Source organism: Leisingera sp. UBA4491 (assembly GCF_002388965.1).
GTDB classification, from domain to species: domain Bacteria; phylum Pseudomonadota; class Alphaproteobacteria; order Rhodobacterales; family Rhodobacteraceae; genus Leisingera; species Leisingera aquaemixtae.
In genome coordinates, this window is record NZ_DGNN01000011.1 from 1 (window position 1) to 53,669 (window position 53,669).

58 protein-coding genes and 1 pseudogene (1 of these 59 running past the window's edge) are annotated in these 53,669 nt (G+C 65.4%); 32 read left to right on the forward strand and 27 right to left on the reverse strand.

The window, feature by feature from the left end; translation table 11 throughout:
• Positions 1-921 (forward strand): annotated as a pseudogene (locus B2P87_RS05185) (IS3 family transposase); the annotation flags it as partial.
• A 245-nt stretch (positions 922-1,166) separates the two neighbouring features.
• Complete coding sequence (locus B2P87_RS05190) at positions 1,167-1,448, forward strand: DUF167 domain-containing protein (protein WP_141890855.1); 282 nt, start codon at positions 1,167-1,169, stop codon at positions 1,446-1,448.
• Positions 1,449-1,451: 3 nt separating this feature from the next.
• Here B2P87_RS05190 and B2P87_RS05195 read toward each other — a convergent pair whose 3' ends face one another.
• Positions 1,452-1,691 (reverse strand): hypothetical protein, encoded by a 240-nt coding sequence (locus tag B2P87_RS05195; RefSeq protein WP_141890854.1) that lies wholly within the window; start codon positions 1,689-1,691, stop codon positions 1,452-1,454.
• 151 nt (positions 1,692-1,842) lie between these two features.
• Between B2P87_RS05195 and B2P87_RS05200 the strand changes: the two genes are divergently transcribed.
• From B2P87_RS05200 to B2P87_RS05220, 5 genes are all read left to right on the forward strand, one after another.
• Entirely contained in the window at positions 1,843-2,556 is a 714-nt protein-coding gene (locus B2P87_RS05200; protein WP_058285967.1) for a M48 family metalloprotease, read from the forward strand.
• Positions 2,557-2,558: 2 nt separating this feature from the next.
• A complete protein-coding gene (locus B2P87_RS05205) occupies positions 2,559-2,954 on the forward strand; it encodes a YigZ family protein (protein WP_141890853.1) in 396 nt (131 codons plus the stop codon).
• 86 nt (positions 2,955-3,040) lie between these two features.
• Positions 3,041-3,304 (forward strand): DUF6455 family protein, encoded by a 264-nt coding sequence (locus B2P87_RS05210; protein ID WP_141890852.1) that lies wholly within the window; start codon positions 3,041-3,043, stop codon positions 3,302-3,304.
• A gap of 34 nt (positions 3,305-3,338) precedes the next feature.
• A complete protein-coding gene (locus B2P87_RS05215) occupies positions 3,339-3,596 on the forward strand; it encodes a DUF6455 family protein (protein ID WP_141890851.1) in 258 nt (85 codons plus the stop codon).
• Positions 3,596-3,871: a DUF6455 family protein gene (locus B2P87_RS05220; protein ID WP_058285963.1), complete on the forward strand. Its 276-nt coding sequence runs from the start codon at positions 3,596-3,598 to the stop codon at positions 3,869-3,871. Before B2P87_RS05215 ends, B2P87_RS05220 begins: the two co-directional genes overlap by 1 nt.
• Positions 3,872-3,947: 76 nt before the next feature.
• Here B2P87_RS05220 and B2P87_RS05225 read toward each other — a convergent pair whose 3' ends face one another.
• The 3 genes from B2P87_RS05225 to rimO form a co-directional block, all read right to left on the reverse strand.
• On the reverse strand, positions 3,948-4,190 hold the full coding sequence (locus tag B2P87_RS05225; protein ID WP_058285962.1) for a CDGSH iron-sulfur domain-containing protein: 243 nt from the start codon (positions 4,188-4,190) through the stop codon (positions 3,948-3,950).
• Positions 4,191-4,361: 171 nt separating this feature from the next.
• Positions 4,362-4,898, reverse strand: a complete 537-nt coding sequence (locus B2P87_RS05230; RefSeq protein ID WP_141890850.1) for a hypothetical protein — start codon at positions 4,896-4,898, stop codon at positions 4,362-4,364.
• 21 nt (positions 4,899-4,919) lie between these two features.
• Positions 4,920-6,338 (reverse strand): 30S ribosomal protein S12 methylthiotransferase RimO, encoded by a 1,419-nt coding sequence (gene rimO / locus B2P87_RS05235; RefSeq protein ID WP_141890849.1) that lies wholly within the window; start codon positions 6,336-6,338, stop codon positions 4,920-4,922.
• Between the two features lie 423 nt (positions 6,339-6,761).
• On the opposite strand from rimO, the gene B2P87_RS05240 reads away from it, so the two are divergent.
• A complete protein-coding gene (locus B2P87_RS05240; RefSeq protein WP_141890848.1) occupies positions 6,762-8,669 on the forward strand; it encodes an AsmA family protein in 1,908 nt (635 codons plus the stop codon).
• A gap of 246 nt (positions 8,670-8,915) precedes the next feature.
• Here the strand turns inward: B2P87_RS05240 and B2P87_RS05245 are convergent, their stop codons facing one another.
• The 4 genes from B2P87_RS05245 to B2P87_RS05260 are packed head-to-tail and all read right to left on the reverse strand — an operon-like array spanning position 8,916 to position 13,593.
• Positions 8,916-10,412, reverse strand: coding sequence for a phosphomannomutase/phosphoglucomutase (locus B2P87_RS05245; protein ID WP_141890847.1), 1,497 nt, complete (start codon positions 10,410-10,412; stop codon positions 8,916-8,918).
• A gap of 21 nt (positions 10,413-10,433) precedes the next feature.
• A complete protein-coding gene (gene kdsA, locus B2P87_RS05250; RefSeq protein WP_141890846.1) occupies positions 10,434-11,267 on the reverse strand; it encodes a 3-deoxy-8-phosphooctulonate synthase in 834 nt (277 codons plus the stop codon).
• A gap of 15 nt (positions 11,268-11,282) precedes the next feature.
• Positions 11,283-12,956, reverse strand: coding sequence for a capsule biosynthesis protein (locus tag B2P87_RS05255; RefSeq protein WP_141890845.1), 1,674 nt, complete (start codon positions 12,954-12,956; stop codon positions 11,283-11,285).
• Positions 12,934-13,593: an ABC transporter ATP-binding protein gene (locus tag B2P87_RS05260; RefSeq protein WP_058285954.1), complete on the reverse strand. Its 660-nt coding sequence runs from the start codon at positions 13,591-13,593 to the stop codon at positions 12,934-12,936. The genes B2P87_RS05255 and B2P87_RS05260 overlap by 23 nt, the downstream gene beginning before the upstream one ends.
• 242 nt (positions 13,594-13,835) lie before the next feature.
• Here B2P87_RS05260 and B2P87_RS05265 point away from each other — a divergent pair, with 242 nt between their 5' ends.
• The 3 genes from B2P87_RS05265 to B2P87_RS05275 all read left to right on the forward strand — a co-directional run bounded on the left by B2P87_RS05265 (position 13,836) and on the right by B2P87_RS05275 (position 15,749).
• On the forward strand, positions 13,836-14,453 hold the full coding sequence (locus tag B2P87_RS05265; RefSeq protein WP_244940724.1) for a uracil-DNA glycosylase family protein: 618 nt from the start codon (positions 13,836-13,838) through the stop codon (positions 14,451-14,453).
• The gene (locus tag B2P87_RS05270) at positions 14,450-15,241 is read left to right on the forward strand and encodes an SseB family protein (RefSeq protein WP_141890844.1); all 792 of its coding nucleotides are present in this window, start codon (positions 14,450-14,452) and stop codon (positions 15,239-15,241) included. Before B2P87_RS05265 ends, B2P87_RS05270 begins: the two co-directional genes overlap by 4 nt.
• Before the next feature lie 94 nt (positions 15,242-15,335).
• Positions 15,336-15,749: an ester cyclase gene (locus B2P87_RS05275; RefSeq protein ID WP_058285951.1), complete on the forward strand. Its 414-nt coding sequence runs from the start codon at positions 15,336-15,338 to the stop codon at positions 15,747-15,749.
• A gap of 65 nt (positions 15,750-15,814) precedes the next feature.
• Here the strand turns inward: B2P87_RS05275 and yghU are convergent, their stop codons facing one another.
• The gene (gene yghU, locus B2P87_RS05280) at positions 15,815-16,690 is read right to left on the reverse strand and encodes a glutathione-dependent disulfide-bond oxidoreductase (protein WP_141890843.1); all 876 of its coding nucleotides are present in this window, start codon (positions 16,688-16,690) and stop codon (positions 15,815-15,817) included.
• Between the two features lie 274 nt (positions 16,691-16,964).
• On the opposite strand from yghU, the gene B2P87_RS05285 reads away from it, so the two are divergent.
• A complete protein-coding gene (locus B2P87_RS05285; RefSeq protein ID WP_141892093.1) occupies positions 16,965-17,483 on the forward strand; it encodes a YHS domain-containing (seleno)protein in 519 nt (172 codons plus the stop codon).
• Between the two features lie 187 nt (positions 17,484-17,670).
• Here B2P87_RS05285 and B2P87_RS05290 read toward each other — a convergent pair whose 3' ends face one another.
• On the reverse strand, positions 17,671-18,051 hold the full coding sequence (locus tag B2P87_RS05290; RefSeq protein WP_141890842.1) for a VOC family protein: 381 nt from the start codon (positions 18,049-18,051) through the stop codon (positions 17,671-17,673).
• 39 nt (positions 18,052-18,090) lie between these two features.
• On the opposite strand from B2P87_RS05290, the gene B2P87_RS05295 reads away from it, so the two are divergent.
• Complete coding sequence (locus B2P87_RS05295; protein WP_141890841.1) at positions 18,091-18,633, forward strand: winged helix-turn-helix transcriptional regulator; 543 nt, start codon at positions 18,091-18,093, stop codon at positions 18,631-18,633.
• Between the two features lie 205 nt (positions 18,634-18,838).
• Here B2P87_RS05295 and B2P87_RS05300 read toward each other — a convergent pair whose 3' ends face one another.
• A complete protein-coding gene (locus B2P87_RS05300; protein ID WP_058285948.1) occupies positions 18,839-19,438 on the reverse strand; it encodes a GcrA family cell cycle regulator in 600 nt (199 codons plus the stop codon).
• Between the two features lie 164 nt (positions 19,439-19,602).
• On the opposite strand from B2P87_RS05300, the gene B2P87_RS05305 reads away from it, so the two are divergent.
• Entirely contained in the window at positions 19,603-20,415 is an 813-nt protein-coding gene (locus tag B2P87_RS05305) for an ABC transporter permease (RefSeq protein ID WP_141890840.1), read from the forward strand.
• Positions 20,416-20,428: 13 nt separating this feature from the next.
• Here B2P87_RS05305 and B2P87_RS05310 read toward each other — a convergent pair whose 3' ends face one another.
• Together B2P87_RS05310 and B2P87_RS05315 are read right to left on the reverse strand one after the other, a co-directional pair.
• Complete coding sequence (locus tag B2P87_RS05310) at positions 20,429-21,667, reverse strand: MFS transporter (protein ID WP_141890839.1); 1,239 nt, start codon at positions 21,665-21,667, stop codon at positions 20,429-20,431.
• Positions 21,668-21,746: 79 nt separating this feature from the next.
• Complete coding sequence (locus B2P87_RS05315; RefSeq protein WP_141890838.1) at positions 21,747-22,709, reverse strand: DMT family transporter; 963 nt, start codon at positions 22,707-22,709, stop codon at positions 21,747-21,749.
• 439 nt (positions 22,710-23,148) lie between these two features.
• Here B2P87_RS05315 and B2P87_RS05320 point away from each other — a divergent pair, with 439 nt between their 5' ends.
• From B2P87_RS05320 to B2P87_RS05330, 3 genes are all read left to right on the forward strand, one after another.
• A complete protein-coding gene (locus B2P87_RS05320; RefSeq protein WP_141890837.1) occupies positions 23,149-24,324 on the forward strand; it encodes an aspartate aminotransferase family protein in 1,176 nt (391 codons plus the stop codon).
• Between the two features lie 79 nt (positions 24,325-24,403).
• Positions 24,404-25,330 carry an ornithine carbamoyltransferase gene (argF, locus tag B2P87_RS05325; protein WP_058285944.1) on the forward strand — a complete coding sequence of 309 codons (927 nt, stop codon included), beginning with the start codon at positions 24,404-24,406 and terminating at the stop codon, positions 25,328-25,330.
• Between the two features lie 229 nt (positions 25,331-25,559).
• The gene (locus B2P87_RS05330; protein ID WP_141890836.1) at positions 25,560-26,279 is read left to right on the forward strand and encodes an SDR family NAD(P)-dependent oxidoreductase; all 720 of its coding nucleotides are present in this window, start codon (positions 25,560-25,562) and stop codon (positions 26,277-26,279) included.
• Positions 26,280-26,352: 73 nt separating this feature from the next.
• On the opposite strand, the gene B2P87_RS05335 is transcribed toward B2P87_RS05330, so the two are convergent.
• From B2P87_RS05335 to hrpB, 3 genes are all read right to left on the reverse strand, one after another.
• Positions 26,353-27,834: an inorganic phosphate transporter gene (locus tag B2P87_RS05335; protein WP_058285942.1), complete on the reverse strand. Its 1,482-nt coding sequence runs from the start codon at positions 27,832-27,834 to the stop codon at positions 26,353-26,355.
• Positions 27,835-27,924: 90 nt separating this feature from the next.
• The gene (locus tag B2P87_RS05340; RefSeq protein WP_058285941.1) at positions 27,925-28,383 is read right to left on the reverse strand and encodes an NUDIX hydrolase; all 459 of its coding nucleotides are present in this window, start codon (positions 28,381-28,383) and stop codon (positions 27,925-27,927) included.
• Between the two features lie 300 nt (positions 28,384-28,683).
• A complete protein-coding gene (gene hrpB, locus B2P87_RS05345) occupies positions 28,684-31,131 on the reverse strand; it encodes an ATP-dependent helicase HrpB (protein ID WP_141890835.1) in 2,448 nt (815 codons plus the stop codon).
• A gap of 339 nt (positions 31,132-31,470) precedes the next feature.
• Here hrpB and meaB point away from each other — a divergent pair, with 339 nt between their 5' ends.
• The 4 genes from meaB (at position 31,471) to B2P87_RS05365 (ending at position 33,987) form a co-directional block, all read left to right on the forward strand.
• Positions 31,471-32,448 carry a methylmalonyl Co-A mutase-associated GTPase MeaB gene (gene meaB / locus B2P87_RS05350; RefSeq protein ID WP_141890834.1) on the forward strand — a complete coding sequence of 326 codons (978 nt, stop codon included), beginning with the start codon at positions 31,471-31,473 and terminating at the stop codon, positions 32,446-32,448.
• Between the two features lie 215 nt (positions 32,449-32,663).
• Positions 32,664-32,954 (forward strand): 50S ribosomal protein L28, encoded by a 291-nt coding sequence (rpmB, locus tag B2P87_RS05355; RefSeq protein WP_019296104.1) that lies wholly within the window; start codon positions 32,664-32,666, stop codon positions 32,952-32,954.
• Between the two features lie 137 nt (positions 32,955-33,091).
• Positions 33,092-33,442 carry a DUF2946 family protein gene (locus B2P87_RS05360; RefSeq protein WP_244940723.1) on the forward strand — a complete coding sequence of 117 codons (351 nt, stop codon included), beginning with the start codon at positions 33,092-33,094 and terminating at the stop codon, positions 33,440-33,442.
• 56 nt (positions 33,443-33,498) lie between these two features.
• The gene (locus tag B2P87_RS05365) at positions 33,499-33,987 is read left to right on the forward strand and encodes a copper chaperone PCu(A)C (RefSeq protein ID WP_141890832.1); all 489 of its coding nucleotides are present in this window, start codon (positions 33,499-33,501) and stop codon (positions 33,985-33,987) included.
• 97 nt (positions 33,988-34,084) lie between these two features.
• Here the strand turns inward: B2P87_RS05365 and B2P87_RS05370 are convergent, their stop codons facing one another.
• Positions 34,085-34,783, reverse strand: coding sequence for an NAD-dependent deacylase (locus B2P87_RS05370; protein WP_141890831.1), 699 nt, complete (start codon positions 34,781-34,783; stop codon positions 34,085-34,087).
• 49 nt (positions 34,784-34,832) lie between these two features.
• On the opposite strand from B2P87_RS05370, the gene B2P87_RS05375 reads away from it, so the two are divergent.
• The gene (locus tag B2P87_RS05375; protein WP_141890830.1) at positions 34,833-35,270 is read left to right on the forward strand and encodes a low molecular weight protein-tyrosine-phosphatase; all 438 of its coding nucleotides are present in this window, start codon (positions 34,833-34,835) and stop codon (positions 35,268-35,270) included.
• On the opposite strand, the gene B2P87_RS05380 is transcribed toward B2P87_RS05375, so the two are convergent.
• From B2P87_RS05380 to B2P87_RS05395, 4 genes are all read right to left on the reverse strand, one after another.
• Complete coding sequence (locus B2P87_RS05380; protein WP_058285934.1) at positions 35,271-36,236, reverse strand: LysR family transcriptional regulator; 966 nt, start codon at positions 36,234-36,236, stop codon at positions 35,271-35,273. It lies immediately after the preceding gene.
• 171 nt (positions 36,237-36,407) lie between these two features.
• Entirely contained in the window at positions 36,408-36,719 is a 312-nt protein-coding gene (locus B2P87_RS05385) for a hypothetical protein (RefSeq protein ID WP_058285933.1), read from the reverse strand.
• A gap of 150 nt (positions 36,720-36,869) precedes the next feature.
• A complete protein-coding gene (locus B2P87_RS05390) occupies positions 36,870-37,052 on the reverse strand; it encodes a hypothetical protein (protein WP_008555705.1) in 183 nt (60 codons plus the stop codon).
• Between the two features lie 371 nt (positions 37,053-37,423).
• Positions 37,424-38,743 (reverse strand): hypothetical protein, encoded by a 1,320-nt coding sequence (locus B2P87_RS05395; protein ID WP_141890829.1) that lies wholly within the window; start codon positions 38,741-38,743, stop codon positions 37,424-37,426.
• A 46-nt stretch (positions 38,744-38,789) separates the two neighbouring features.
• Here B2P87_RS05395 and lepA point away from each other — a divergent pair, with 46 nt between their 5' ends.
• From lepA to B2P87_RS05410, 3 genes are all read left to right on the forward strand, one after another.
• Positions 38,790-40,604 (forward strand): translation elongation factor 4, encoded by a 1,815-nt coding sequence (gene lepA / locus B2P87_RS05400; protein ID WP_141890828.1) that lies wholly within the window; start codon positions 38,790-38,792, stop codon positions 40,602-40,604.
• A gap of 360 nt (positions 40,605-40,964) precedes the next feature.
• Positions 40,965-42,299 (forward strand): hypothetical protein, encoded by a 1,335-nt coding sequence (locus B2P87_RS05405; RefSeq protein WP_141890827.1) that lies wholly within the window; start codon positions 40,965-40,967, stop codon positions 42,297-42,299.
• 293 nt (positions 42,300-42,592) lie between these two features.
• The gene (locus B2P87_RS05410; RefSeq protein WP_141890826.1) at positions 42,593-42,835 is read left to right on the forward strand and encodes a hypothetical protein; all 243 of its coding nucleotides are present in this window, start codon (positions 42,593-42,595) and stop codon (positions 42,833-42,835) included.
• A gap of 61 nt (positions 42,836-42,896) precedes the next feature.
• On the opposite strand, the gene B2P87_RS05415 is transcribed toward B2P87_RS05410, so the two are convergent.
• Positions 42,897-43,034, reverse strand: a complete 138-nt coding sequence (locus B2P87_RS05415; RefSeq protein WP_024089362.1) for an entericidin A/B family lipoprotein — start codon at positions 43,032-43,034, stop codon at positions 42,897-42,899.
• Between the two features lie 181 nt (positions 43,035-43,215).
• Here B2P87_RS05415 and B2P87_RS05420 point away from each other — a divergent pair, with 181 nt between their 5' ends.
• The 5 genes from B2P87_RS05420 to B2P87_RS05440 all read left to right on the forward strand — a co-directional run bounded on the left by B2P87_RS05420 (position 43,216) and on the right by B2P87_RS05440 (position 47,575).
• Complete coding sequence (locus B2P87_RS05420) at positions 43,216-43,542, forward strand: TraR/DksA family transcriptional regulator (protein ID WP_141890825.1); 327 nt, start codon at positions 43,216-43,218, stop codon at positions 43,540-43,542.
• A gap of 163 nt (positions 43,543-43,705) precedes the next feature.
• The gene (locus B2P87_RS05425) at positions 43,706-44,008 is read left to right on the forward strand and encodes a TraR/DksA family transcriptional regulator (RefSeq protein ID WP_141890824.1); all 303 of its coding nucleotides are present in this window, start codon (positions 43,706-43,708) and stop codon (positions 44,006-44,008) included.
• Between the two features lie 233 nt (positions 44,009-44,241).
• A complete protein-coding gene (locus tag B2P87_RS05430) occupies positions 44,242-44,895 on the forward strand; it encodes a protein-L-isoaspartate O-methyltransferase family protein (protein ID WP_141890823.1) in 654 nt (217 codons plus the stop codon).
• A 133-nt stretch (positions 44,896-45,028) separates the two neighbouring features.
• Complete coding sequence (locus tag B2P87_RS05435) at positions 45,029-46,435, forward strand: TolC family outer membrane protein (protein WP_058285926.1); 1,407 nt, start codon at positions 45,029-45,031, stop codon at positions 46,433-46,435.
• A gap of 75 nt (positions 46,436-46,510) precedes the next feature.
• Complete coding sequence (locus B2P87_RS05440; protein ID WP_208764490.1) at positions 46,511-47,575, forward strand: hypothetical protein; 1,065 nt, start codon at positions 46,511-46,513, stop codon at positions 47,573-47,575.
• 324 nt (positions 47,576-47,899) lie between these two features.
• Here B2P87_RS05440 and B2P87_RS05445 read toward each other — a convergent pair whose 3' ends face one another.
• Entirely contained in the window at positions 47,900-49,360 is a 1,461-nt protein-coding gene (locus B2P87_RS05445; RefSeq protein ID WP_141890822.1) for a cobyric acid synthase, read from the reverse strand.
• Between the two features lie 196 nt (positions 49,361-49,556).
• Positions 49,557-49,874, reverse strand: coding sequence for a DUF6280 family protein (locus tag B2P87_RS05450; protein WP_008556013.1), 318 nt, complete (start codon positions 49,872-49,874; stop codon positions 49,557-49,559).
• Positions 49,875-50,091: 217 nt separating this feature from the next.
• Between B2P87_RS05450 and efp the strand changes: the two genes are divergently transcribed.
• The gene (gene efp / locus B2P87_RS05455; protein WP_008556228.1) at positions 50,092-50,655 is read left to right on the forward strand and encodes an elongation factor P; all 564 of its coding nucleotides are present in this window, start codon (positions 50,092-50,094) and stop codon (positions 50,653-50,655) included.
• Positions 50,656-50,788: 133 nt separating this feature from the next.
• Here the strand turns inward: efp and B2P87_RS05460 are convergent, their stop codons facing one another.
• The 3 genes from B2P87_RS05460 to B2P87_RS05470 form a co-directional block, all read right to left on the reverse strand.
• Positions 50,789-51,334, reverse strand: coding sequence for a hypothetical protein (locus B2P87_RS05460; RefSeq protein WP_141890821.1), 546 nt, complete (start codon positions 51,332-51,334; stop codon positions 50,789-50,791).
• Between the two features lie 72 nt (positions 51,335-51,406).
• Positions 51,407-52,210, reverse strand: coding sequence for a fructosamine kinase family protein (locus tag B2P87_RS05465; RefSeq protein WP_141890820.1), 804 nt, complete (start codon positions 52,208-52,210; stop codon positions 51,407-51,409).
• A complete protein-coding gene (locus B2P87_RS05470) occupies positions 52,207-52,941 on the reverse strand; it encodes a YgfZ/GcvT domain-containing protein (RefSeq protein WP_141890819.1) in 735 nt (244 codons plus the stop codon). The genes B2P87_RS05465 and B2P87_RS05470 overlap by 4 nt, the downstream gene beginning before the upstream one ends.
• A gap of 99 nt (positions 52,942-53,040) precedes the next feature.
• On the opposite strand from B2P87_RS05470, the gene B2P87_RS05475 reads away from it, so the two are divergent.
• Positions 53,041-53,669 carry the 5' portion of a TIGR04283 family arsenosugar biosynthesis glycosyltransferase gene (locus B2P87_RS05475; RefSeq protein ID WP_141890818.1) on the forward strand. It continues 52 nt past the right edge of the window, so the window shows 629 of its 681 coding nt (coding positions 1-629); its start codon is at positions 53,041-53,043; its stop codon lies off the right edge, out of view.

Consider the following 53,669-nt stretch of genomic DNA (forward strand, 5'->3'; position numbering starts at 1 on the left):
GGATTTCGCGGGGGGCAGGTCATGGGAAAAAACTTCTGAAGCCCGGTGCAAGGCGGCGAGCTGTGGACTGGGCGATGACAGAAAAGAACTGCAACCAGCGGCGCGCTTGTGCCTTGGCCGGGATTGATCCGCGCGTTTATCGGCGACGATCAACCAGGCCGGCGGATGCCGAGTTGCGAACAAGGCTGAAGGAGCTGTCCCGCGAACGGCGGCGGTTCGGTTATCGACGGTTGCACCTTTTGCTCGGGCGCGAGGGCTGGAAGGTAAACTGGAAGAAGCTCTATCGGATGTATCGTGAAGAGGGGCTGACCGTGCGCAAGCGCAGCGGCCGCAAGCGCGCGATAGGAACGCGGGCGCCGCTGGCGATCCCGCAGGGGCCGAACCAGAGATGGTCGTTGGACTTCGTGTCTGACAGCCTGTCCCCTCTCGGGACATTGCTGCGCAATGCCCTGCCGGGCAAGGGATGGCCGCCGGTTCCGGGTCCTGTGCGTCATCGATGACTTCAGCCGGGAATGCTTGGCAACGGTCGTGGACACCTCCCTGTCCGGGCAACGCGTTGGTCGTGAGCTCGACAACATCGCTCGGGTGCGCGGCTATCCCAGCATAGTGGTCAGCGACAACGGAACGGAGCTGACATCAAACGCCATCCTGAAATGGCAGGAGGATCGCAAGGTCGAGTGGCACTATATCGCACCAGGCAAACCCATGCAAAACGGCTTCGTCGAAAGCTTCAACGGCCGTTTGCGCGACGAGTGTCTCAACGAACACCTCTTCGCCAACCTGCGCCATGCCCGGGAACTGATCACGGCCTGGCGTGCCGACTACAACCATCACCGCCCCCACACGAGCCTCGACGGGCTCACGCCGTGGGAGTATCACCAACGGTCAGTAGAGGACCAAAACCTGAGCAAAGCTTACTAAAGAACGCGGACTCTACGGGGAGCACGTCACCCAACACCCCTTTTGTGTATAGCCGCATCCAGGTTCTTCCGGGGTCATCCGACCTCTTCCGGTTACTGCAATATGAAGTGTCCCCTAACACGGGCCTTGCGCGCGGGATCCGTTGTGCACGGGCAGCAGGGCCGGGTTCCGCTGGCGGGGTGATAGCCGCGCGGGCACGGCAAAGTCTATGGCCTTTGGCGCCGCCGCAGGGCATCAGGGGAGGCATGGGAAAGCCGAAGAAGAAAGATCTGCCGGATCTGAGCCATCTGTGCGTGCCGGGCGCGGAAATTGCGGTGCGGGCCACCCCCAAGGCGGCGCGCAATGCGATTGCGGCGGCGGAGGGGGGGCTGAAGATCTCTGTCACCGCGGCGCCGGAGAACGGCAAGGCCAACGAAGCCATCCGCCGGCTGCTGGCGGCGGCGATGGGAACGGCGGCCTCCCGCCTGGAGCTGCGCCGCGGCGCAGCCGCACGCGACAAGCTGTTTGTCTATCTGGGGCCGGCCTGACGCCTAATCGTCGCCGGCCACCAGCCGGTAAACCCCTTCGGGCAGGTCCAGCGCCGCGGCCAGGTCGCGCACCTGAAGATGCGACAGGGTGATTTTCTGCACGCTGTCGGTGCGCGGGTCGTATTGTTCGACCGTGACGCATTCTTCAAAGGAATTTATGGTCACATCCTCGGCGAGGGGGGCGTCGCCCTCATCCACCAGGGTGATGACCGTCGAGTCGAATTCATGTTCGATGGTAAACATGGCACCAGCCTGCCACTGCGGCCCGCCTGCTGGCAAGACCTTGCAAACACGAGGTATCGTACAGATGTAACGGCAATCTTCCGCCGCTGCCGCAATTGCTATCCCCCGGGCTTGCGCGGTATGTTGGCGGCAAATTGCAAAAGGATCTGCCATGCGCCGTTTTATGTGTCTGTTTGCCCTTGCTGTCAGCGCCTGTAATGTAGCGATTGAGCCCGCCTCGCAGTCCGCGCCGGTTGTTCAGGCGCCGCGGGTGCAGGGGATGGCGCCCGCCGAGGCGCGCAACGCATTTGCCACCGTGTCCCGCCGGGTGGAGCCGGTGGCCGAACGCGAATGCCGCAACCGCACCCAGGGTTTGAACTGCGACTTCCTGATCCGCGTCGACCCGAATCCGAACGCGGCCCCCAACGCCTATCAGAGCCTGGACCGCTCGGGGCGCCCGGTGATCACCTTCACCCAGCGGATGCTGGGGCAGATCGCCAACCATGACGAGCTGGCGTTTGTCATGTCGCATGAGGCCGCCCACCACATCCGCGGCCACCTGGCGCGGCAGGCGCAGAACTCCGCACTGGTGAGCGCCGGCGCCGGGCTGATCACCGCACTGGCAGGGGGCGGATCGTCCAGCGTCTCGACGGCGCAGGATCTTGGCGGCTTTGTCGGGGCGCGCACCTACTCCAAGGATTTCGAGCTGGAGGCGGATGAGCTGGGCACCATCATCACCCATAAATCCGGCTACCGGCCCAGCATCGGCGTGCGCTTCTTCAACCGCCTGCCGGATCCGGGCGACCGGTTCCTGGGCTCCCACCCGGCCAACCCCGACCGGGTGCGGGTGGTGCAGGCGACCATCGACCGTTACGGGCTGAACTGAGCATGGCCGCCGGGAGGGACCAGGCCGGGCCTGCGCTGACGCGGCTCGGCGTGGTCCTGACCGACCGCGGCTCGCGCTATGCGGTGACCGGCGCGCCGGCCGCCTCGCGCGAGGAGGTCGACGCGGTGCTGGCGGCGCTGAAAACGGACCGCGCCTATGCCAAGGCGACCCACAACACCTGGGCGGCGGTGCTGCCATCCGGCGGCCTGAAGGCCGATGACGGCGAATCCGGCGCGGGCATGGTGATCCTGCGGATGATGGAGCGCGAGGGCCTCAGGGACCACGTCATCATCGTCACCCGCTGGTACGGCGGCAAGAAGCTGGGCGGCGACCGCTTCCGCCGGGTACAGGATGCGGTGCGGGCTTATTTCGACCACCTTGGCGTGAAATCCTTATAAATTCTATCCCGTTTGACCTGTGTCAAATTCTGACCCGCAGGCCGCCGCTAAGCTGCACCCGGAATAAATGATTCCGGGAGAGCGCGATGACCACCCATGCCGACCTGAAAAAGCACGCCGAGCTGTTTGACCGGATGGCCGCAACCGTCGGTCTGGACCTGGAAGAAGAGGCGGTGTCCGGCACCCTGCGCTTTGACGAGATTGCCGAGGCGGTGCTGCGCTGCACCCGCTGCGGCGGTGTCGGGGCGTGCCGCACGTGGCTGGCCGAAGGCCTGCGCCCCGGGGCAGACGCCCCGGATTTCTGTCGCAACCGCGATCTGCTTGGGTATTTGAACGAGCAGCAGGCCTGACGCGTCCGCCCGGAACCCAATAGGAGTTCAAGATATGCAGCCATTGGGGGATCCCCTCTACCATCTGCGTCTGATGGCCCGGATGGGCCAGACCGCGGGCACCGACCTGACCGGTGCCTTTGCCGCAGGGAAGATCAGCCACGAGGACTGGGCCGCCCTGATCACCCGCTGCCGCGGCTGCGCGGTGCCGGATCAGTGCGAGGCCTTCCTGGCCGCCCATGAGCGCGCAGAGGCGCCGATGCCCGGCTGCCGCAATGCGGATGCGCTGCTTGAGCTGAAGGGCCGCGCCTGATGAAGGACATGGCAGCGGAGGCCGAGGGCCTGGGCAATATCTTCCGCCACATGTGGCTGCTGCGCGCGGTGGCAGAGGCGGCGGGCGTCGATCTGGACCGGGAAATGAAGGCCGGGCGGCTGAACGGGCTGGACTACGCGCGGATGGTCACCTCCTGCCGCGGCGCGGGGTGCAGCAAGTCCTGCGCCCTGTGGATCTCGTCGCGCCGCGAGGAAGGCCCCGCGGTGCCGGACTTCTGCCCCAGCGCAGACCTGTTCAAGCGGCTGATGCCCTGAACCCATAATTGACCCGCCCCGCAAGCCCGGCTTGCGGGGCTTTCTTCTGCCGCACGCCAGTCCAAGGCAGGGCCTTTTACAGTTTCGAATGGGTACCGTCACACAGGGGCTTCCTGCCCGAGTGCTTGCAGCCGCAAAAGAACACCTTGCCGTCCTTTTCCGCCTTGTATTTCACCGGCTCGAACGCCGTGCCCTTGTGCGAGCCATCGCAGAACGGCTGTTTCTGCGACTTACCGCAGGCGCACCAGAAGTAGGTCTTGCCCTCCGTCACCTCGACGGGGAAGGGGGCTTTCTGCGCGATATCAGGCGTGTCTGTCATGGCTGGGGACTCTCCCGGGCTGATTGCGGTTCGGGGAGAGCGTAGCAGGGATTTGGTGCGAGGGGAGGGAAAACCCAAAGCCCGCGCTTTGCGCGGGCAGCGCCCGACACTCCCGTCAAACCGAAGGTTTGCCTCCGGCAAAGCGGGAGGGCGCGTCGCACCCACCCAGGGTTAGGCGCTGGAGAGGCGGACAGATGAGCGCGTCAGCTTCTCGTTCTTAGCAGGGCGGGCCGAAAACAGGCACAGTTCCAGAAACCGCAAGTTGCTGTAGGATGTTGGGTTTTTGCAAGACACGGCCTCTGCGCGCAGAAAGTCTGCGTAGTCCCTATACACGTCGCGGCGATTGTGCTGGTCACTCCGGGGCAAGCCGAAATGCAAGGCTACCCGGCTGTCCCAAATGGGCCAGACCTCAGGTGCAAGAAAGTGGAACATCTTTGACGTTCCCACCCATGAATTGTTCAGAACAGGTTCTGCGGGAAGAAAACCTGCCCGGACGTCTTCAACAGCAAGACCGTCTAATTCGTACGACTTCAGGATTGTCGGCATCCAGCCATAAACGGCATGTGCCAAGACCAGCATCCCATTTTTTTCATAAACTTCCGAGCCGAACGCCAGCAAGGCATCGTACCCAGCGTTATAGCTCTCAGAGTTTCCTTTGTTGGTGTCCCACTCAGAGATTAGGGGCTGGAGGTCGATCGGCTGAAACATGACTGGAAGTCGGACAGTTTCCTAGTTGGTCCTTACACCCCACAAATCATACTCCCCCGCCTCATCAACTTCAACGGTCACCAGATCACCGGCCTGCAACCCGTCCGTTCCCTCATCAATAAACAAGTTCCCGTCGATCTCCGGCGCGTCGGCCTTGGTGCGGCAGGTGGCGATGCCGTCCTCGTCGATGTCGTCCACGATAACTTGCATCGTCTGGCCGACCTTGGCCGCCAGCTTGGCCTCGGAAATCGCCTGGGCCTTCTCCATGAACCGCTCCCAGCGCTCCTGCTTCACCTCTTCCGGCACATGGTCCGGCAGGTCGTTGGAGCGCGCGCCGTCGACGTTTTCGTATTTGAAGCAGCCGACCCGGTCCAGCTGCGCCTCGTCCATCCAGTCCAGAAGGTGCTGGAACTCGGCCTCGGTCTCGCCGGGGAAGCCGACGATGAAGGTGGAGCGCAGGGTGATATCGGGGCAGGTGGCGCGCCAGGCGTTGATCTCGTCCAGCGTCTTGGCCGCCGCTGCGGGCCGGGCCATGCGGCGCAGCACGTCCGGGTGGGCGTGCTGAAAGGGGATGTCCAGATAAGGCAGCAGCGCATTGTCCGGGTCCGCCATCAGCGGGATCAGCTCGCGCACATGCGGGTAGGGGTAGACATAGTGCAGCCGCACCCACAGGTCCTCCGCCGGGGCCAGCTTGCCCAGCTCGCGGGAGAGGTCGAGGATATGGCTGCGCACATCGGTGCCCTTCCACGGATGCGCGGAATACTTGCGGTCGAGGCCATAGGCGGAGGTGTCCTGGCTGATCACCAAGAGCTCGCGCACCCCGGCCTCCACCAGCTTTTCCGCCTCGCGCAGCACTGCATGGACCGGGCGCGACGCCAGCTTGCCGCGCATGTCCGGGATGATGCAGAACTTGCACTTGTGGTTGCAGCCCTCGGAGATCTTCAGATAGCTGAAGTGGCGCGGGGTGAGCCTGACACCGGTTGCGGGCAGCAGATCCACATAAGGGTTCGGGGAGGGCGGCACCGCGGAATGCACCGCGTCCAGCACCTGTTCATACTGATGCGGGCCAGTGACCGCGTGGATGCGCGGGTGATGCTCGCGGATGTAATCCGGCTCGGCGCCCAGGCAGCCGGTCACGATCACCTTGCCGTTTTCCTTCAGCGCCTCGCCGATCGCCTCCAGGCTTTCGGCCTTGGCGCTGTCGAGGAAGCCGCAGGTGTTGACGATCACCGCATCAGCCCCCGCGTAGTCAGGCGAGATGCCGTACCCTTCGGCGCGCAGCCGGGTCAGGATCCGCTCGCTGTCGACCAGCGCCTTGGGGCAGCCGAGCGAGACCATGCCGAGGGTCGGCTGGCCGTCACGGGGCGCCTCGCGGAACTGCGGTTCCGGGGCGAGGTCAGGGCGGAGGCTGGGCGGGTTGCTGGACGGGGAACTGGTCATGCGCGCGCATATATCAGGAATGCGGCAGGAGGCAAGGAAAAGGGGGGTGTCCTGCGTGCACCCCCTGTACACCAGGGGGTGCATTTTCCCCTTGCCCGGACGATAGGCCGGGCAGCCCCCGACCTCCCCCACGGGAGGGGGCTTCACCCCCACCCGAGGCCGGGGGCTGCCCTCCGTTAGGTGTTGAAGCGGGTGCGCCAAGGCCGGTTTGCATTAAGAGAGCAACTGATGCGTGACAAGACAGACGCGCTGTTTCGTGTCATCCCTCAGTGCGAGGCGAAGCCTGCCAGCGGGAACCCTGCTATGTGCTGATGGCGCTTTACAGGGCGCAGGGGGGGCTTCCTGCATTGCACCCCCGCACAGAGGCGGTAAGCTGGCAAAAAGACCCTCGGGCAACAGGGGGAAGAGATGAGGAGTGGGCCGATGAAGCTGATAATCCGGGTCGTGATGGCGCTGGTGCTGACGGTGGTGCTGCTGGCGGGGCTGGTGCTCTTGCTGCCGGGCGAGAAGATCGCGCGGCTGGCCGCCGATCAGCTGGAGGCGCAGACCGGGCGGCAGCTGGGGCTTGGCGGCAAGGTGAGCTTTACCTTCTGGCCCACGCTGGGGGTCAAGGCGGATGCGGTGACGCTGTCCAATGCGGACTGGGCCGGGCCGGAGCCGATGCTGCGGGCGGAGCGGGTGACCATCGGCGTTGCGGCGGCGGATCTGATGCAGGGCAATGTGCGGGTCACCGAGGTCTCTGCCATCCTGCCGCATCTGAACCTGGCCACCAACGCGGAGGGCATTGGCAACTGGGTCTTTGGCGGCGGCGGCGCGGCGGCGGGCAGCACCGGGGCCGGAGAGGGCACCGGGCAGCCGCTGCGGATCGAGGCGGTGGAGCTGACCGGGGCCTCCCTGCGCTATGCCGCGCATGGGGAACAGCCGGTTGAGATGAAGAATGTTGACCTCAGCCTGCTGTGGCCCGATCCCGCAGGCACGGTGAATGCGAAGGTGACCCTGCGCCCGGCGGGCGAGCCGGTGGAGATCGACGCGGAGATCGGCACCTTTGCGGCGTTTCTGGCGGGCGAGGTGTCCTCGGTCGGCGCAACGGTGACGGCGCCCGGCGGCACCGGGCGGTTTGACGGCCATGCCGATATCAATGGCGAGGCCAGCGGGCGGCTGACCTTCGGGGCGGAGGATGCCGTGCGGACCGGCGCGGCGCTGGGGGCGGTTCTGCCGGAGGCGCTGGCGCAAAAGGCGGTGTTCGGCGCCGATGTGACCTATACCGCGGACGGGCGGCTGTCGATGCGCGACCTGGCGCTGGAGCTGGGCAAGAACAGGCTGAGCGGGGCGGCGGATGTGGACTTCGCCAAGCGGCCGCGGATCACCGCCCGGCTGCAGGGCGGGGCGCTGGATTTCAGCGGCGTCACGGGCGCGGAGCCGCCGGACGGCCGCGGCGCGGCGGCGGAGGGCTGGCCCGGCCAGCGCATCGACGCCTCGGTGCTGGGGCTGGCTGACGGGACGGTGGATCTGTCGTTTGACAGTCTGGATACCGGCAGCGTCCAGCTGGGGCCGAGCCAGCTGAACCTGGCGGTTGAGCGCGAGCGGGCGGTGGTGAAATTCCTGCCGGCGTCGATGTTCGCCGGCGAGGTGCAGGGGCAGCTGGTGGCCAACAACCGCAACGGGCTGTCGGTGGGCGGGAACCTCAGCTTCACCGGCATCCGGCTGGAGCGCGCGCTGGGCGAGACCGCGGGCTACCGCCGCCTCAACGGCGAGGCGCTGGGCGGGGTGGAGTTCCTCGGCTCCGGCAATTCGGTGGACGCGATCATGCGCTCGCTGAGCGGCAAGGGCTGGCTGGAAGCGGGCAAGGGGTTCTTTACCGGCTTCGACCTGGAGCAGCTGATGCGCTCCGGCGGCAATGGCGGCAGCACCGTGTTCGACCAGCTGACCGCCAGCTATACGGTCGAGGGCGGCAATTTGCGCAATGAGGACCTGCTGGTGCTGCTCAAGGGGTTCAGGGCGCAAGGCACGGGGCGGATCGGCCTGGGCGCGCGCGACATCGACTATCTGTTCACGCCGCAGCTGGTGCGGGCGGGCCGCGATCAGGTGCTGACCATTCCGGTGCGCATCCGCGGCAGCTGGGACAATCCGGACATCCGCCCGGATTTCAGCCAGGCGCTGCAGCCGAAGCTGGACGGCATCGAGCAGGAGGCCAAGGACCGGGTGCGCCAGAAGCTGAGCGAGGAGCTGGACACCGGGATCACCCCGGAACAGGACCTGAACGACCTGCTTAAGGAACGGATCAAGCAGGAAGCCCGCGACCAGCTGCTGAAACTCCTCGGCGGCGACTGAGCCCCCCAGCCGGAGGCCGGGTCAAGGAGGGCCGCAGGCCCCCGGGCGCAGCCCGGCCTGTCCTTGACGCGGCTGCAGGCGTCTTACACTCGATATGGCGCATCTAAGGGCAGGCCTGTCCTTAGATCGCTTCTCAGAAAAAGAAAAAGCGCCCGCCGGAGGCGGGCGCCGGTCGCCTGCTAACGCAGGCGAAATCCCTCAGTCTGCCGCCTGCGTCAGCAGGCGAAATCCCTCTTTCCTGCCTGATCAGATGGTCTGATCGTAATCGCCCACCAGCGGCTCGGTGCGGATCACGGCGTCGATGTCCGCAAAGATTGCCCGCATCTCCGCCTCGCTGTCAGAGCTTTCGCAGACCACCACCAGGTTCGGGGTGTTGGAGGAGGCCCTGACCAGCCCCCAGGAGCCGTTGTCGAGGATCACCCTTGCGCCGTTCACGGTGACGACTTCCTTGATCGCCCGGCCTGCCAGCTGTTCGCCCGCCTCATGCTTGTCCACCAGCTTTTGCACCAGCCGGTCCAGCACTTGGTATTTTTCGGTGTCGGCGCAATAGGGCGACATGGTCGGGGTGGCCCAGGTCTTGGGCAGCGCCTTCCTGAGGTCGGACATCGACTGCTCCGGGTTGCGGTCCAGCATCTTGCAGACTTCAACCGCCACCCGCATGCCGCAGTCATAGCCGCGGCCCACCGGCTCGGCCAGGAAGTAGTGGCCGGATTTTTCAAACCCCGCCAAAGCGCCGATTTCCTTCACCCGCCGCTTCATGTGGCTGTGGCCGGTCTTCCAGTAGTCGGCGGTGACGCCGTTCTTTTTCAGCTCCGGGTCGGAGGCGAACAGGCCTGTGGATTTCACATCCGCCACAAAGGTCGCATTGGGATAGATCTTGCTGAGGTCGCGGGCCATGATCACGCCGACCTTGTCGGCAAAGATCTCCTCGCCCTCGTCATCGACCACGCCGCAGCGGTCGCCGTCGCCGTCAAAGCCAAGCGCCAGATCGGCGCCGGAAGCCTTCACCGATGCCGACATGTCGTGCAGCATTTCCATCGCTTCGGGGTTGGGGTTGTAATGCGGGAAGGTGTAGTCCAGCTCGTTGTGGCTCTCGATCACCTCGACGCCGATGCGCTTGAACAGCTCCGGCGCAAAGGCAGAGGCGGTGCCGTTGCCGGTGGCGCAGACCACCTTCAGCGGGCGGGACATCTTGAAGTCGCCTGCGAGGTCGTCGAGATAGGCTTCCTTGACGCCCTCCACAAACTCGTAAGAGCCGCCCGGCGCCGCCTGGCCTTCGCCGTTCAGCACGATATCGCGCAGCTCTGCCATCTCGTCGGGGCCGTGAGTCAGCGGGCGTTCAAAGCCCATCTTGACGCCGGTCCAGCCGTTCGGGTTGTGCGACGCGGTGACCATGGCGACCGCGGGCACATCCAGGTGGAACTGGGCGAAATAGGCCATCGGCGACAGCGCCGGGCCGATGTCCTTCACTTGGATGCCGGCCTGCATCAGGCCCAGGATCAGCGCGTTTTTGATCGCCAGGGAATAGTCGCGGTAGTCGTTGCCGACCGCAATCACCGGCTCGATCCCGCGCTTGCGCATCTGGGTGCCGAGGCCCAGGCCCAGGGCGGTCATGCCGGGGAGGTTGATCTCCTCCGGGTATTTCCAGCGCGCGTCATATTCGCGGAAGCCCGTGGGCTTGATCATCGCGTCGCGCAGAAAGCTCCAGGTGTTCGGGGTCACCTCGGACAGCGGTTTGGTCATGTCTCAAAATCTCTTTGCTGGTTAAATGCGAATGGGATCGGCCTTGGCCAGCGCGTCAAAGCGCATCAGGCTTTCGATCAGCTGCGGCATCTGGTCGAGATAAATCATGTTCGGCCCGTCGGACGGCGCGTTGTCCGGGTCCTGGTGGGTCTCGATGAACACCGCGGCAATACCCAGCGAGACAGCCGCGCGCGCCATCAGCGGCGCGAATTCGCGCTGGCCGCCGGTGGAGCCGCCCTTGCCGCCGGGCTGCTGCACCGAATGGGTGGCATCCATCACCACCGGGTAGCCGCCCTGCGCCATCTGCGGCAGCGAGCGCATATCAGCAACAAGCGTGTTGTAGCCAAAGGAGGTGCCGCGCTCGGTCAGCAGGATGTTCTGGTTGCCGGTGCTTTCGACCTTGGCGACCACATTGGCCATGTCCCAGGGGGCCAGGAACTGGCCCTTCTTGATGTTCACCGCCTTGCCGGTGTTGCCCGCGGCCAGCAGCATGTCGGTCTGGCGGCACAGGAAGGCCGGGATCTGCAGGATGTCCACGGCCTCCGCCGCCACCGCGCATTGCGCCTCGGTGTGGACATCGGTCAGCACCGGCACATCAAATTCGCGCCGGATGGTGTCCAGCACCTTCAGCCCTTCGTCGATGCCAAGCCCGCGCTTGCCCGACAGCGAGGTGCGGTTGGCCTTGTCGTAAGAGGCCTTGAACACGAACTGCGCGCCTGCCTTGCCGCAGGCTTCCTTGAGGGCGCCGGCAATCATCCGGGCGTGGTCCGCGGTTTCCAGCTGGCAGGGGCCGGCAATGATGGTCAGGGGACGATCATTGCCGACGGTGAGACCGGCGATATCGATGTTTTTCATGAGCTTCCGATGGCTTTACGATGACACCTGCTCCCGCAGGATGGACGCGGTGAGCGAACACATCAGGTAAATACCGGAAAAGATCAGGAATGCCAAAACGGTATTCTCGAACTTGCGCGGATAGGAGGGTTCATCGCTGGGCACCGGCTCCACCGCGGTGGTCAGGTAGCGGACCTGGCGGTTGGCCTCCAGGCGGGTGGTTTCCACTTGCTGCAAGGCCGATTGCAGCATCAGGTCGCGGGTGGCAAGGTCGGCCTGCGCCATCTGGATCTGGATGCGCAGATTGGCAAGCGAGTTTTCGCCGGCCGAAGCATCGACCATCCGGTTGTTGAGGCTGGCGATCACCGTCTCCAGCCGCCGGATGTCGGCCTCGGCGCCGCTGACCTTGGCCCGGTTGGGGCGGGCGTTGTCCTCCAGGGCGGCCAGTTCCAGGCGTTTTTCCTCCAGCTGGATCTCAAAGGTGCTGATCTGCTGGCGCAGCGCGGCGACCACACCCTCAGGGTCCAGCACGGAGCCCTGCTGCTGCAGCACCACCAGCCGCTGCTGCGCGGCGCGGCGCTGGGCCTCGGCTTCGTCCAGGGCGGCCTCGGCCTCCGACATCTGGTCTGCGCGTTTCTGCTGCGACAGGCTGTTCACCTTTTCCTGGGCATAGGAAATCAGCTTGCGCGAAAACTCCGCCGCGGCGTTGGGGGCGGCAGCGGACACTTCCATCCGCACCACGCCTTCGGTCGGGTCATAGCCGATCTTCACGTTGCGGCTGTAGGTGGCATAGGCCTCCTCGTTGGTGGGGTCGCTTTCCAGCCGCTGGATCGGGTCCAGCCATTCTTGGGTGAAATGCGCCTTGAAGCCCGCCTCGCGGTCCAGCCGCAGCATCGCCTCCTTGGACATCAGGTAGCTTTGCACCGCGATGGAGTCCTGGCTGGTGGCAAACTGGGTGCCGGACAGCAGCCCGCCGACGCCGCCGCCCGCACTGTCGGCCTTCAGCACCAGGAACTCGGACTTGGAGGAATACATCGGCGTCGCCACCGAATTGAAATAAAAGCCCGCGGCCAGGGTCGGCAGCAGCACGAAGAACGCCAGCCGGGCTCCCAGCAGCGACAGCTTGCGGCGGCGGCGGCGCGCGATATCGCGCTGGATCTCCTGGATTTCGCGGGCGCGCCGCTCTGCCGGGCTCAGCTCGGTGGAGGGCAGGGTGGTCTTGCCGGCGGGCACCGTCTGCGGCAGCTGCACAGACCCCGGCGCCGGCGGCGTGCCTGCGGGCTGGGTCTTGTTCTGGGGCACCACCAGTTCCAGCATGTTGGCGCGGGCGAACGGGTCGATGCCGCGTTCGCGCAGCATCCGCACCGCCTCGAAATCCGAGGTGGGGGTCAGGTTGTGCTTTTGCGCCATCCGCCGGGCGAGCCGCAGCTGGCGGCCGGTCAGGCCTTCGCGGCGGATCGCCTCGATATCGGTTTCCATGCTGGTTTCGCGCGGGGAGCTGACCATGCCGGACAGCGGCGCGCCGCCGGCCCGGTTCCCCGCCGCGGCATCGGCGGCAGCGGCGGTGCTCTGCGGGACCGGCCGGGCGTGCGGCTGCACGGCAGCAGCGGCCGCGCCCTGAGGCGCCGCCGCGGTGCCGGTTTCGCGGGCTTCGGCCGCAGCGGGGCTGCGGCGGATGCGGAACTTCTTAGCTCTCGGTTTCGTAGTCATAGAGCTGTTTCGCTTCTTCCAAAGTGTCAAACATATGCAGCTGTCCCTGCAGCAGGACAGCCGCCGAACGGGCAAACTTCTCCAGCGTCTTGGCCTGATGCGAGACGATGATGATGGTGGTGGTCTGCAGCCGCTCCTGCAGGATCTCGCCGGCCTTGCGGTTGAACTCGACGTCGGTGGTGCTGGGCATGCCTTCGTCGATCAGGTAGATGTCGAAATCCAGCGCCAGCATCAGCGAAAAGCTGAACCGCGACCGCATCCCGGCGGAATAGGTGCCGATCGGCTGGTCGAAATATTCCCGCAGGCCGCACAGCCAGCGGCAGTAGGCCTCGACGTAATCCGGGTCCAGCCCGTAAAGCTTGGCGATATAACGGCTGTTTTCCATCGCCGACAGGCGGCTGATCACCCCGCCCATGAAGCCGAGGGGAAAGGAAATCTTGCAGTTGCGGCGGATTTCGCCCTCATCCGGCTTTTCCAGGCCGGCCATCATGTTGATCAGCGTGGTCTTGCCGGTGCCGTTCGGGGCCAGAACGCCCAGCGATTTGCCCGGCTCGACGCAGAACGACACGCGGTCAAGTATCACCTTGCGCTGGGTTCCCGTCCAGAAGGACTTGCTGACGTTTTCAAATTCAAGCATTGCTTGGTCCGGTGCTGCCCGTGCGGCCCCGCAAGGGGGGGCTCTGTCTGCCTCAAGTTGCGCGGGCTTTCTGCCGTGCCCGCGTCCCTTTCTTATCAAAAGAGTGTTAATGGCCTACGCGGCGAATTTGGCCTTATTATGTCGAATTGTGTCATAGATATTCAACGAAGTTTTAACAGTTTGGCCCGCAGCCGGGGGTTTGGGGCGGTTTTCAGCGGCGGAGCGGACCAGCGGGGCGGGGCATGACTGTTTCCGGAGGTGAAACAATGGGCGGCAGCGGGCAGCTTAAGACGCAGATTCGCAACTGCCAGATCTGTGCGGAGCGCTTTGCCGCCACTGCCACTGCGCATGCCCCCCGGCCGGTTGTCTGGTTCCGCCCCGCGGCCCGGATCCTGATCGCGGGCCAGGCGCCGGGGGCGCGGGTGCACGGCAGCGGCAGGCCGTTTACCGACCCTTCCGGCGACCGGCTGCGCGCCTGGCTGGGGCTGACGGAGGCGGAGTTCTATGACAAGGACCGGGTGGCGGTCGTGCCGATGGGGTTCTGTTTTCCCGGCTATAACGACAAGAAAGCCGACCTGCCGCCGCCTGCCGTTTGCAGCAGAACCTGGCATCATCTGGTGATGGCAGAGCTGCCGGATGTGCGGCTCAAGGTGCTGGTGGGCGCCCATGCGCAGCGCTATCACCTGGGGGTGAAGGCGCCGGTGACAGAGCTGGTGCGCGGCTGGCGGGATCATGCGCCGCAGGTCTTCCCCTTGCCGCATCCGTCCTGGCGTAATACCGCATGGCTGAAGAAAAACCCCTGGTTCGAGGCCGAACTGCTGCCGGTGCTGCAGGCCCGGGTGAAGGAGCTGATGCGATGACAGAAGAAACCCCGCTGGATCTGGCCCATGCCGCGATGGAGGCGGCGCCCGCCGAGGATGCCGCGCGCCTGCGGTTTTACGAACGGCTGGCCGATGCAGAGCTGTTCCTGATGCTGGCAGCGGAGGCTGAGGGGGAGCAGATCTCGCCGGAGCTGTTCGAGACGCCGGACGGGGCCTTTGTGCTGGTGTTCGACCGCGAGGAGCGGCTGGCGCAGTTTGCAGGCCAAGCGGTGCCTTACGCGGCGCTGTCGGGCCGGGTGATCGCGCAGATGCTGGCCGGGCAGGGCATTGGCCTGGGGCTGAACCTGGAGGTGGCGCCCTCTGCCATCCTGATCCCGTCAGAGGCGGTCGGCTGGCTGCATCAGACGCTGGGCCACGCGCCGGATGAGGTGGAGGCCGCGGTGGAGATGTTCACCGCGCCCAAGGGCTTGCCGGAGGCGCTGCTGACGGCGCTGGATGCCAAGCTCGCCACCGCGGGCGGGCTGGCGGCGGCGGCCTATCTGGCGGGCGTGCGCTATGCCGGCGGGGGGCAGGGGCATCTCTTGGGCTTTGTCGGTGCCAAGGAAGCCGCGCAGGCCTCGCTCGCCAAGGCGGCCAGCGAGGCGCTGACCTTTTCCGGCATCGAGGCCGGGGCGATGGATGTGGCATTCTTCGCGGCGGAGGATCCGGCGGCGGCCAGCCTGGCCCGCGTCGGGCTGCGGTTCGACCTGCCGCAGCCGCCAGCGCCGCAGGAATACAGGCCGGTGACGCCGGGCAGCGACCCCGAGAAGCCGCCGCGCCTGAAGTAGCCCGTCCTCGCCTCACGCCGGTTTCGCCTTATCTGCTGCTGCAGGGGCATGGCCAGGCGCCATGCCCGGCAACCCGGCAGGGAGGGAGAGAACGATGTCCATCAAACAGACAGCACATGATTTCTGCGAAGCCTGCGATGCAGGCAAGGGGTGGGACGTCTGCAAGCAGTGGTGCGCGGAGGATGCCACGTTCTCTGTCCAGGCGGATGCGCTGGCGGAGATCACGACGCTTGCGGACTATACGGAATGGGCCAAGGGGCTGCTGACCCCGATGCCGGACGCCCATGCGGAGTTCAAATCGCTGGCCGTGGATGAGGACGCCGGGCGCGCGATCCTCTTTGCGGTCTTTCACGGCACCCATACGGCGGATGCCGGCAACGGCGCGCCGACGGGCAGGAAAGTGGCCTCGGATTACGTCTACGTTCTGGATTTCGACGGGCCGAAGATCCGCGGCATGACGAAGGTCTGGAACGATGTTCATGCCCTGACGCAATTGGGCTGGATGTAGGGCCGCAAAACTGAAAGCGCCCGCGTTGCCGCGGGCGCCTGGATGATCTTCGGGGGCGGGTGCGGTTACTCCGCAGCCGGCTCCAGCTTGTCCTGGGTGCGGGTTTCGAAATCGCTGGCGTCGTGGCGCTCATGCAATTGCATATGCGGCTCGCCGAAGGAGCGGTTCACCATGCGGCCGCGCTGCACTGCCGGGCGGGCGTCGATTGCCTTGGCCCAGCGGACCACGTGTTTGTAGCTTTCGGCGTCCAGGAATTCGGCGGCATCATACAGGCGGCCCAGAACCAGCTGGCCGTACCAGGGCCAGATCGCGATGTCGGCAATGGTGTAGTCCTCGCCCGCGATATAGGGGCGCTCCGCCAGCTGCCGGTCCAGCACGTCAAGCTGGCGCTTGGCTTCCATCGCGAAGCGGTCGATCGGGTACTGCCACTTTTCCGGCGCATAGGCATAGAAATGGCCAAAGCCGCCACCCAGGTAGGGCGCGCTGCCCATCTGCCAGAACAGCCAGTTCAGGGTCTCGGTGCGGGCCGCGCCGTCCTTGGGCAGGAACGCCCCGAATTTCTCCGCCAGATGCACCAGGATCGAGCCGCTCTCAAACACCCGCACCGGCTCTGCGCCGCTGCGGTCCAGCAGCGCCGGGATCTTGGAGTTCGGGTTGATCTCCACAAAGCCGGACCCGAACTGGTCGCCGTCCCCGATCTGGATCAGCCAGGCGTCATATTCGGCGCCCGCATGGCCCGCGGCCAGCAGCTCTTCGAACATCACGGTGACCTTCACCCCGTTCGGCGTCGCCAGCGAATAGAGCTGAAAGGGATGCTCGCCCGCGGGCAGGTCCTTGTCGTGGGTGGCGCCGGCAACCGGGCGGTTGGTGGAGGCAAACTGGCCGCCATTGCCTTTCTCCCATTTCCAGACTTTCGGCGGGGTATAGGGGGTGTCGCTCATCTGTCGGGCCTTGTCCTGATTGTTTCCTGTTCCGGGTCAGCCGCGCACGCTGGGGCGGCCGGCTCCGGCTGAGATAAGGGGTTATTTGCAAATTCCAATGACTGGAAGGTCTGCGCGCGGAAATTTTACAATCCGCTCACGCGCCGGCCGTTTGCGGACACAGAGCCGTGAGCCCCCCTTCGCATTTGCCGCCGGGGCAGTAATGTCAATGGCGAAGCCGGAGCCGCGCGCTGGCGGCTCCGGCGAAGCGATCACCAAGGAAAGGGATGATTTCATGAAGCGTCTTGCATTTGCTGCTGCGGCAGCGCTGTCCTTTGCCCTGCCGGCCTTTGCGGGCGAGCAATATGTCGACGGCACCGGCTATGCGGTGTCGGGCTATGACGTGGTGGCCTACCGCAGCCTGGAGATGAACCCGCCCGGCACGCCGCAGACCGCCCCGGTGCGCGGCAACGCGGCCTATACCGCCGAGTACAACGGCGCCACCTGGGCGTTCTCCTCGGCAGAGAACCGCGACACCTTCGCGGCGAACCCTGCCTATTACGCGCCGCAGTACGACGGCCACTGCGCCTATGGCGTCTCCAAGGGCGGCAAGGTGCCCGCCAACCCGAACCTGTGGCGCATCGTCGACGACAAGCTGTACCTGAACATCACCGACGTGGTTGTGGGTTTCTGGGAAGCGGACATCCCCGGCACTATCACACTCGCCGAAGGCAAATGGCCGGGGATCGAACCCAAGGCGGCCTCCGACAGCGTGATCCCGAAGTTCACGTCTGAGGGGCCGGTGGCGAACTGATTGGAACTTGCAGGCAAGGCGAAAGCTTTGCCTGCATGAGATCCAGAGGGGACGTTGAGAGCCAACGCAGCGAAAAGCTGCTTGAGCCCGGTTTAACCGATGCTGCTAAGGTTTTAACCGGCAGCTATTGGAAAACCACTTTGCGACTGGAGCGCGCACGCTCCAGAGACGATAAGAAACCTAAGCGTTACCCAGCTCCTCCGGTCAAATCCTCAGCAAGCATCAGGGCGTTGCCGTCGGGGTCGTAGAATGTTGCGGTCTTGACCATGCCCTCGACGACATCCGTTTCGCCATCAAATCTGACCTTGGCCTGTTCCAGTTTCTGCCGGGCAGAATCCAAATCCGAGACTCCGAAGACTGGTACGCAATTGCCGGGCGCGGGCTTGGTGTGTTCGCCAAGGCCAATGGCGACATCGGGGGTGTTCGTCTGAAGCTCGGACCAGCCCGCATCATCAGCATGGTAGAGCAGTTCAAATCCCAACATGGCCTCGTACCACTTCGCGCTCGCATGGCGATCCTTGACCGACATTGCGATGGTGATGGTGTGGTCTACAGAAACAAGTGACATGTGCTTTCCCTATGAATAAAAATATACTAACTATACTTTATGGACATTGAATTGCTTGTCAACATCACTTCAAGGGCTTGGGCAATGCCCATACTGTCGAGCCTGCATTCAGGTATCGCAGGGCGGCAAGCTCCGCTACTGGCTGCGACCGGCGCAAGCAGGACCGCCTTTGCGCAAAGTATGGACCATTTGATCGAATTGGGCCTGATTGAACGAAACCCTGGCCACGGTCATCCGCTGCGCCCGGAATTCCGGCTCACACAGCTGGGGGGGGCGGCCGCGGCCATCGCCAGTAGGATCCACGGTGTTACTGCAGAGGAAGACAGGCCTCTACTGCGCCGGTCATGGACTTTGCCGGTTCTGACATCGCTCCACACACCGAGCCATTTCAGCGGCATCAAGCGAAACCTGCCAACGATAACAGATCGGGCGTTGTCGCAGTCATTGAAATCAATGGAAGCAAGGAGCTGGGTGTGCCGCTGCGTAGATGGAGCCGCCCGCCCACCCAAGTCTATCTATAGCGCGGTGAACACGGGTGGTCTGATATGTGAGGTCACTGCACCTGCAATCAATTTCCCATAGCAGAACCGGCCGTTCGAAAAAATATGACGGAAGGCCAGTATGTCCCGCCTGGGCCTAATTCCATCCGATGCATTGAAAAGTCTGCTTCCTGCTCAAACTGGACGAAGCATTTTGCTACGCGGCGCCCTTTAACAAACATAGCCCCGCAAAAGCAAAAGCCCCGGACGCAATGCCGGGGCTTTTTAATCTCAAACTGCCGCCAGCCTCAGCGGCGGCGGTCGCGGCGGGAGGACATCGGCTGGAACGCCACGCCCACATGCGCCTCGCAATAGGGTTTGCCCTGCTGCGCGGGCAGGCCGCAGAACCAGAAGTCCTCGGTCGCGGGATCCCCAACCGGCCATTTGCAGGTGCGCTCGGTCAGCTCCATCAAGCCCAGCTTCTTGGCCTTCTTCTCGACCTCGTTCACCTTGGCCAGCGCCTCGGGGCTGATTTCATTGGCCGAGGGCTGCGGCGGCAGCGGCTGGCCGGCCGGGATGATCTGGCGGCGCGCAGGCGTTGCGGGCTTGGCGTCCGCGGACGGCTGGGCCGCGGCCGGGCGCGCCGGTTCGGTCTTGGGCTGCGGCTTGGGCTTGGGCGCGGCCGCAGGCTTGGGCGCGGCAGCGGCGGCGGGTGCTGCTGCGGGCTTTTCCTTGGGCTCTGCGGCCTTGGCGCTGCCGCTGTTGCGGTTGGACAGGCCGAGGCGGTGAACCTTGCCGATCACGGCGTTGCGGGTGACGCCGCCCAGTTCTTTTGCGATCTGGCTGGCCGACTGGCCTTCGCCCCACATTTTCTTGAGCAGTTCGACGCGCTCGTCTGTCCAGGACATCTGTTGCCTTTCCAAGCTAATAGCGGCCCCAGGGGTTCTGCGGCCGCCATCATATTCCGTATGTTGGCTCTATTTTAATCACTGCGGGCGGAGTTACAAGGCATCTTGCGCCCCAAGCGGCAGCCGTTATGCAGGCAAGGCAGCAAAAAACGCAAGGGGACAGCATGGCGGATCGGGGATATCAGGTCGAACTGGGCGCGCGCAGGTTCGGGCAGGTGAACTGGCTGGGGCTGAAAGCGCTGGCCTGGCGCGAGGTGAAACGGTTCCTGGTGGTCTGGACCCAGACACTGCTGGCGCCGCTGGTGACCGCGGCGCTGTTCCTGATGATCTTCAACATTGCCATCGGCCCCCGGCGCGGCGACGTCATGGGGGTGCCGTTCCTGACCTTTCTGGCGCCGGGCATCATGATGATGACGGTGATCCAGAACGCCTTTGCCAATACCTCCTCCTCGATCGTGATTGCCAAGGTGCAGGGCAACATCGTCGACACGCTGATGCCGCCGCTATCGGGTCTGGAGATCCTGCTGGGCTACCTGGCGGGCGCGGTGGCGCGCGGCACGCTGGTGGCGCTGGGCATCGGGCTGGGGCTGATGGCGGTCTTGCAGATCGTGCCCGCGCACCCGCTGGTGGCGCTCCTGTTCATCGTGCTGGGCGCGGCCTTCCTGGGCGGCCTGGGCATTGTCGCCGGGGTCTTTGCCGACAAGTTCGACCAGATGGCGGCGATCACCAATTTCATCGTGACGCCCCTGGCGTTCCTGTCCGGCACTTTTTATTCGGTGGAGGCGCTGCCGCCGGTGCTCAAGGCGATCTCGCATGTGAACCCGGTGTTCTACCTGATCGACGGGGTGCGATTCGGGGTGATCGGCACTTCCGACAGCCCGCCGCTGCTGGGGCTGGCGGTGTGCAGCGGTGCAACCTTTGCCGTCTGCCTATTGGCCTGGGTGATGCTGCGCACCGGCTACCGGCTGAAACCCTGACGCCGCTGCGCCGCTACTGCGCAGGCAGCGGGTCTTCGGCGGGCAGCGCCGCGGCCCTGTTGCGTCCCAGCCGCGGATGCAGCTTGCCCGCCAGCAGGGCGGCAAAGGCCATGGCGCCGGCCCCCGCCGCAAAGATCCCGGCCAGCGGCGACACCATCAGCACCAGCCAGGCGGCCCCCGGCGTCACGATGCCGGAGATGTCGCGGTAGCTGGAATAGACCGCCGACATCTCGGTGCGCTCGGACGGTTTCACCGCCATCAGGAACGGCAGCCCGCCGCAGATGTCCAGGAGGATCAGCGCCGCCGACCCGGCCATCAGCAGAGCCACCGACAGCGCAGGCCAGCCCTGCAGCGCCGCTGCCGCGCCGAAACAGAGGGTGACGGTCAGGAACCCTGTGCGCACTGCCATCCGGATCGAATGCCGCTGCACCCAGCGCTGCAGCAGCGGCGCGGCAAACAGGCAGCCGTTGGTGATTGACAGCAGAATGCCGCCCAGCTCCTGCCCCAGACCCTTCTCGATGGCAAAGATCGGCAGGTAGACCACATAGATCCACCAGCCGGAGGAGCGGATCACCGCAAACAGCCAGCCGGTCACCAGCCGCGGCTGCTCCAGGAAGCGCGGCAGGTATTTCAGCGGGCTGGAGGCGGGGCCGCGGGCGCGGGCGATCTGCTTGCCGTTGCCCATCCGCATCCACCAGAAGGCCGCCAGCATCACGAGGGCCGCCGCGGCGGAGATCAGGAACGGGGCGGGCGCCCAGACCTCCAGCAGCAGCACGCCGGTCATCGGCCCGGCGGTCCAGCCCAGGGCCGAATAGAACATCCGCGAGGTCTCGCATCTGCCCAGCTCGACCCGGGCAATGTAGTCCAGCACATAGGCGTTGAAGCAGACGAATGTGGTGACCGCCGCCATGGTGTTGAGCGCCAGCGCGGCCAGCACCGACGCGGGGCTGCCTTCGATGGCGAAACCTGCCGACAGTACGAACATCAGCGCCCCCAGGCTGTAGGCCCAGCGGCGCGGCACCAGCCGGACCAGCGCGGGCACCATCAGCCCGGCAATCAGCGACAGCACGCCCACCGCAAAATAGGAGGCGGAGACCAGGCCCGCATCCCCCAGCGCCCGGTAGATGATCAGCGGAAACACAGAGATCAGCGTGCCGCGCACCACCGCCTCAAGCCCCGCCAGGATGCCGAAGTCCCGCACCGAGGGCACCGGCGCATGGCGCAGCCATTCTGGAATCCGTCTCTCATGCATCTGCGTGCTCCTGTCCTGCTAAGGGGCAGGGTGGCGCGCCCGGCAGGCGGAGAATGCCTGTTTTCGACGCAGGTGCCGCTCATGGGCCAGTGGCAGGAATATCTTTCTCGCTGGCCGCTGTCCGGTGCGGTTCCTTCCCGGCGGCTGCGGCGCGGCCCGCAGGCGGGCGCACCCGGCCCTCGCGCCAGGCCAGCACGGCGGCCCCGGCCAGGATGATGCAGGCGCCGAGGACGGAAATGGCATCCGGCACCGCGCCAAAGCCAAGGATGTCATAAAGGGCAGCAAACACCAGTGTGGCATAGCTGAACGGTGCAACGAAGGAGGCTTCCGCCCGCGCCATCCCGTTGATGAAACAGGCCTGTGCGCAGGCCATCAGCAGCCCCAGGGCCGCCAGCGCCGCCCATTGCGCCGGGCTTGGCATCTGCCAGACCGGCAGCACCGCGCAGCTGGCGATCGCCAGTCCCAAGAGGTTGTTGACCCATAAGATCTGCAGGGGCGCCTCGCGGCCCGCCAGCTTCTTGATGAAGATCAGCTCCAGCCCCATCACCGCCGCCGCGCCCAGGGCCAGCAGCGCCGCGGGCTGGAAGCTGGCAGGCGTGGGCCTCAGCAGGATCATCGCGCCGGTCAAGGCGATCAGCGCCGCGCCCCAGCGCCAGGGGCCGACCCGCTCGCCCAGCAGCGGAATGGCCAGCAGCATGCCAAAGACCGGGTTGAGGAAGGTGATCGCGGTGGCATCGGCCAGCGGGATATAGGCCACGGAGGCAAACATCAGCGTGACACCCGCCCAGCCAAAGGACGTGCGCCCGATGTGATAGCCCCAGTGCGGCCGGGTGAATTTGGGCCGCAGGATCAGCACCGCCGTTGAGATGGCCATGAAGGCAAATAGGAAGCGGCCGTGGCTGATCTGCAGCGGGTGCAGCGGTTCGCCCAGCATATCCGTCCCCAATGCCTTGGCCATCAGCGTGGTGCCGGCAATGAAGGTCGTTGCCGCCAGGATCAGGGCAGCGGCCAGGGGCGGGTTTTCAGCGGTGTCGCGGCGCATGTGCAAGCGGTGCGGCAAGCCGCCGCGGGATGCAAGCGAAAAGGGGCCGGCGGCTGCCGCAGGCTTGAGGCGGGGCAGGGACGCCGCCCCGCAGATTGCAGAAGATAAGGGGCTCTGCCCCTCTTGGCCTGACGGCCAATTCACCCCGGAGTATTTCCGCAAAGGTGAAAGGGAGGGGCGGAGCGCTGCGGCGGATTGGCCGGGCGCATTGCACAAATGGGGTTTTCTTTCGGGGAAACCTCCATTATGGAACCTCCCTATGATCAAACACGCAGATACCACCATCTCGCGACGCCGACGCCGCCTGGCGTGACCGGCCCTTGATCTGTTGCGCCTGCTCTGCGGCGCATCCCCCCTTGAAATCCATTGATCCACCGTTGACCCAAGGCCAGGCTTACGTCACAGCTTTGGCTTCTACCTTAGAAAAAGGATGATCCCGATGATCCCGTCCGTTCTGCCGACCTACAACCGTGCCCCGCTTGAGTTCGTCAAAGGCGAAGGCGCCTGGCTGACCACGGCGGACGGGCGCCGCTTTCTGGATCTGGGCTCCGGCATCGCGGTCAACGCACTGGGCCATGCCCATCCGGCGCTGGTGGAAGCGCTGACCGCGCAGGCGCAGAACCTGTGGCATGTCTCCAACCTCTACCAGATCCCGCAGCAGCAGGCGCTGGCGGACAAGCTGGTGGAGCATACCTTTGCCGACACCGTGTTCTTCACCAACTCCGGCACCGAGGCCTGCGAGCTGGCGGTGAAGATGGCGCGCAAGTATTTCTACGACAAGGGCCAGCCGGAGCGGGTGGAGATCCTCACCTTTGACGGATCCTTCCACGGCCGGTCGTCTGCGGGCATCGCTGCCGCGGGCTCCGAGAAGATGGTCAAGGGCTTCGGCCCGCTGCTGCCCGGTTTTGTGCATCTGACCTTTGGCGACCTCGATGGCGTCACCAACGCGATCTCGGAAAAGACCGCCGCGATCCTGATCGAGCCGGTGCAGGGCGAGGGCGGTATCCGCCCGGTGCCGGATGCGGAGCTGAAGGCACTGCGCCAGATCTGCGATGAGCATGGCCTTCTGCTGATCCTGGATGAGGTGCAATGCGGGGTGGGGCGCACCGGCAAGCTGTTCGCCCATGAATGGGCGGGCATCACCCCCGACATCATGATGGTGGCCAAGGGCATCGGCGGCGGCTTCCCGCTGGGCGCGGTGCTGGCGACCGAGGACGCGGCCAGCGGCATGACCGCGGGCACCCACGGCTCCACCTACGGCGGCAACCCGCTGGGCTGCGCGGTGGGCTGCGCGGTGATGGATCACATCGCCGATGACGCCTTCCTGGCCGAGGTGAACCGCAAGGCGGGCCTTATGCGGCAGAAGCTCGAAGGGCTGGTGGCCGATCATCCCGAGGTGTTCGAGGAGGTGCGCGGCGCCGGCCTGATGCTGGGGCTCAAGTGCAAGGCGGTGAACGCCGATGTGGTCCAGGCGGGCTATGGCAACGAGCTGATCACCGTTCCGGCAGCGGACAACGTGATCCGCCTGCTGCCGCCGCTGACCCTGACCGATGAGGACATCGCCGAGGCCGTCCGCCGCCTGGACAAAACCGCCGCCCAGGTCGCCGCCGCCTGATTTTCACCTTTTCAAAAATACTCCCGGGGGTCCGGGGGCAGGCAGCCCCCGGCCTTCGCCAGCCAGAAGCGATAGGACTATGAAGCATTTCCTCGACATCCACAAAACCGGCCCCGCAGACCTGCGCGCGATCATCGATCAGGCCAAGGCCACCAAGCAGGCCCGCCTTGGCCGCCCCAAGGCGGCGCTGGATGATGAGCTGCCGCTGAAAGACAAGATGGTGGCGCTGATCTTCGAAAAACCCTCGACCCGGACCCGGGTGTCCTTCGATGTCGGCGTGCGCCAGATGGGCGGCCAGACCATGGTGCTGAGCGGCAAGGACATGCAGCTGGGCCATGGCGAAACCATTGCCGACACCGCGCGCGTCCTCAGCCGCTATGTCGACATGATCATGATCCGGACCTTTGACGAGACCGTGCTGACCGAGATGGCGGAATACTCGGACGTGCCGGTGATCAACGGGCTGACCGACCGCACCCACCCCTGCCAGATCATGGCCGACGTGCTCACCTACGAAGAGCACCGCGGCCCGATCCAGGGCAAGAAGGTGGTCTGGTGCGGCGACGGCAACAACGTCTGCGCGTCCTTCCTGCATGCGGCCGGCCAGTTCGGCTTCGACCTCACCTTCGCAGGCCCGGCGCAGCTGGACCCGGAGGAGGAATTCGTCGGCCTGGCGCGCAAGGCAGGCTCCAAGGTGGTGATTGAGCGCGACGCGGCCAAGGCGGTCGAAGGCGCGGATCTGGTGGTCACCGACACCTGGGTGTCGATGCATGACAGCCAGTCCTCCAAGGAGCGCCGCCACAACATGCTGCGCCCCTATCAGGTCAATGCGGAGCTGATGTCCCACGCCAAGCCGGATGCGCTGTTCATGCACTGCCTGCCGGCCCACCGCGAGGAGGAGGCGACCAGCCAAGTGATGGACGGGCCGAACTCGGTGATCTTCGATGAGGCCGAAAACCGGCTGCACGCGCAAAAGGCCATCATGCGCTGGTGCGCCGGCAGCTGAGACCCGTGCCGTTTATAGCCAAGCTTGAGGCCTAAGGGCCGGCAGGGCGGGGCACTCCCGCCTGCCGCGCCCCCTTCCCTGGAAGGGGCCTTGCCAGTTGGGCGTGGCGCCGGGCCTGCGGCCCGGCGCGGTGACCGGACTGCAGCGGATGCGCGTAAGCCCCCGAACCCCTTGTACAGGGGGCGCATTGCCGCCACCATCCTGCTGCCGGATAGGGGGAGGTTCCGCGATGGCAGACACATCATCAAAACCGCTTGCACTGATCGTGGGCGCAGGGGCGGGCCTGTCGGCCTCCCTTGCCCGGGCGCTGTCCCGGGAGGGCTATGCGCTGCATCTGGCGGCGCGCAGCACGGACAAGCTGCAAGGGCTGGCGGCAGAGACCGGAGCGCAATTGCATGCGCTGGATGGCACCGATGCGGAAAAGGTCCGGCAACTGGTTGCGGGCCTCCAGGGGGCGTTGCGGGTGGCCTGCTATAACCCGTCGGCCCGTGTCCGCGGCCCGGTTGCGGACCTGGACCCGGAACAGGTGCGCAAGGCGGTGGAGGTCACCGCCTTTGGCGCCTTTGTGCTGGGTCAGGCGGCGGCGAAACGGATGCTCACGCAGCAGCCAGAAGACGGGCGGCGCGGCACCATCCTGTTCACCGGCGCCTCTGCCGGGGTGAAGGGCTTTGCCCAGTCGGCGCCCTTTGCCATGGGCAAATTCGCGCAGCGCGGACTGGCGCAGTCGATGGCGCGGGAGCTGCACCCCAAGGGCATCCATGTCGCCTGGATCAATATCGATGGCGGCATCCGCAATGCGTCGCGCCCCGAACGGACAGAGGGCGCAGACAACCCCGACAGCATGCTGGACCCGGATGCCATCGCCGGAGAGTATATGAACCTGATCCATCAGCACCGCTCCGCCTGGAGCGACGAACTGGTGCTGCGGCCCTGGGTGGAGCGGTTCTAGGCAGCAGCGCAAGCCAAAGAAAAACCCCCGCAGCCAAAAGGCGCGGGGGTTTTTGCGGTTCTTGCGGTGCGGCTCAGCCGACGAAGGTGTTGAGCAGCAGGTAGATCACCGCTGACAGAAGGGCGGCGGCCGGAACAGTGATCACCCAGGCGGCCACGATGGTCATGAAGTGGCTGCGGCGCACCAGCTTGCGGCGGCGGCGTTCCTCCGGCGCGATGCGCTTCTCTGCCGGGCGGCCTGCGGCGGTCTTCTTCAGGCGGCGCTCCATGTGCCACTCGCGGAAGAAGCCGACGCCGAACACCGCGCCCACCGCGATATGGGTGGAGGAGACCGGCAGGCCCAGCCAGCTGGCCACAATCACGGTGATGGCGGCGGACAGCGACACGCAGTAGGCGCGCATCGGGTTCAGCTTGGTGATCTGGCTGCCGACCATGCGGATCAGCTTGGGGCCGAACAGGAACAGGCCGAAGGAGATACCAAAGGCGCCGATCACCATCACCCAGGTCGGGATCGTCACCTTGGTGGCAAAGTCGCCGAACTCGGTCGCGTGCACGATGGCGGCCAGCGGGCCGACCGCGTTGGCCACGTCGTTGGCGCCATGGGCGAAAGACAGGAGCGCGGCGGAAATCACCAGCGGCAGGCCGAACAGCGCCTTCAGCGACTTGTTACGGTTCTCCATGCCTTCGGACTGGCGCTTGATCAGCGGCGCGGTGATCACATAGGACAGGGCGCCAATGCCGGCGCCGATCAGCAGCGCGGTTTCCAGGTCGATCTTGACGATCTTCTTCAGCCCTTTGAGAGCCAGATAAGAGGCAAAGGCGCCTGCCATGATCGCGACCAGCACCGGCACCCAGCGGCGGGCGGCGGCGATCTTGTCGTCCTGATAGATGATCTTGGCCTTGATGAAGGCCAGGAACAGGGCAGCAATCACCCCGCCCAGCACCGGCGAAATCACCCAGCTGGCAGCGATCTTGCCCATGGTGGGCCAGTTCACCGCGGCGGTGCCTGCGGCGGCCACGCCTGCGCCCAGCACGCCGCCCACGACCGAGTGGGTGGTGGACACGGGCGCGCCGACCCAGGTGGCCAGGTTCACCCACAGCGCCGAGGAGATCAGCGCCGCCATCATCGCCCAGATGAAGACATTGCTGCTGGACACCGCGGTGGGGTCGATGATGCCCTTGGAGATGGTCGAGACGACATCGCCGCCCGCCAGCAGCGCGCCGGCGCTTTCGGCAACGGCGGCAATCACGATGGCGCCGCCCATGGTCAGCGCGTTGGCGCCCACCGCCGGACCCATGTTGTTGGCCACGTCATTGGCGCCGATGTTGATCGCCATGTAAGCGCCAAAGGCCGCGGCGGCGATCACCACCATGCTCATGGCGGAGCCGCCGAAGAAGACGCCGGCGCCGAGGCCTGCCAGCACGATGAAGGCCAGCGCAATGCCCGGCGCCACCAGCGGGCGGGAGACATAGGCGGTGGCGAGTTCGAGCTGGGAGATCCGGTTCAGGTCCTTGTCCAGCGTGGTCCATTGCGTGCGCTGGGGTGCATCGCTCATAGTCGTATTCCTGATTCTGAGGTCTGCGGACGCGCCTAACGCCGCTGCGGGAGCGGTTCAAGCGTTTGACATGAAAATGTCACATAACTTTTACAATTGGCGCAGCAGCTCCTGCAGCTGCGGCTCCTGCACCAGTTCCGCGGCCTCCTCCGGGCGCATCCACCGGCGCGTGCGCTGGTGGGACTCGGGGTAATCATCCGCAAGCGCCTCGACTTCCGCGGCAAAAATCAGCGTGGTCACCGGCTCATCGGCGCCGTGGCCGCGGCGCTTGAGGTAATTGAACTCGCCTACCGGCTGTTTGGAAATGCGGGCAGAGCGCACCCCGGCCTCTTCCCAGGCTTCCTGCAGCGCCGAGGCCGGCCCGTCCTTACCCTCGACCGGCCAGCCCTTGGGGATGATCCAGCGGCCGGTGCCGCGGCTGGTGATCATCAGCACTTCCTTGCCGTGCGCGCCGGTGCGGTAGCACAGGGCGGCAACTTGCAGGCGGTTCGGTCGTTTCAGCATCGGCCTGAGGATTTCCTCCCAGGCGCGCGTCAGGGTGCGGGTCATCGCTGCTCAGCCTTTGGTGTTGGGTTGGCCCCGTGTTCTTGTGTGAAGTTGTGGGAAAGTATGCGGACTTGCCCGGAATATCAAGGCTGCCGCCTGAACGGAGCCGTCCCGCGCGGTTTTACGGCTGCGGTTTGACGGCCCGCTTGCGGCATCCCGCGCAGTATAGCCGGCAGGGGTGAAAAAAGCACTTACCAGCCAGGCTCCGGCGCTGCGGCGGCGCTCCCGCCCGCTGGTCCGCGCATCAGGGATGCGCTGCCAGCGGTTGGGCCGGGCAGCGCGCCTGCGGCGCGCTGCGGGCGCTCACTTGCGCCGTTTCGCGCGCAGCGTCGGGTCTTCCTGCGTCGGATCCTCCGGCCAGGGGTGCTTGGGGTACTGGGCGCGCATGTCCTTTCGCACATCGGCATAAGAACCTGCCCAGAAGCCGGGCAGGTCGCGGGTGATCTGGATCGGGCGCTGGGCGGGCGACAGGAGCGACACTTTCAGCGGCACGCCGCCTGCGGACGGGTGGCGGGTGACGCCGAACATCTCCTGCAGGCGGACCGAGATTTCGGGGATCTCGCCGTCATAGCTGATCGGGATCTTGCGCCCCAGCGGGGTGATGAAACTGCCCGGCGCCTCGCGGTCCAGCACTTGCGTCTGCTCCCAGCTGAGCGCGGCCTTGAGCGCGGGCAGCAGATCGAAACGTTTCCAGTCCTCCGCCGATTTCACCCCGCCGAGCATTGGCAGCAGCCAGTCCTCCAGCGTGTCCGTCAGGCCGGGCAGCGAGAAATCGGGCAGGTCAAAGCCTTCCGCCCGCACCAGCTCCACCCGTGCGGCCAGCCGCGCCGCAGCACCCGTCAGCCGCAGGCCGAGGTCGCGCACCCCGTCCAGCATCGCCCGCGCCACGGCGTCCGGCGGCACATCCTTCCAGATGCGGTCGTCCAGCACCACGGCACCGAACCGTTCCTGCTGGCGCGCCACCACCCGGCGGTCGCGCTTGGACCATGCGCAGACATCCGTCCAGACGATCTGATCGGCAAACAGTTCGCGGATTTCCGCCAGCGAAATCTGCGCCGCCATCCGGATCTTCGCCTCGCGCGGATTGCCATCGGTATCGAGCGCCACGATGAACGGTGCGCCTGCCAGCGTGTCGCCGCCGTCGAGGATGGCGCCCTTGCCGCCCGACAGCACAAAGCGCGGGGTGCCGCCCTTGCGGCGCTGGCCCGCACGGTCGGGATAGGCCAGTGCCGCCATCATCGCCGCGGACAGGCCCGTATCCCGGCGGCCTGCCTGTTTCTCCAGCCGCCGCGCCTCGCTCTTGATGCGCTCCGCCACCGGGCGGTTCAGCTGATAGGGGTGGCTGCGCGCAAACCCCTTGGGGTCCCTCAACGCCTTCAGCCGCAGCGACAGATCCGCAGGCGCGCCGCGCAGCGGATCACGCTCGCCCAAAAGCGCTGCCAAAGGCGCCGCCGCAGGACCCGCCTGCAGCAGCATATGGCCAAGCCGCGGATGCAGGGGCAGGGCGGCCAGCGCCTTGCCATGCCCGGTGATCCGCCCCTGCGCGTCCAGCGCCCCCAGCATGTGCAAAAGCGCCTGCGCCTCGGCCAGCGCGCCCGCGGGCGGCGGGGTCAGGAAGGACAGATCCTCGGGCGCCGCGCCCCACAGCGCCAGTTCCAGCGCCAGCGCAGTGAGGTCGGCGCTTTCGATCTCGGCGGGCGGGAAGGCCATCAGCGCGCCTTCCTCGCCCTTGGCCCACAGCCGGTAGCAGATGCCCTCTGCCACCCGCCCCGCGCGGCCCTGGCGCTGGGTCGCCTCGGCGCGGGTCACCTTCTCCGTCACCAGCCGCGACATGCCCGAGCCGGGATCGAACCGCGCACGCCGCGCCTGGCCCATATCCACCACCACCCGGATGTCCTGAATGGTCAGCGAGGTCTCGGCGATCGAGGTCGCCAGCACCACCTTGCGGCCCTGCGGCTCGGGCTGGATCGCCGCGCGCTGCTCGGCAAAGGGCAGGGCGCCGAACAGCGGCCGGATATGGCAATGGCCGGGCAGGCGCTTCTCCAGCGCGCCGGCGGCGCGGCGGATTTCGCCCTCGCCGGGCAGGAACACCAGAATGCCGCCGCCGGTGGCCTTTGTGTCTCTCTCCGCCTGCACAACCAGATCCACCAAGGCGTCCACGCGGCGGGCCTGGGCGGGCAGGGGGCGCTCCAGCCAGCGGGTCTCCACCGGATAGCTGCGCCCCTCAGACGTCACCATCGGCGCGTCCATCAGCGCCGCCACCGGTTCGGCGTCCAATGTTGCCGACATCGCCAGCAGCATCAGGTCCTCGCGCAGCGCGCCCGCAACTTCCAGGCACAGCGCCAGCCCCAGATCGGCGTTCAGGGAGCGTTCGTGAAATTCATCAAAGATCACCGCGCCGACGCCGGGCAGGTCCGGGTCCGATTGCAGCATCCGGGTCAGGATGCCCTCGGTCACAACCTCGATGCGGGTCGGTTTCGAAACCTTTGCATCGCCCCGCACCCTGTAGCCGACGGTCTGCCCCGGCTTCTCCCCCAGCGTCTCCGCCATCCGCTCGGCGGCGGCGCGGGCGGCCAGACGGCGGGGTTCCAGCATCACGATGCGGCCTGCGGTCAGGCCTGCCTCCAGCATCGCCAGCGGCACCCGCGTCGTCTTGCCCGCACCGGGCGGCGCCTGCAGCACGGCACGGCCGCGGGCGCGCAGGGCGTCCAGGAGGTCGGGGAGGGCGTCTTCGATCGGCAATCTGGTCATGCCCGCCTTATCGCCAAAGGGGCGGGTCAGGTCCAGCGGTGTGTCCTGAACAAGAGGCTGTTGATTTAACACATAGGGCTGCAGAGGCCCGCGGGGTGGCGCGAATGCGCCGCCCCATGGGGGCGGGCCGGCGCAGCCCGGCTTTCAGCCGGGCGGTACAGACATCGCAACCAATGCGCCCCATTGCGCTTCCTCCCGCTACGCAAACCGCACCAGCCGCGGCGGATTTGCCGCCTTCCCTGCGGCGGCGTGTGTTGTAGGTTGCGCGCCAGACGGCAGGGGCTGGACTTTGCGGCGCCGCTTGCGCCAAGGTCCGCCCATCACGACAGGAAGGCACGCATGGATACCGAACAGCTGACGCAGAAAATCCTCGATGGCGACCGCCGGGCGCTGGCCCGCGCCATCACCCTGGTGGAAAGCGGCCGCAAGGATCACCGCGCCATGGCGGGCGAACTGCTGTCGGAGCTGGCAAAACACAAGCGCCAGTCGCTGCGCATCGGCCTGTCCGGCACGCCCGGCGTCGGCAAGTCCACCTTCATCGAAAGCTTCGGCATGATGCTGACCGGGCTTGGCCTGCGGGTGGCGGTGCTGGCGGTCGATCCCAGTTCGGCGCGCTCCGGCGGGTCCATTCTGGGTGACAAGACCCGGATGGAACGGCTCAGCCGGGACAAGAACGCCTTCATCCGCCCGTCCCCCAGCCAGAGCCACCTGGGCGGCGTCGCCCGCCGCTCGCGCGAGGCGGTGGCGCTGTGCGAAGCTGCTGGGTTCGACGTGGTGCTGATCGAAACGGTTGGCGTCGGCCAGTCGGAAACCGTGGTGGCGGAGATGTCGGATCTGTTCCTCCTGTTGCTGGCGCCCGCGGGCGGCGATGAGCTGCAGGGGGTGAAGCGCGGCATCATGGAAATGGCCGACCTCATCCTGGTGAACAAGGCCGACGGCCCCCTGAAACCCGTCGCCACCCGCACCTGCGCCGATTACTCCGGCGCCCTGCGCCTCTTGCGCAAGCGCCCGCAGGACCCGGAGGGCTTCCCCAAGGCGCTGATGGTGTCCGCGGTGGAAGAACACGGGCTGGACAAGGCCTGGGAGGAGATGCAGGCGCTGACCGCCTGGCGCAGGGAGAACGGCCACTGGGAGCGCCGCCGCGCCGATCAGGCCTGCTACTGGTTCGATCAGGAGGTGCGCCAGGCGCTTTTGGCGCGGCTGGAAACACCGGACGCCAAGGCGCAGATGGCAGAGCTGGCAGGCACAGTTGCAAGCGGCGGCAAAAGCCCGGGCGAGGCGGCGCAGATAATGCTGCAGGCGCTGGGCGCTGCCTGACGCCGCCTGACGGGGCAAAAAGGGCGGCTGCAGGGGCTTGCGGCCGGCCGGAAACGGGTGCAGTAAGCCCGGCAAGAAAGCTGAGTTGAATCACTTGACGCTGTTGCCGGTTGAGCGTAAGAGCAGCGGACCAGTTTTCGGGCGCAGCCAATGGCCGCGCCCCTTGTGATTTGGCGCCGGACTGCCAGCGCCTCCAAAAAACGAAGGATGAAGATATGTCGCGCCGTTGCGAACTGACCGGAAAAGGCCCGATGACTGGCAACAATGTCAGCCACGCCAACAACAAAACCAAGCGCCGCTTTCTGCCCAACCTGAACGACGTGACCCTGCAGTCCGAAGTTCTGGGCCGCGGCGTCAAGCTGCGCATCTCCGCAGCTGCCCTGCGCTCGGTCGACCACCGCGGCGGCCTGGACGCGTTCCTGGCCAAAGCCAAGGACGAAGAGCTGTCGGCAAACGCGCTGAAAGTGAAGAAAGAGATCGCCAAGGCACAAGCCGCACAGGCTTAATTTCCTGGCCTGATCCCTTCACCGGATCGGATTACACACACCGCGCAGGGGCATCCTTGCGCGGTGTTTGCGTTTGCGCAATCTGCCGCAGGGTTGCGCCTTGCGGGGGCCGCGCCGCGGGGGCATATCTTGCGGTGATGATCCGTGCCTTGCGCATATCCCTTGGCCTGTTCCTGGCCCTGATGGTCGCCCTGACCGCCCACAGCGCCGCCGCCCGGCAGGGGGAGCGCGATGCCGCGGGCCAGATGGTGATCTGCACCGGCACCGGCCCGGTCATCATCTATGTGGACAGCGAGGGTCAGCCGGTAAAGCCGCCGCACCATTGCCCCGATTGTGTCGTGCATGTCCTGGACGCGGTGATGCAGCCTGCGGGGCTGGTGCTGCCGGTTGCGGTTTCCAGCAAAGTGGCTGCCGTGCGGGCAGCTGCGCTGCCCGCGGTGCAGCAGATCCTGCGCGCCACCGCCCGCGCGCCGCCTGCTGCCGCCTGAACGGCCAGGACCACTCCCAATTTGAAAACTGAATACCTACCAAGAGGAGACAGGATATGTCCCTGAAGTCTGTTGTCTTTGCAGCCGCGGCGGCTGCTGCCTTTGCCACTTCTGCCTTTGCGGGCGATGCCATGATCATGGTGCACGGCCAGTACGCGCGGGTGTCCTCGCCGGCTGCCAAGGCCGGTGCCGCCTTCATGGAAATCATGAACAAGGGCGAGGCCGATGATCAGCTGATCGGCGTGCGCTCCGACGTGGCGGCCAAGGTGCAGCTGCACACCCACAAGGAAGGCGGCGACGGCGTCATGAAGATGATGCATGTGGAGGAAGGCTTTGCCGTGCCGGCAGGCGCTACCCATATGCTGCAGCGCGGCGGCGACCACATCATGTTCATGGGCCTGAAGCAGCCGCTGAACCACGGCGATGTGGTGAAGGTCACGCTGGTGTTCGAGAAAGCCGGCGAGGTCGAAATTGACGTGCCGGTGGATCTGGAGCGCCAGGACGGGGCCCACGGAAACATGGATCACTCCACCCACACCAATTAAGGCCCGCAGGGCAGGGCGGGCGCGGCGTCAGGCTGCGCCGCAGCCCTCCTTCGCGCCCAAAGCCCGCCCTTGCGGCGGGCTTTTTTGGTGTTTGGGGCTAGCGGAGCAGCTCCGCCACCCAGGCGGGCACGGTTTCGCTGGCCGGGCCGAAGCGGCGCTCAGCAAAGCGGGAGGCGGCGGCGGAGGGTTCCAGGTTCAGCTCCACCGTATGCGCGCCCGCCAGATGCGCCTCATCGACAAAGGCCGCGGCGGGGTAGACCTCGCCCGAGGTGCCGATGGCGGCAAACAAATCCGCCTCCGCCAGATGGGCATAGATCTCCTCCATGAAATACGGCATCTCGCCGAACCAGACCACATCGGGCCGCCCCGCAGGTGCCGCGCAGGCGGGGCAGGGCTGGCCGGTCTGCATCTCCAGCGGCGCAGGCCAGCGGTGCCCGCAAACCGCGCAGAGCGCGCCTGCCAGCGTGCCGTGCATATGCAGCACCTGCGCGGCCCCGCCCGCCTCATGCAGGGCGTCGACATTCTGGGTGACAATCACCACCTCGCCCGGATGGTCCGCCTGAAGCTGCGCCAGCGCCTGATGCGCCGGGTTGGGCTGCGCCTTTGCCGCCTGCGCCCGGCGGGCGTTATAGAAGCCATGCACCAGATCCGGGTTGCGCGCGAAGCCTTCCGGCGTCGCCACATCCTCGATCCGGTGCTGCGCCCAGAGGCCGCCCTCATCGCGGAAGGTTCCCAGCCCGCTTTCGGCGGAAATCCCGGCGCCGGTCAGGATCACTATCTTCGCGCTCTTTTCCATTGCCCTGAAACCCCCTATCACTGCTCCCGTCCAAAGGAGCCGTTTGCCAATGCCTACCCGTATTCTGTTTGTCTGCCTAGGAAACATCTGCCGCTCCCCGGCGGCGGAGGGGGTGTTCCGCGCACTCTGCCCGGAAGCCGAGACCGACAGCGCCGGCACGGCGTCCTACCACGTGGGAGAGCCGCCCTACGGCCCGATGCAGGCGGCGGCGCGGGCGCGGGGGCTGGATCTCTCGGACCTGCGCGCGCGGCAGTTCCGGGGCGCTGATTTCGGCAGCTTCGATCTGATTGTCGCCATGGATGCCAGCAATCTGGACAACATCGAGGCGCTGCGCCCGGCAGGCAGCGAAACCCCGGTGCGCCTGTTCACCGATTACGCGCCCGAAAGCGGCGCGGACCATGTGCCGGATCCCTATTACACACGTGATTTCGACGGCTGCCTGGACCTGATCGAACAGGCCGCAAAGGGGCTCAAGGCGGCGCTCTGATTACTCTGCAATCACCCGGAAGCCGCCTGCCAGGAACGGCAGCTGCTGCACCGCCGGGTCGATCATCTTGCTTTGCACCAGGCGGCGCACGGTTTCGGCCACATCGCGCGGCACCCGGTCGGCCCAGTCGGCGGCAGTGAACAGAGAGATCGTGCGGGACATCTCGCCAAAGGGCAGCGGGAAGGCGTCGATCTGGTCGTGGAAGCGCCCCGCGCGCATGAAGCCCAGCGGCGTGGTGATCGCCCAGCCGATCCGCCGCGCCACCATCGCCATCAGCGCCAGATGCGAGCCGACCTCGAACCGGTCCTCGACCTCCAGCTTCTGGCGGCTCAGCAGCGCCTCGATCTGCTGCGAGATCAGCTGCTCGCGGGCATAGCGCAGGAACGGCAGCCCCTGCAGCTGCTCCGCCGCCTGCGCCGCGTCCGAGACCGCACCGCGCGGCGCCACCAGGATGAAGGGATCGCGCACCAGCGGGTATTCCACCAGCCCCTCGTGCAAGCCCCCGGCGGTGGCGGCGACGGCGATATGCAGCTCGCGCGCCTCCAGCGCGCGGATGATGTCGTGGCTGGAGGCGGTGATCATCTTGAACCGGCACTGGGTCAGGCTGTCGGCCAGGATGGTGGCCAGCCGCGGCGTCAGGTCATTGTCGAAATCGTCGATCAGCCCGATCGACAGCGCCTGCAGGTGGGACAGGTCCATCACCGTCAGCTCGCTCTGCGCCAGCCGCAGCTCGCCCAGCACCGCCTCGGTCCGCGACAGGAAGCTGCGCCCCGCCGCCGTCAGCACCATCGGGCGGCGTCCATGGTCGATCAGCTCGCTGTCCAGCGCCTTTTCCAGGTTGCGCATCTGCTGGCTGACGGCGGGCTGGCTCAGGCCGGTCAGCTCAGCCGCCTGCGCCACCGAGCCGGTCTTGGCCAAAGCCTCGAACACTTCCAGCCCGCGCAGGGTAACACCTTTGATCAACATATGAACTGCTCCAATACCTTGCGCCGTTCTTTCCGGTTTGGGGCAGTGCGGTCAAGAGGGGCGGGGCCGAGGCTCCGGCCCGCTGCGAAAATGCCGCAGCGCGAATGTATCAAAACGGCAAAAAGGCGCCCCCGGGGGACGCCTTGGCACTGCCTGGGCAGGCGGCGCGGCTCAGCTGCAGCTGCGCGCCGCGTGGTCGCCAAAGGCCTTGTAGCGCTGCCACAGCCGCTCGTCATTGCGGTTGCTGGACTGGCGCACGACCTGGGCCTTGTGCGGGTCCGCAAACCACTTGGAGACGGTCTTGCGCTCCGAGCGTGTCAGGCTGCGGTTGGCGACATTCTGGATGCAGCTGCACAAGGACGGCGTCGCGGCGGTGCGGTCCGACTGGCGGCAGGCGCGCTCAATGGCGCCGGCCGAGACGCCTGCGGGCGCCAGTGCTGCAAGAAATCCTGCGCAAAGCGCGGCTGTCAGGAAAGGTTTCATCTGCTCATGCCCCGGTTCTTGGCAAGCGGGTCTGATGCCCGCGGGAATGGCCCGCAGTATGGCGCAAGCCGGGGCGCGTTTCAATCGTGGTAAACGGGGGGGCAAAGGCGCCGGAGCGCTGCGGCTTGCGGCGCTCCGGCGGCCTGGTGCTCAGGTCTGGTTCGGCCCGCGCATGGCGCGCACGGCCTGGCGCACGGCTTTCCAGTCTGCGGCCTCGGCGTCCTTGCCGGCTTCTTCGCATTCGCGCATTTTCTGCGCGGCTTCGGCCTCGGCCTTGTCGCCATGCGCGCTGTAGAGCGCGCGAGCATACTCAGCGGCTTTGATTGCATCCATGCGGGTCGTCCTCCTTTGCTGTGGTCATCACCCGTCAGCGGGGCGCGCGTCTCGCGGTAGGCATGGAGTATAGCGCATTTTGGCCGGGCGTGCAGGGAACCGGGAGAATTTGAGGGGTTCGGGAGGTGCGGGAAGGGCAGGGACCAAAGGCCGTGCAGCAAGTCGGAGGGCAGTGCCCGCCCGTTTTGCCGGAGGCAAACCTTTGGTTTGACGGGGCGGATCTGGCGCTGCCCGGCGGTGCCGCCGGGCGGGAGGTTTATGAGCACTGTCCGATGGTGGTCGTCGAGGGCTGTGGCTGACCTTGGGGAGGCGCATCGCGCTTTCCCGTGGGGAAGGTCAGGCGCGGCCCGGCCTCTCGGCCGGGCGGGAGGCTAGATTTCTAGCGTGCTCTCTGCCGACACCGGTGTGCGTGCGGGAACGGCTTTGGAAGGTGAAGATACGTCACCAAAAATCATGTCGCGATAGTGGGAGATGTTTTCAAGCCGGCGCTGTGTGCCTTCGGCGTCTCCGCTCACGAACCATAGGCCAGTGCAAAGAGCCGCGTACAGTTTCCAGTCGCCTAGGCTTGTGCCCAGTTGCTTCTTGAAGGCATCGGAGAAAACCGAGGGTTTTGAGATGCTCGCTTTCTGAAGTTCATTTTCGAGCTGAGCGACTTTCGCATTGAGGCGGCCAATCTCTGCGCGCAGCTGATCTTCCGTTTCACTCGCAATGGTCCTGTCGCTGGGCGCATCCTGAATGGTTGAATTCACCGCCAGCAGCAAGGCAGGTAAAGCCGCCAGAGGCTCCAACGCTTCAGGGAGCGCATTGGCGCCGGTTTCCGCGTGAAAGCGTTCAATGCTTTGGGTGACCTGCGCGGCGAGGCCTTGCAGGGTTGCAGAGGCAATAACCCGGTTTTTGAACAAGTGGCTGACGGACTTGGGTTCGTGCTTAGGGAAACTTTCTTTGCTTGTCGGCGGCGCGTCGAATTCAGCCCTGATGCGCTCGATTTCGGCTGCGACGGCTTCGGGGCTAGCGTTCCAGACGGGATCTTCGATTAGGGCAACCTGCCGCTGGAGTTCCCAGTCGAGCGGTTCTCCCTCAAGAAAGCCTTGGTACCAAGTGCGCCAAAAGGACCAACAACTATGGGATAGTTTCTTTGTCCATGAAGCCAAGTCGAATGACCCGCCTAATCTTTGGTAGAACAGTAGTGAAGGGTCATCAGGCAGATGAGCCAATTCCATTTGGAGGCGGTGAAGCTCTCGCATACAGGTCTGAAAGGAAAAGTTAGACAGATGTCTTTCAATAATATCAGTTGGTTCCGGTGTAGCTGATTGTGTAGCCAGTTGCCGCGCACTGTGGTCTATTAAAATTGATGCCTCACCTGAATTGGATAGCCAGACTGAAACATCTGGGGAGTGTTCGTTTAAAAATGCATTCGCCATTGTGATGGATGGAAAAATCGGCAGTGCGTCTGGATCTTGTATGTAACAACATTGGCCCAACAGGCTGCGAAGGTGTGACAAGAAGAAGAGATTTGCACGAGGGCCTTCTTCTGGACTTGGCAGTCCTGCAGCCAGTAGTGGGATGGTAGTGAGAGCGGTTCGAACTAGCAGGACATTGTGGAAGGGTTTTGCCGTTGGTTCAGCAAGTCTGGACGCAAAAGCTTGAAACTCTGCCTCCAACTCATTGCGATCTTGCTCATCCATGTCCATTCAATCCACCTTGACCAAACCCCGAATCCAAATCATATGCCTGAGCATGACTGACCTCGCTCACATCCGCAATTTCTCCATCGTCGCCCATATCGACCATGGCAAATCCACCCTCGCTGACCGGCTCATCCAGGAGACCGGGACGGTGAAGGACCGCGACATGAAGGAACAGCTGCTCGACGCCATGGACATCGAGCGCGAGCGGGGGATCACCATCAAGGCCAACACCGTGCGCATCGACTACACCGCGCAGAACGGCGAGACCTATGTCCTGAACCTGATCGACACCCCCGGCCACGTCGACTTCGCCTATGAGGTCTCCCGCTCCATGCGCGCGGTTGAGGGCTCGCTCTTGGTCGTCGACTCGACGCAAGGGGTGGAGGCGCAGACGCTCGCCAACGTCTATCAGGCGATTGAAGCCGATCACGAGATCGTTCCCGTCCTGAACAAGATCGACCTGCCGGCCTCCGACTGCGACCGGGTGGCGGAACAGATCGAGGATGTGATCGGCATCGACGCTTCCGGCGCCATCCAGGTCTCGGCCAAGACCGGCCAGGGCATCCGCGAAACACTGGAGGCGATCGTCCAGCACCTGCCCGCGCCCAAGGGCACCCGCGACGCGCCGCTCAAGGCGATGCTGGTCGACAGCTGGTACGACAGCTACCTCGGCGTGATCGTTCTGGTCCGCATCATGGACGGCGTCCTGAAAAAAGGCATGCGGGTCAAGTTCATGTCGAACAACACCCTGCACCACGTCGACCGCATCGGCGTCTTCCGCCCCGCCATGCAGACGGTGGACGAGCTGGGGCCGGGCGAGATCGGCTTCCTCACCGCCTCGATCAAGCAGGTGCGCGACACCCGCGTCGGCGACACCATCACCAACGACCGCAACGGCACCGAAAAAGCCCTGCCGGGCTTCAAACCCGCCCAGCCGGTGGTGTTCTGCGGCCTGTTCCCGGTCGACTCCGCCGAATTCGAGGACCTGCGCGACGCCATCGACAAGCTGGCGCTGAACGACGCGTCCTTCTCCTTCGAGATGGAAACCTCCGCCGCCCTCGGCTTCGGCTTCCGCTGCGGCTTCCTGGGCCTGCTGCACCTCGAAGTCATCCGCGACCGGATCGAGCGCGAATATGATATCGAGCTGATCACAACCGCGCCCAGCGTGATCTACCACGTCTACATGAAGGGCAAGGACAACGAGCCCGGCGAGATGATCGAGCTGCACAACCCCGCCGACATGCCCGACCCCTCCAAGGTCGACCACATCCAGGAGCCGCGCATCAAGGCGACCATCCTGGTGCCGGACGAATACCTGGGCGACGTGCTGAAGCTCTGCCAGGACCGCCGCGGCATCCAGATGGATCTCTCCTACGCCGGCTCCCGCGCCATGGTGGTCTATGACCTGCCGCTGAACGAGGTGGTCTTCGACTTCTACGACCGCCTGAAATCGGTGACCAAGGGCTATGCCTCCTTCGACTACCAGATGATCGGCTACCGCCAGGACAACCTGGTCAAGATGTCGGTGCTGGTGAACGACGAGCCGGTGGATGCGCTCTCTACCATGGTCCACCGCGACCGGGCCGAGATGCGCGGCCGGGCGATGTGCGAGAAGCTCAAGGAACTGATCCCGCGCCACATGTTCAAGATCCCGATCCAGGCCGCCATCGGCGGCAAGGTGATCGCCCGCGAGACCCTCTCGGCGCTCCGCAAGGACGTGACCGCCAAATGCTACGGCGGCGACGCCACCCGGAAGCGGAAGCTTCTGGACAAGCAGAAAGCGGGCAAGAAGAAGATGCGCCAGTTCGGCAAGGTGGATATTCCGCAGGAAGCGTTCATTTCCGCCCTCAAAATGGACAGCTAAGGCTGACCATTTTCGAGGGCGCGCGGGCGAAAGCGGTTGGCGCAGCCAATTGCGTGCCCGCACCCCGGCGTTCTGCGGCGGAAACGAGACCTATTCAAACGGTTGCAACACGGGGCTTCGGCCCCGTTTTTCGTTGCTGGCCGATCCAATGTCCCGCCCGGCGGCACGCTAAGCGGAAGCGGAACCTTAAGTTCTTGGACAAGCCAAAGGCGGGCAAGAAGATGCGACAGTTCGGCAAGATGGACATATCACAAGAGGCAATCATCTCTGCGTTGAGGGTGGATGAATGGGCTGATCTAGGGTTGCGTGAGGAGTAGGTTGGGCGTACTTAATCCTGGCATTTCTATCGGAGTCAGGAAAATGTCTAAGTCGAAAGGCAAAACAGCCCTCGCCCCCCAGCACTCGTCTGTTCTGTTGCCCGAAATAGAGGCAAATTCAGAAGAGTTAATTTCTGATGTAACAAGCGCACTTGGCGTAGATAGAGAGCTATTGCCAAGCGATGAGCAAATTTCTCATGTTTGGAGCAATATTCCGCGTCAATTGCGTAAGATCCCCCCTGAATTAAGGGACTTGGGCATGGTTCGGCTGTGTTTGGCAGCAAGTGTGGGTCTATTTGATAGTTCTATAAACTACATTTGGAATGCTACTATTCTCGAATTGCGGAGAAAAATTTCCACGTTTGGTCTCAATACTGTCAGTCAGATGACTGGCGACAACTATACGGAGGAAAGCCTTAAGGAGTCGAAAGATTTTGATCTCCTAAAGTTGTGCCTGCAGCTTAACTTGCTTTCTGAAGAGGCCCACTTCAAGCTTGATCAGTGCCGAGCTATGCGCAACCACTTTTCTGCTGCGCACCCATCTATGGGAGATGTGGATGAGGATGAAGTAATAAGCTTCATGAGCCGATGTGCCAAATATGCTCTTTCAGGAACGGAAACGCCGACTGGAGTAGATATTTCTGAGTTGGTTAAGGCGCTTAAGGGGGCAACGCTCACTGAATCTCAGAAAGAGTTTTGGGAGCAAAAAATCTCAGGTACTAATTCTGCTCAAAAGAGTTTTATTGCTAACTCGCTGCACGGGATTTATTGTGATCCGGGGTCGGCCCAGAGCACTCGGCAAAATTGCATCGATGTGGCGTCTGAAGTTTTTGAGACGCCATCAGAGCTTTCTGGGGCGATAGACGCGCACATAAAATACAAAGGGCGTGGTGAGGAAGCAAAAGTCGCTGCATCTAGAGAGTTTTTCCGTCAAATAGGAAGAGTCGATTGCCTGTCTGAGAGTGAAATTCATGATCTCTTTAGTCGTGAGTGCGACAGGCTGATGAATGTTCATAATCAGTTTGACAATTTTTATAACGAAGTTCCTTTTGCTGAAAGGTTGCTCGAAACCTTCAGTCAAACTACGCCGCCTGAGACGGTTCGAGATAAGCTCGTGGATACCCTAATTACTTGTTCTGTGGGTAATGAATATGGAACCTCGCGTGGAGCAGATGTTTACTACAAGCAAGCTATTGAAAAATTTTCGGCTGCTATGATTGCTAGAATGCTGGATATTCCAAATGAACGCAACCTTGTCGCATCTCGAATCAAAACAGAAAACAGGTGCAGGAATAAATATGTGTCTATTCTCAAAAGCGTTGATCGTGAGAGCGTACCGGTGAGGTATAAAAAGCAATTCGATAAATGGGTTTCTTAAGGAGGCTAGATAAATCTCCGACTGCCATTACGTTGTAGCTTTGTCTATGTTCCGCCCGGTCGCCAGACCGGGCAGCGCCCGTCCCGCCCCCCACGGGGCGGGCGCTTCGCTTCCCACCCCGCCGGGCCGAGCGCTGACCTCCGCGCTCGGATCTGACATCTCCGCTACCATCCGGGCGGAGAGTCCCCCATGCGCCACTCTCCGCCCATCCGCCGCCCCCCCGCAACTCTCCGACTGAAAACCCACCCGTTCCATGCTATCCTCCACCCCGTTCATCTGGGGAGGATAACACCATGAAACACCTGACTTTGGCCGCCGCGATCGCTCTCTTGGCGTCTCCGGTGCTGGCCGGGCAATGTCCCGCCGACATTGCCGCCATCGACGCGGCACTGGCGGCTGGCACCGAACTGTCGGAAGAAGATCTGGCAACCGTCCAGGAACTGCGCGACGAGGGCCAGGCCCTGCATGACAGCGGCGATCATGACGCCTCGGTTCAGACCCTGGCCGAAGCCAAGACGCTGCTGGGCATCGAATAACCCGCAACAGAAAACGCCCGGCGGCAAAACCGGGCGTTTCCAAGCTGCAAGTCCGGTCGGTTTACAGTGCGTCCTGCACGTCCTGCGCGGCGCCGCTGATCGCCTGGCCGGCCTTGGAAATGTCGCGCCCCGCGCCCTTGGTGGTCTCGCAGGCCGCCAGGCCCAGCAGCATCAGCGCACATGTGAAAATCCGGATCATCGTCGAAGGCTCCTCATCTCTGCTCAAACCCTTTGGCAAATACCTAGCAAGCCGCCCCGGCGCAGGCCAGCGGATTTGCAGGCCGGCGGATTTGCGGGGCAGGCAAGGGGCTTGAGCCAAGTCAAGGCCGGGGCTCCGGGGCCGGGCTACTCTGCGCAGGACATTACAGGAGGCAGACATTATGGATCTTTCCACCCGCAAACAGGCGCTGGAGGCGCGCCGCACTGAGCTGACCGGGCATCTGAGCGAGGTTGAGCACACGCTGGACGCGCCGATGCCCAAGGACTGGGAGGACCGCGCCTCCGAGCGGCAGGGCGATGAGGTGCTGGAAAGCCTCGGCAAGGCGGAACTGGACGAATTGCGCCGGATCGATGCGGCGCTGGCCCGGATCAAGGCGGGCACCTACGGCATCTGCGCCTCCTGCGGCGAGATGATTTCGGACGCGCGCCTGGACCTGCTGCCCGCCGCGCCGCTGTGCAAGACCTGCGCCGCGGAGGGGGCGGGCTGAGCCTGCGCCCCGGCCCCAGCGGCGGCCGCTGGGGTTTACCAAAAATTTGCAACTTATAAGGTAGTGCAATCCTTCGAAATCGCGGGCATATTGATCTGGATCAAGGCTGTGGCTTTGACCTTGCGGCACGTTGCGCGAAAAATTGAGCTGGAGGGTATGGACTATGAACTTTTCCACCAGAAAACAAACGCTTGAGGTGCGCCGGATGGAGCTGGCGGGGATTCTGTCGCAGGCCGGACTCGCGGCGGAGGCGGCCGCGGCCTATGCCGCGTCCCGTCTGCAGCGGGCACCGGCCGCCGGGGTGCCGGCCAAGGCCAGCCTGGACGAGCTGCGCCGCATCGACGCGGCGCTGGCCCGCCTGCGCGAGGGGTCATACGGCTTCTGCCAGATCTGCGGCGACGATATCGCCGACGACTGGCTGGACCAGCGCCCGGCCTCGCCGTTCTGCAAAAGCTGCGCTGCCTAGCCGGGGCAGGGCGCAGCCGCACGGGCCGCGCGCCCGCATCCGCCGGAAACCATAAGCTTCTCACAGCCAGCGGGCGCCCGTCCCGCTGGCTGCTGCCGTTTGCGGCGGGGGCGGCGGCGGCGCGCCGCGGCAGCGCTGCACCAGTCGCGGCTTTCGCGCCAAAGGCCCCGTTGCCGTGCCTGCCGGGATGTGCCACAACCTGATGCAACAGACTGAACACATGAGTTTAGCAAATGCCTGATTTCGCCGAACGCCGCCGTATGATGGTGGACACCCAGATCCGCCCGTCGGATGTCACCAAATACCCGATTATCGAAGCCATGCTGGCGGTCCCGCGCGAGCAGTTCGTGCCCGCCGCGCAGCGCGAGGCGGCCTATGCCGACCAGAACGTGAGCCTCGGCGGCAGCCGCGTGCTGCTGGAGCCGCGCACCCTGGCCAAGATGCTGGATGCGCTGGACATCCAGAAGGACGAGCTGGTGCTCGATGTGGCCTGCGGGCTGGGCTATTCCACCGCGGTTGCGGCGCGGGTGGCGCAGATGGTGATCGGCGTCGAGGAAGACGAGGATTTGGCGGAGGACGCCCAGACGCTGCTGTCCGAGACCGGTGCCGACAATGCGATCGTGCACACCGGCCCGCTGGCAGAGGGCGCGGCCGAACACGGGCCGTATGACGTGATCCTGGTGCAGGGCGGGGCAGAGGAGCTGCCGGCGCCGCTGCTGGCGCAGCTCAAGGACGGCGGCCGGATTGCGGCGCTGATGATGACCGGCGCGCTGGGCGAGGTGAAGATCGGCTACAAGAGCGGCGGCGGGATTTCCTGGCGGTTCGACTTCAACGCCGCCGCGCCGGTGCTGCCGGGCTTTGCTGCTGCGCGTGAATTTGCGCTCTGACCGCACCGGTCGGGCACGGCGGCTGACGGGGCGGGGCCGCCGCCACAGGGGAGAGGCCGGACGCCGGTGACGCTGGCGCCTGGACACGGACAACTCACCGCGGCTGGCGGCGCGGCAGAACAAAAGGCAGGCAATGCGAATGAAATTCCCGGCGAGTGTGTTTAAGGCTTTTGTGTTTGCCGGCGGCGTGGCCGCCACGGCGCTGATGCCGCTTCAGGCGGCTGCGGACAACCTGTCCGACGCCATGATCGGCGCCTATAAGACCAGCGGTCTGCTGGAGCAGAACCGGGCGCTGCTGCGCGCCGCGGACGAAGACGTCGCAATTGCCCTGTCCCGGCTGCGCCCGCTGGTCCAGTGGACGGTGAACGCGGCCAACTCCTATAACGAGGTCAACTTCAATCAGACCCGCAACACCCTCTCCACCCAGCTGGAGCTGACCCAGCTGCTGTATGATGGCGGCGCCACCCGCCTGGACCGGCTGGCGGCTCAGGAAATCGTGCTGGCCACCCGGCAGGCCCTGCTGAGCGTGGAGCAAACGGTGCTGTTCCAGGCGGTGCAGGCCTATGTCGGCGTCCTCCAGTCGCAGGAAAACGTGTCCCTGCGCCGCAACAACCTGCGGCTGCTGCAGGAGGAGCTGAAGGCCGCCCAGGACCGCTTTGAAGTGGGCGAAGTCACCCGCACGGATGTGGCGCTGGCCGAAAGCCGCGTCGCGGCGGCGCGGGCGAACCTGACGGATGCCGAGGGCACTTTGCTGACCGCCAGGGCGACCTACCAGCAGATTGTGGGCCGGGCGCCGGGTGCCATTGCCGGCCAGCCGGCCTTGCCCCGCCAGCAGGTGTCGCTTGACGGCGCGCATAACGTCGCGCTCAGGAACCAGCCGGATCTGCTGTCGCAGCAGCACGTGGTCAAGGCGCGGGAGCATCAGGTCGCGTCTGCAACTGCGGGCCTTGGGCCGACCGTGAGCCTGCGCGCAAACGCCGGGGTGAGCGAGGACGTGCAGGACGGGCTGGGGGCCGCGAATTCTTCCAGCATCGGCATCACCATGTCGCAGGATCTTTACGCCGGCGGCCGCAATGCCGCCGTCCGCCGCCGGGCCATTGCCAACGCCGACGCAGAGCGCGGCGTGCTGATCAACACCCAGCGCGCCGTCCGGCAGGCGGTGAGCGAGGCCTACTTCAACGTCGAAACCGCGCGCGCCAGCCTGGTCTCCTCCGGGGAGCGGGTGCGCGCCTCCAAGGTCGCCTTTGACGGCATCCGCGAGGAAGCCACCCTGGGCGCCCGCACCACGCTCGACGTGCTGCAGGCAGAGCAGGAATACCTCGACGCCCAGACCGAGCAGGTGAACGCCCGCGCCAACCAGGCGATTGCGGCCTATCAGCTGCTGCAGGCGCAGGGCCTGCTGACCGCCGAGCACTTGGGCCTCGCGGTGGAGATTTACGACCCGACGCTTTATTACAATCTGGTCAAGGACGCGCCCGCCCACCGCAGCAAGCGCGGCAAGGATCTGGACCGGGTGCTCAAGGCCTTGGGACGTAACTGATAATTCATCCTATCTGTTGTGCGGTTGCAGGAAGGCGGCTACACTTTCCGGCAAGAGGCAAGAGTGGTTTATAAAATGTCCGACCCAGTTACCCATGCTGAGATTGAAGATGTATTGTCCTCGATCCGCCGCCTGGTGAGCGAAGACAGCCGCGGCCAGCCCGCGGCGCCGGAACCGGCGGCCCGTCTGGTGCTGACGCCTGCGCTGCGGGTGAAGGATCCGCAAACCCGCAGCCCGGAACCGGCGGATCGCCCGGGCACCCCGGGCGGCACACCGCAGCCGGATGAGGCGCCCGCGCAGGACGCCGCCGCCGCGGCACGCCCGGCGCAGGACGCTGAGCTTGCGGAGGACGCTGGCCGCACGGAAGAGGCGGCAGACGGAACCGCAGCGGACTCCTCTGTTTCCTTCCGCCACCGCGATGCGCGCTCCGACTCCACCTCCGGCCCGGTTTCCGAGGCCGGTCCGGTTGTCCTGCGCCCCGCGCAGAAAAGCGAACCGGAGTCCGTTGCAGAGCCTGCGCAGCCCGGCGGCGCGGCGGCCCAGGCGCCCTGGGCCGACCCCGATGCCACGCTGTTTTCGGCCGCATCCGGCACCGCGCCGCAGGATACCCCGGCTGGGGGTCTGGCGGAGGATCTGGCGGGCGGCACAGCCGGCGCCCGCGCCGCCTCGGTGGTCCGCAAGATCGCCGAACTGGAGGCCCGCAGCTCTGGCGCGCGGGATCAGGCGCAGCAGCAGTGGGAGCCTGACAGCAAGACCGAAGCCCCCTTTGCCGCCACCCTGGTCGATACCATCGAATGGCGCGACGAACCGGCGCCTGTCCGCAGCACCGCTCAGGCGGAATCTGGTGCTGATTTCAGCCCTGCGGAGGAGATCCTGGAGGCCGCCGGCGAACCTGCGGAACCCGCGGATGCCGGCAGCGCGGCGGAGACGGTGGTCGAGGCCGCCTTCACCGGTGCGGCCATGGATGCGCTGGCGGAGTCCGGCGACAGCTATCTCGACGAAGAGGCTCTGCGCGATCTGGTCGCCAGCATCGTGCGCGAAGAGCTTCAGGGCCCCCTGGGCGAGCGCATCACCCGCAATGTGCGCAAGCTGGTCCGGCGCGAAATCCACCGCGCCCTGGCCGCGCATGACCTGCTCTAAGGCCTGACCGCAGCCGGCAAACCGCTGTTTGAAACAGGGTCCAGCAAGGCACGCCGAGGGCGTGCCTTTTCTGTTTGGCCAGCCCGGAGAAACAGGGAGAGGCGGACCGGCCGCCGCAGCCTTGCAACGCAGCCCGTCACCACAGCCTTGAACTGCCGCCTTTCAATAAGGGGCTCCCGCCCGGCGCGCGGCTTTTAGACAAAGCCGCTTGCCCGTTGGGCGTGGCGCCGCGCTGTGCGCGGCGCCACGCCCAAGGCCGCGGACGGTTCTGGCGCCAGCCAGGGCAGGCCTGCGGGGGCGGGAGCGCCGCCGCAACCGGCGGGGTCAGAGCGTGACGGGCTGCGCCAGCTCCAGCAGCTGGTCCAGATCCATGTAGCGCTCCAGATGACCGGCCAGCGCGTCCAGCGTCTCCTCGACGCCGTCCTCATACCCAGCCTGGCTCTCATGCCCCAAGGCCCCCAGCACGCTGGCGCGGAAAGGATCCGAGGAAAACAGCCCGTGCAGGTAGGAGCCTTTGACGCGCCCGTCGGCAGAGGCTGCGCCTTCGGGGCGGCCGCCGATGCTCAGCCAGGCGCGGGCGCAGTCGGCGCCAGTGGTGCGGCCCATGTGGATCTCATAACCGCTTACCGCCAGGTTGCCGTCGCGGGTCACCGCCTCGGTCAGCGTCACCCGCTTTTCGCCTGCCATCACCGTGTGCACGTCCAACAGGCCCAGCCCCTCGACCTTGCCGGGCCGCCCGTCGACGCCCTCGGGGTCGTCAATGGTCTGCCCGAGCATCTGGTAGCCGCCGCACAAGCCCAGCACATGGCCGCCGCGGCGGTAATGCGCCAGGATGTCGATGTCCCAGCCTTGGCGGCGGAGATAGGCGAGATCGCCGATGGTCGACTTGCTGCCGGGCAGGATCACCAGATCCGCATCGCCGGGCAGGGCCCGGCCCGGCGGCACGATCTCCACCGTCACCGCAGGCTCCGCCGCCAGCGGGTCCAGATCGTCAAAATTCGCCATCCGCTCCAGCTGCGGCACCACCACCTTGCAGGCACCGCCCTTGTGCGAGGCGATGTCCATCATGTCCTCGGCCGGCAGTTTCCAGGCATCCCAGAACCACGGCACCACGCCCAAGCTGGGCCAGCCGGTGCGCGCGGCGATATCGTCCCGCCCGCCGTCAAACAGGCTGAGGTCGCCGCGGAACCGGTTCACCAGAAACCCCACGACCCGCTCCAGGTCCTGGCGTTCAAGCACTGCATGGGTGCCGACGATCTGCGCGATCACCCCGCCGCGGTGGATGTCGCCGGCGATCACCACCGGCACCCCAGCCGCGCAGGCAAAGCCCATGTTGGCAATGTCGTTCTTGCGCAGGTTGGTCTCGGCAGGCGAGCCCGCGCCCTCGATCAGCACCAGATCCACATCCGCCGCCAGCCGCCGGTAGCTCTCCAGCGCCGCCTCCAAGAGGCCCGATTTGTCGCGCAGGAACGAGCCCGCGCCTTGGGTGCCGCGGCGCTTGCCCTGCACGATCACCTGGGCGCCGGTATCGGTCTCGGGCTTCAACAGCACCGGGTTCATGTCGGTATGCGGCGGACGCATGGCGGCCCGCGCCTGCAGCGCCTGCGCACGGCCGATCTCGCCGCCCTCGGGCGTGACGGCGGCGTTGTTGGACATGTTCTGCGGCTTGAACGGCGCCACCTTCAGCCCGCGCCGCACATAGGCGCGCGCCAGCCCCGCCACCAGCAAAGACTTGCCGACATTGCTGCCGGTGCCCTGGATCATGATCGAACGCGCGCGTGTCATCCCGCTGCCATCTCCCTGCCTGCGCCCCGCATTTCACGGGCCTGCATAGCAGGTTAGACGCTGCCGTCCATAACGGCTGCGCCGGAACCGTCGGCACGCTGCCCCGGGGCGACCGGTTGACGTTGGGGAAATTCGCGCAGGCAAAAGAAAAACGCGCCCCGAAGGGCGCGCTTTTCAGCAATGCTGGCAGCAGCCTTTAGGCGGCTTCAGCCTGTGCGGCATTGCGGCGCTCGCTTTCCTCGCGCGACAGCGCGACCGAGGTCCGTACCCCGCGGCCGACGAAGTCCATCAGGCCTTCGACCACCCGTTCGTTGGGGTCGATACCGGCGCAGGACAGCACTTCGCGGCCATCGCGCGAGCGCGCCCAGCGGGCGATTTGTTCCGGGCCATTGCCGTATTTCTTGTCGTCGGCGATGGCATCATCCAATGCGGCCAGGACCACGGCAGCAAACAGTTTGCGGGCGCGGTTGCCTTGCTCGTTGTTATAAGCGGTGCCGTCTACGAAATCTCGCATCTCGTATCCCTTGTTGTTCTTGCTATTGCAATTTTCGGCGTAGCGCTGCTTATGGCGGAATTGTGACGATTCGGATAGGGCGCAGATGCATAGCTTTCATGCAAATTGCGCATACCTTTTTCACCGATTCCACACCATATCCTTGTCTTGCCAGCGCCAAGCCCGCCAGATATAGGGGCTGGTAAGAATTCATCAACCATCTGAAAGGCATTTTTCCATGCCCAAGATCAACGGCAATGAAATCCGCCCCGGCAACGTCCTGGAACATAATGGCGGCCTTTGGGCAGCGGTGAAGGTCGATCACGTCAAACCCGGCAAGGGCGGCGCCTTTGCCCAGGTCGAGATGCGCAACCTGCGCAACGGCTCCAAACTGAACGAGCGGTTCCGCTCCGCCGATAAGGTCGAGAAGGTGCGCCTGGAGCAGAAAGACCAGCAGTTCCTCTATGAGAGCGACGGCATGCTGGTGTTCATGGACGCTGAAACCTACGAGCAGATCGAACTGCCGGCAGAGCTTCTGGGCGACCGCCGCCCGTTCCTGCAGGACGGCATGACCATCGTGGTGGAATTCCACGAGTCCGAGGCGCTGAACGCGACCCTGCCGCAGAAAGTCACCTGCAAGATCGTCGAGACCGAGCCGGTCGTCAAAGGCCAGACCGCCGCCAACTCCTTCAAGCCCGCGATCCTCGACAACGGCGTCAAGGTGATGGTGCCGCCGTTTGTCGGCCAGGACGAGATGATCGTGGTCAACACCGAGACCATGGAGTATTCCGAGCGCGCCTGATCCAGGCCGCGTCCCGGACGTGAGAAAGCCGCCCTCCCTCGGGGGCGGCTTTTTCCGTTCCTGCGCGGCGCCTAAGGCGGTTCTGAAAACTCTTGGCAGACGTTTTCAGCAAACCTGTGCGCCGGCGGATGGATCACCCCGCAGGCAGCGCCAGGCTGAAGCCGCATTCGTCCATCATCTTGCCATAGGCGGCGGTGAAGCCGCTGAGCGAGGCTTCATAAACCATATCGTTCCCCGCCCAGATCTCCACCCAGCGGCCCTGTTTCATCGCTTGCAGCATCGGCACATGGTCCTCAAACCGCAGAACGCTTTCGGCCTCCGCCAGACCTTCCTCATTGATCCTTGAATTGATCCCTGCCGCGATCGAGAACGTCCGGTCGAAGTCAAAGATGAAATCCACCGTGCCGCCCTGCTGCATCATGGTCGGGTAATGGCGCGCCGCATATTCCTGCACCTGGGCCATCGGATAGGCTGCGGGCGGGCCGGCATCGCCGGAAAACACCTCCAGCGCCAGGACCGGATCGCCGTCGCCGCCGGTCCAGGCGCGGCAGCTCAGATAGCTGTCCTGTTCCGTCACATGCGGCTCGGTGGCGGCATGCCAGTCATTGTAATTCCAGTAATCCGCCAGCGCGGGGGAGGCCGCCAGCGCAGCCAGGCAGGCCCCGAATATCAGTCGCATGAAACATCCTTTTCGTTGATCACCCGCAGGTTTTGCCCGCGACCCTAGCGCAAGGATGTGAACAGAGGATTGTCAGACCCCCAGCGCCTCCAGCCGCGCCTCCACCATCCCCCGGTAGTCGGCGCCGAACAGCCGCAGATGCACCAGCGCGGGCCACAGCTGATAGATGCGGCGGCGCGCCTCATGCCCCGGCTCCAGCGCGCCATAGCTGTCATGAAACGCCGCAGGCGGAGTGCCGAACAGGTGCAGCATCGCCAGATCAACCTCGCCGTGCCCGTGATAACAGGCCGGGTCGATCAGATAGGCGCCAGCGCCGCTGAACAGCACATTTCCGGTCCACAGATCGCCATGCAGCAGGGCGGCAGGCGGCGCGGCGGGCAGCAAGTCCGGCAGCCGCGCGCACAGCGCCTCAATCCGCAGCTGCAGATCGCGGGGCAGGGCGTCCGGGGCGGCCAGCAGGCGGCGGCGGGCCCAGAACGCCGGCCAGTCCGGCAGCGGCGCATTGGGGATCGCGACGGTGCCAAAGGCATAGTCCTCCGCCCAGCCGTACTGCCGGCCTGTCACCGAATGCAACTGCCGCAGCGCAGCGCCCAAGGCCTGCCAGCCCGCCGCGCCGGCCGCGGTCTCCTCCAGCGCCTCCATCAGCAGCACAGGACCGGCAACGCCCAGCACCTCAGGCGCAGGCACGCCCGCGGCCCGGATCGCGCGCAGCATCGCCGCCTCCGCCGCAACCATCGGCCCGGTCTTGGCCACCACCCGGCGGCCATCGCTTAAAGACAGAAGCTGCACCTCCGACAGGTCGCCGCCATGCAGCGGCCGGGCGCGCGCCACTGCCGCGCCCAGCAGGGACAGAACCGTCTGGTTCAGCCCGCTCACTCTTGCCAGGTGACGCGGGCGTCCCCGGCCTGCATCTCCCCCTTGGCGCGGTCGAACCGCAGGTAGGCAATGCCCTTGCCGCCCGATTGGGTGAACAGCGTGCCAGCCGGCTTGCCCCCGGCGGTGATCTCCGTCCCCACCGGCGCCGCGCCCTCGACCTCAACCGTGCGGAACCCCTTGCGCAGCTCGGTCTTGTGCTTCATCCGCGCGGTCACTTCCTGGCCGACATAGCAGCCCTTGCGGAAGTCCACCCCGTTCAAAGCCTCAAACCCCGCCTCCAGGATATAGCTCTCCGGCCCCAGCTCGACCCCGGTTTCCGGGATGCAATGGGCGACCCGGATCGCGTCCCAATCGCTGCCGTCATCGCCGCCTTCAAGCCCATAGAGCCGCCAGCCCATCGCCGGGTGGCGCGGATCCTCCAGCGCCCCGTCCGGAGCCGCCCCGGTGCCGCGCTTGACCTGCAGCTCCGTCATCTCCACCTGCACATCGGCGCGCAGCCGGTACATGTTCAACCGCTTCAGCAAGCCCTCGGCCAGCGCGGCGTCCACGTCCAAGAGGACCGCATCGCCATCGCCCGCCAGAAAGAAATCCGCGATGTACTTGCCCTGCGGCGTCAGAAGCGCGGCGTAAACCAAGCCGTCTTCCAGCCGCTCCACGTTATTGGTGACAAGCCCTTGCAGGAAGCTCTTGGCGTCGCTGCCGCTCAGGCGCAGGATACGGCGGTCGCTCATGTGTTTTCTCCTGTGTGCCTCTGGGGGCGTTTCGCTGCTTGGCCCAGTGATATAGGAAGCAGGGCGGAAGAAAACAGCAAATCCGCCCAGGAGGCCCCCATGCCCGCGCCGGTCAGCATCGTGATCCCGACCCTCAACGCCGCGGAGGAGCTGCCCGCCTGCCTGGAGCATCTGATGGAGGGGCTGGGCGCCGGGCTGATCCGCGAGCTGATCATCACCGACGGCGGCTCCGCCGATGAGACCCGCGCCATCGCCCAGGCCGCAGGTGCCGAATGGATCAGCGGCGCGCCCTCGCGCGGCGGCCAGCTGCGCCGGGGCTGCGCGGCGGCCAGGGGCGATTGGCTGCTGGTGCTGCACGCCGACACCCGCCTGGAGCCGGGCTGGGCCGCAGCGGCGGCGCAGCATGTGCAGGAGGGGCAGGGGCATCCCGCCTACTTCCGGCTGCGCTTCCGGGCGCGCGGGCTGCTGCCCGCCTGGGTCGCCGGCTGGGCCAACCTGCGCGCCCGCCTGTTCGGGCTGCCCTATGGCGATCAGGGCCTGCTGATCCGCCGCGAGGAATATGAGGCCGCGGGCGGCTACCCCGACCAGCCGCTGATGGAGGATGTGGCGCTGGTGCGCCGCCTCAAGGGGCTGACCGCCTTGCCCTCAGCGGCGCTGACCAGCGCGGCGCGTTATCAGCGCGCCGGCTGGTTGCGGCGCGGGGGGCGGAACCTGTGGACGCTAGCGTG

Coding starts and splice junctions, on each gene's coding strand:
- B2P87_RS05405 (WP_141890827.1), top strand. CDS start 40,965: ATGTCTAAGTCGAAAGGCAAAACAGCCCTCGCCCCCCAGCACTCGTCT.
- B2P87_RS05380 (WP_058285934.1), bottom strand. CDS start 36,236: ATGTTGATCAAAGGTGTTACCCTGCGCGGGCTGGAAGTGTTCGAGGCT.
- B2P87_RS05255 (WP_141890845.1), bottom strand. CDS start 12,956: ATGACTACGAAACCGAGAGCTAAGAAGTTCCGCATCCGCCGCAGCCCC.
- B2P87_RS05190 (WP_141890855.1), top strand. CDS start 1,167: ATGGGAAAGCCGAAGAAGAAAGATCTGCCGGATCTGAGCCATCTGTGC.
- B2P87_RS05435 (WP_058285926.1), top strand. CDS start 45,029: ATGCGAATGAAATTCCCGGCGAGTGTGTTTAAGGCTTTTGTGTTTGCC.
- kdsA (WP_141890846.1), bottom strand. CDS start 11,267: ATGAAAAACATCGATATCGCCGGTCTCACCGTCGGCAATGATCGTCCC.
- B2P87_RS05360 (WP_244940723.1), top strand. CDS start 33,092: ATGATCCGTGCCTTGCGCATATCCCTTGGCCTGTTCCTGGCCCTGATG.
- B2P87_RS05200 (WP_058285967.1), top strand. CDS start 1,843: ATGCGCCGTTTTATGTGTCTGTTTGCCCTTGCTGTCAGCGCCTGTAAT.
- B2P87_RS05385 (WP_058285933.1), bottom strand. CDS start 36,719: ATGAAACCTTTCCTGACAGCCGCGCTTTGCGCAGGATTTCTTGCAGCA.
- B2P87_RS05370 (WP_141890831.1), bottom strand. CDS start 34,783: ATGGAAAAGAGCGCGAAGATAGTGATCCTGACCGGCGCCGGGATTTCC.
- B2P87_RS05265 (WP_244940724.1), top strand. CDS start 13,836: ATGACTGTTTCCGGAGGTGAAACAATGGGCGGCAGCGGGCAGCTTAAG.
- rimO (WP_141890849.1), bottom strand. CDS start 6,338: ATGACCAGTTCCCCGTCCAGCAACCCGCCCAGCCTCCGCCCTGACCTC.
- B2P87_RS05275 (WP_058285951.1), top strand. CDS start 15,336: ATGTCCATCAAACAGACAGCACATGATTTCTGCGAAGCCTGCGATGCA.
- B2P87_RS05335 (WP_058285942.1), bottom strand. CDS start 27,834: ATGAGCGATGCACCCCAGCGCACGCAATGGACCACGCTGGACAAGGAC.
- B2P87_RS05365 (WP_141890832.1), top strand. CDS start 33,499: ATGTCCCTGAAGTCTGTTGTCTTTGCAGCCGCGGCGGCTGCTGCCTTT.
- B2P87_RS05445 (WP_141890822.1), bottom strand. CDS start 49,360: ATGACACGCGCGCGTTCGATCATGATCCAGGGCACCGGCAGCAATGTC.
- B2P87_RS05460 (WP_141890821.1), bottom strand. CDS start 51,334: ATGCGACTGATATTCGGGGCCTGCCTGGCTGCGCTGGCGGCCTCCCCC.
- hrpB (WP_141890835.1), bottom strand. CDS start 31,131: ATGACCAGATTGCCGATCGAAGACGCCCTCCCCGACCTCCTGGACGCC.
- B2P87_RS05320 (WP_141890837.1), top strand. CDS start 23,149: ATGATCCCGTCCGTTCTGCCGACCTACAACCGTGCCCCGCTTGAGTTC.
- rpmB (WP_019296104.1), top strand. CDS start 32,664: ATGTCGCGCCGTTGCGAACTGACCGGAAAAGGCCCGATGACTGGCAAC.
- lepA (WP_141890828.1), top strand. CDS start 38,790: ATGACTGACCTCGCTCACATCCGCAATTTCTCCATCGTCGCCCATATC.
- meaB (WP_141890834.1), top strand. CDS start 31,471: ATGGATACCGAACAGCTGACGCAGAAAATCCTCGATGGCGACCGCCGG.
- B2P87_RS05310 (WP_141890839.1), bottom strand. CDS start 21,667: ATGCATGAGAGACGGATTCCAGAATGGCTGCGCCATGCGCCGGTGCCC.
- B2P87_RS05285 (WP_141892093.1), top strand. CDS start 16,965: ATGAAGCGTCTTGCATTTGCTGCTGCGGCAGCGCTGTCCTTTGCCCTG.
- B2P87_RS05215 (WP_141890851.1), top strand. CDS start 3,339: ATGCAGCCATTGGGGGATCCCCTCTACCATCTGCGTCTGATGGCCCGG.
- B2P87_RS05300 (WP_058285948.1), bottom strand. CDS start 19,438: ATGTCCTGGACAGACGAGCGCGTCGAACTGCTCAAGAAAATGTGGGGC.
- B2P87_RS05440 (WP_208764490.1), top strand. CDS start 46,511: ATGTCCGACCCAGTTACCCATGCTGAGATTGAAGATGTATTGTCCTCG.
- B2P87_RS05410 (WP_141890826.1), top strand. CDS start 42,593: ATGAAACACCTGACTTTGGCCGCCGCGATCGCTCTCTTGGCGTCTCCG.
- B2P87_RS05290 (WP_141890842.1), bottom strand. CDS start 18,051: ATGTCACTTGTTTCTGTAGACCACACCATCACCATCGCAATGTCGGTC.
- B2P87_RS05390 (WP_008555705.1), bottom strand. CDS start 37,052: ATGGATGCAATCAAAGCCGCTGAGTATGCTCGCGCGCTCTACAGCGCG.
- B2P87_RS05230 (WP_141890850.1), bottom strand. CDS start 4,898: ATGTTTCAGCCGATCGACCTCCAGCCCCTAATCTCTGAGTGGGACACC.
- B2P87_RS05340 (WP_058285941.1), bottom strand. CDS start 28,383: ATGACCCGCACCCTGACGCGCGCCTGGGAGGAAATCCTCAGGCCGATG.
- yghU (WP_141890843.1), bottom strand. CDS start 16,690: ATGAGCGACACCCCCTATACCCCGCCGAAAGTCTGGAAATGGGAGAAA.
- B2P87_RS05210 (WP_141890852.1), top strand. CDS start 3,041: ATGACCACCCATGCCGACCTGAAAAAGCACGCCGAGCTGTTTGACCGG.
- B2P87_RS05295 (WP_141890841.1), top strand. CDS start 18,091: ATGGACATTGAATTGCTTGTCAACATCACTTCAAGGGCTTGGGCAATG.
- B2P87_RS05330 (WP_141890836.1), top strand. CDS start 25,560: ATGGCAGACACATCATCAAAACCGCTTGCACTGATCGTGGGCGCAGGG.
- efp (WP_008556228.1), top strand. CDS start 50,092: ATGCCCAAGATCAACGGCAATGAAATCCGCCCCGGCAACGTCCTGGAA.
- B2P87_RS05415 (WP_024089362.1), bottom strand. CDS start 43,034: ATGATCCGGATTTTCACATGTGCGCTGATGCTGCTGGGCCTGGCGGCC.
- B2P87_RS05375 (WP_141890830.1), top strand. CDS start 34,833: ATGCCTACCCGTATTCTGTTTGTCTGCCTAGGAAACATCTGCCGCTCC.
- B2P87_RS05470 (WP_141890819.1), bottom strand. CDS start 52,941: ATGAGCGACCGCCGTATCCTGCGCCTGAGCGGCAGCGACGCCAAGAGC.
- B2P87_RS05425 (WP_141890824.1), top strand. CDS start 43,706: ATGAACTTTTCCACCAGAAAACAAACGCTTGAGGTGCGCCGGATGGAG.
- B2P87_RS05205 (WP_141890853.1), top strand. CDS start 2,559: ATGGCCGCCGGGAGGGACCAGGCCGGGCCTGCGCTGACGCGGCTCGGC.
- B2P87_RS05315 (WP_141890838.1), bottom strand. CDS start 22,709: ATGCGCCGCGACACCGCTGAAAACCCGCCCCTGGCCGCTGCCCTGATC.
- argF (WP_058285944.1), top strand. CDS start 24,404: ATGAAGCATTTCCTCGACATCCACAAAACCGGCCCCGCAGACCTGCGC.
- B2P87_RS05430 (WP_141890823.1), top strand. CDS start 44,242: ATGCCTGATTTCGCCGAACGCCGCCGTATGATGGTGGACACCCAGATC.
- B2P87_RS05420 (WP_141890825.1), top strand. CDS start 43,216: ATGGATCTTTCCACCCGCAAACAGGCGCTGGAGGCGCGCCGCACTGAG.
- B2P87_RS05225 (WP_058285962.1), bottom strand. CDS start 4,190: ATGACAGACACGCCTGATATCGCGCAGAAAGCCCCCTTCCCCGTCGAG.
- B2P87_RS05220 (WP_058285963.1), top strand. CDS start 3,596: ATGAAGGACATGGCAGCGGAGGCCGAGGGCCTGGGCAATATCTTCCGC.
- B2P87_RS05260 (WP_058285954.1), bottom strand. CDS start 13,593: ATGCTTGAATTTGAAAACGTCAGCAAGTCCTTCTGGACGGGAACCCAG.
- B2P87_RS05395 (WP_141890829.1), bottom strand. CDS start 38,743: ATGGACATGGATGAGCAAGATCGCAATGAGTTGGAGGCAGAGTTTCAA.
- B2P87_RS05195 (WP_141890854.1), bottom strand. CDS start 1,691: ATGTTTACCATCGAACATGAATTCGACTCGACGGTCATCACCCTGGTG.
- B2P87_RS05450 (WP_008556013.1), bottom strand. CDS start 49,874: ATGCGAGATTTCGTAGACGGCACCGCTTATAACAACGAGCAAGGCAAC.
- B2P87_RS05270 (WP_141890844.1), top strand. CDS start 14,450: ATGACAGAAGAAACCCCGCTGGATCTGGCCCATGCCGCGATGGAGGCG.
- B2P87_RS05240 (WP_141890848.1), top strand. CDS start 6,762: ATGAAGCTGATAATCCGGGTCGTGATGGCGCTGGTGCTGACGGTGGTG.
- B2P87_RS05305 (WP_141890840.1), top strand. CDS start 19,603: ATGGCGGATCGGGGATATCAGGTCGAACTGGGCGCGCGCAGGTTCGGG.
- B2P87_RS05245 (WP_141890847.1), bottom strand. CDS start 10,412: ATGACCAAACCGCTGTCCGAGGTGACCCCGAACACCTGGAGCTTTCTG.